At 69.8% G+C, this 56,515-nt stretch carries 51 protein-coding genes and 1 pseudogene (1 of these 52 cut by a window edge); 29 read left to right on the forward strand and 23 right to left on the reverse strand.

All coding sequences use genetic code 11. From position 1 onward, the window contains the following. Positions 1-395: 395 nt before the first annotated feature. Together G9U51_RS00005 and recO are read right to left on the reverse strand one after the other, a co-directional pair. On the reverse strand, positions 396-1,169 hold the full coding sequence (locus G9U51_RS00005; protein ID WP_166191384.1) for an isoprenyl transferase: 774 nt from the start codon (positions 1,167-1,169) through the stop codon (positions 396-398). Then, a complete protein-coding gene (gene recO / locus G9U51_RS00010) occupies positions 1,166-1,903 on the reverse strand; it encodes a DNA repair protein RecO (protein WP_166191387.1) in 738 nt (245 codons plus the stop codon). The genes G9U51_RS00005 and recO overlap by 4 nt, the downstream gene beginning before the upstream one ends. A gap of 97 nt (positions 1,904-2,000) precedes the next feature. On the opposite strand from recO, the gene G9U51_RS00015 reads away from it, so the two are divergent. Then, on the forward strand, positions 2,001-3,539 hold the full coding sequence (locus tag G9U51_RS00015) for a phytoene desaturase family protein (protein ID WP_166191390.1): 1,539 nt from the start codon (positions 2,001-2,003) through the stop codon (positions 3,537-3,539). A gap of 64 nt (positions 3,540-3,603) precedes the next feature. Here the strand turns inward: G9U51_RS00015 and G9U51_RS17010 are convergent, their stop codons facing one another. Then, a complete protein-coding gene (locus G9U51_RS17010) occupies positions 3,604-4,269 on the reverse strand; it encodes an excalibur calcium-binding domain-containing protein (RefSeq protein ID WP_235945258.1) in 666 nt (221 codons plus the stop codon). Between the two features lie 147 nt (positions 4,270-4,416). Then, positions 4,417-4,701: pseudogene (locus G9U51_RS17950) on the reverse strand (DUF2510 domain-containing protein); the annotation flags it as partial. A gap of 33 nt (positions 4,702-4,734) precedes the next feature. Between G9U51_RS17950 and G9U51_RS00035 the strand changes: the two are divergent. Next, on the forward strand, positions 4,735-5,376 hold the full coding sequence (locus tag G9U51_RS00035) for an alpha-ketoglutarate-dependent dioxygenase AlkB (protein WP_166191393.1): 642 nt from the start codon (positions 4,735-4,737) through the stop codon (positions 5,374-5,376). Between the two features lie 140 nt (positions 5,377-5,516). Continuing rightward, positions 5,517-6,293 (forward strand): serine hydrolase, encoded by a 777-nt coding sequence (locus G9U51_RS00040; RefSeq protein ID WP_166191396.1) that lies wholly within the window; start codon positions 5,517-5,519, stop codon positions 6,291-6,293. 3 nt (positions 6,294-6,296) lie between these two features. Here the strand turns inward: G9U51_RS00040 and G9U51_RS00045 are convergent, their stop codons facing one another. Both G9U51_RS00045 and G9U51_RS00050 read right to left on the reverse strand, forming a co-directional pair. Next, positions 6,297-6,824 carry a hypothetical protein gene (locus G9U51_RS00045; protein WP_166191378.1) on the reverse strand — a complete coding sequence of 176 codons (528 nt, stop codon included), beginning with the start codon at positions 6,822-6,824 and terminating at the stop codon, positions 6,297-6,299. A 16-nt stretch (positions 6,825-6,840) separates the two neighbouring features. Beyond that, complete coding sequence (locus G9U51_RS00050) at positions 6,841-8,076, reverse strand: aminotransferase family protein (protein ID WP_166191399.1); 1,236 nt, start codon at positions 8,074-8,076, stop codon at positions 6,841-6,843. An 80-nt stretch (positions 8,077-8,156) separates the two neighbouring features. Between G9U51_RS00050 and G9U51_RS00055 the strand changes: the two genes are divergently transcribed. Both G9U51_RS00055 and G9U51_RS00060 read left to right on the forward strand, forming a co-directional pair. Next, a complete protein-coding gene (locus G9U51_RS00055; protein WP_166191402.1) occupies positions 8,157-8,948 on the forward strand; it encodes a maleylpyruvate isomerase family mycothiol-dependent enzyme in 792 nt (263 codons plus the stop codon). Between the two features lie 40 nt (positions 8,949-8,988). Next, positions 8,989-9,450 (forward strand): hypothetical protein, encoded by a 462-nt coding sequence (locus G9U51_RS00060; RefSeq protein ID WP_166191405.1) that lies wholly within the window; start codon positions 8,989-8,991, stop codon positions 9,448-9,450. A gap of 75 nt (positions 9,451-9,525) precedes the next feature. Here G9U51_RS00060 and leuA read toward each other — a convergent pair whose 3' ends face one another. Beyond that, on the reverse strand, positions 9,526-11,268 hold the full coding sequence (leuA, locus tag G9U51_RS00065; RefSeq protein ID WP_166191408.1) for a 2-isopropylmalate synthase: 1,743 nt from the start codon (positions 11,266-11,268) through the stop codon (positions 9,526-9,528). A 359-nt stretch (positions 11,269-11,627) separates the two neighbouring features. Between leuA and G9U51_RS00070 the strand changes: the two genes are divergently transcribed. Continuing rightward, positions 11,628-12,353 (forward strand): S1 family peptidase, encoded by a 726-nt coding sequence (locus tag G9U51_RS00070; protein WP_166191411.1) that lies wholly within the window; start codon positions 11,628-11,630, stop codon positions 12,351-12,353. A 65-nt stretch (positions 12,354-12,418) separates the two neighbouring features. Here G9U51_RS00070 and G9U51_RS00075 read toward each other — a convergent pair whose 3' ends face one another. After that, complete coding sequence (locus G9U51_RS00075; RefSeq protein WP_166191414.1) at positions 12,419-13,081, reverse strand: GntR family transcriptional regulator; 663 nt, start codon at positions 13,079-13,081, stop codon at positions 12,419-12,421. 116 nt (positions 13,082-13,197) lie between these two features. On the opposite strand from G9U51_RS00075, the gene G9U51_RS00080 reads away from it, so the two are divergent. The 8 genes from G9U51_RS00080 to G9U51_RS00115 all read left to right on the forward strand — a co-directional run bounded on the left by G9U51_RS00080 (position 13,198) and on the right by G9U51_RS00115 (position 22,133). After that, a complete protein-coding gene (locus G9U51_RS00080) occupies positions 13,198-15,027 on the forward strand; it encodes an FAD-dependent monooxygenase (RefSeq protein WP_235945259.1) in 1,830 nt (609 codons plus the stop codon). A gap of 1 nt (position 15,028) precedes the next feature. Next, a complete protein-coding gene (locus tag G9U51_RS00085) occupies positions 15,029-15,895 on the forward strand; it encodes a fumarylacetoacetate hydrolase family protein (protein WP_166191417.1) in 867 nt (288 codons plus the stop codon). Beyond that, a complete protein-coding gene (locus tag G9U51_RS00090; RefSeq protein ID WP_166191420.1) occupies positions 15,892-16,812 on the forward strand; it encodes a VOC family protein in 921 nt (306 codons plus the stop codon). The genes G9U51_RS00085 and G9U51_RS00090 overlap by 4 nt, the downstream gene beginning before the upstream one ends. Before the next feature lie 64 nt (positions 16,813-16,876). Beyond that, the gene (locus G9U51_RS00095) at positions 16,877-18,052 is read left to right on the forward strand and encodes a sensor histidine kinase (protein WP_166191423.1); all 1,176 of its coding nucleotides are present in this window, start codon (positions 16,877-16,879) and stop codon (positions 18,050-18,052) included. After that, complete coding sequence (locus tag G9U51_RS00100) at positions 18,049-18,693, forward strand: response regulator transcription factor (protein ID WP_166191426.1); 645 nt, start codon at positions 18,049-18,051, stop codon at positions 18,691-18,693. The genes G9U51_RS00095 and G9U51_RS00100 overlap by 4 nt, the downstream gene beginning before the upstream one ends. Before the next feature lie 86 nt (positions 18,694-18,779). After that, positions 18,780-19,529 carry an ABC transporter ATP-binding protein gene (locus G9U51_RS00105; RefSeq protein ID WP_207947890.1) on the forward strand — a complete coding sequence of 250 codons (750 nt, stop codon included), beginning with the start codon at positions 18,780-18,782 and terminating at the stop codon, positions 19,527-19,529. Next, on the forward strand, positions 19,526-20,914 hold the full coding sequence (locus G9U51_RS00110; protein WP_166191429.1) for an ABC transporter permease: 1,389 nt from the start codon (positions 19,526-19,528) through the stop codon (positions 20,912-20,914). Before G9U51_RS00105 ends, G9U51_RS00110 begins: the two co-directional genes overlap by 4 nt. An 88-nt stretch (positions 20,915-21,002) precedes the next feature. Continuing rightward, positions 21,003-22,133: a M4 family metallopeptidase gene (locus G9U51_RS00115; protein WP_166191432.1), complete on the forward strand. Its 1,131-nt coding sequence runs from the start codon at positions 21,003-21,005 to the stop codon at positions 22,131-22,133. Positions 22,134-22,314: 181 nt separating this feature from the next. Here the strand turns inward: G9U51_RS00115 and G9U51_RS00120 are convergent, their stop codons facing one another. The 6 genes from G9U51_RS00120 to G9U51_RS00145 are packed head-to-tail and all read right to left on the reverse strand — an operon-like array spanning position 22,315 to position 28,201. Continuing rightward, positions 22,315-23,055, reverse strand: coding sequence for a class I SAM-dependent methyltransferase (locus G9U51_RS00120; protein ID WP_166191435.1), 741 nt, complete (start codon positions 23,053-23,055; stop codon positions 22,315-22,317). A 4-nt stretch (positions 23,056-23,059) separates the two neighbouring features. Beyond that, entirely contained in the window at positions 23,060-23,971 is a 912-nt protein-coding gene (era, locus tag G9U51_RS00125; RefSeq protein ID WP_166191438.1) for a GTPase Era, read from the reverse strand. Then, complete coding sequence (locus G9U51_RS00130) at positions 23,968-25,314, reverse strand: hemolysin family protein (protein ID WP_166191442.1); 1,347 nt, start codon at positions 25,312-25,314, stop codon at positions 23,968-23,970. Before G9U51_RS00130 ends, era begins: the two co-directional genes overlap by 4 nt. Positions 25,315-25,322: 8 nt before the next feature. Then, complete coding sequence (gene ybeY / locus G9U51_RS00135) at positions 25,323-25,817, reverse strand: rRNA maturation RNase YbeY (protein ID WP_166191447.1); 495 nt, start codon at positions 25,815-25,817, stop codon at positions 25,323-25,325. Beyond that, the gene (locus G9U51_RS00140) at positions 25,814-26,851 is read right to left on the reverse strand and encodes a PhoH family protein (protein ID WP_166191450.1); all 1,038 of its coding nucleotides are present in this window, start codon (positions 26,849-26,851) and stop codon (positions 25,814-25,816) included. The genes ybeY and G9U51_RS00140 overlap by 4 nt, the downstream gene beginning before the upstream one ends. A 12-nt stretch (positions 26,852-26,863) precedes the next feature. Then, positions 26,864-28,201 (reverse strand): MFS transporter, encoded by a 1,338-nt coding sequence (locus G9U51_RS00145; protein ID WP_166191453.1) that lies wholly within the window; start codon positions 28,199-28,201, stop codon positions 26,864-26,866. Between the two features lie 65 nt (positions 28,202-28,266). On the opposite strand from G9U51_RS00145, the gene G9U51_RS00150 reads away from it, so the two are divergent. After that, positions 28,267-29,022 carry an ArsR/SmtB family transcription factor gene (locus G9U51_RS00150; RefSeq protein ID WP_166191456.1) on the forward strand — a complete coding sequence of 252 codons (756 nt, stop codon included), beginning with the start codon at positions 28,267-28,269 and terminating at the stop codon, positions 29,020-29,022. Between the two features lie 144 nt (positions 29,023-29,166). Here G9U51_RS00150 and dnaJ read toward each other — a convergent pair whose 3' ends face one another. Both dnaJ and hrcA read right to left on the reverse strand, forming a co-directional pair. Beyond that, on the reverse strand, positions 29,167-30,288 hold the full coding sequence (gene dnaJ, locus G9U51_RS00155; RefSeq protein WP_166191459.1) for a molecular chaperone DnaJ: 1,122 nt from the start codon (positions 30,286-30,288) through the stop codon (positions 29,167-29,169). A 33-nt stretch (positions 30,289-30,321) separates the two neighbouring features. Next, a complete protein-coding gene (hrcA, locus tag G9U51_RS00160) occupies positions 30,322-31,326 on the reverse strand; it encodes a heat-inducible transcriptional repressor HrcA (RefSeq protein WP_166191462.1) in 1,005 nt (334 codons plus the stop codon). Between the two features lie 184 nt (positions 31,327-31,510). On the opposite strand from hrcA, the gene G9U51_RS00165 reads away from it, so the two are divergent. The 6 genes from G9U51_RS00165 to G9U51_RS00190 all read left to right on the forward strand — a co-directional run bounded on the left by G9U51_RS00165 (position 31,511) and on the right by G9U51_RS00190 (position 37,643). Next, positions 31,511-32,368, forward strand: a complete 858-nt coding sequence (locus G9U51_RS00165; protein WP_166191465.1) for a DUF3097 family protein — start codon at positions 31,511-31,513, stop codon at positions 32,366-32,368. Further along, a complete protein-coding gene (locus G9U51_RS00170; protein ID WP_166191468.1) occupies positions 32,365-33,240 on the forward strand; it encodes an NUDIX hydrolase in 876 nt (291 codons plus the stop codon). Before G9U51_RS00165 ends, G9U51_RS00170 begins: the two co-directional genes overlap by 4 nt. Positions 33,241-33,662: 422 nt before the next feature. After that, positions 33,663-34,631, forward strand: coding sequence for a quinolinate synthase NadA (gene nadA / locus G9U51_RS00175; protein WP_166191471.1), 969 nt, complete (start codon positions 33,663-33,665; stop codon positions 34,629-34,631). Next, on the forward strand, positions 34,631-36,034 hold the full coding sequence (locus tag G9U51_RS00180) for an L-aspartate oxidase (RefSeq protein ID WP_166191474.1): 1,404 nt from the start codon (positions 34,631-34,633) through the stop codon (positions 36,032-36,034). Before nadA ends, G9U51_RS00180 begins: the two co-directional genes overlap by 1 nt. Then, positions 36,031-36,939, forward strand: coding sequence for a carboxylating nicotinate-nucleotide diphosphorylase (gene nadC, locus G9U51_RS00185; protein ID WP_166191477.1), 909 nt, complete (start codon positions 36,031-36,033; stop codon positions 36,937-36,939). The genes G9U51_RS00180 and nadC overlap by 4 nt, the downstream gene beginning before the upstream one ends. A gap of 176 nt (positions 36,940-37,115) precedes the next feature. Further along, complete coding sequence (locus G9U51_RS00190; RefSeq protein ID WP_166191480.1) at positions 37,116-37,643, forward strand: hypothetical protein; 528 nt, start codon at positions 37,116-37,118, stop codon at positions 37,641-37,643. Between the two features lie 59 nt (positions 37,644-37,702). Here G9U51_RS00190 and hemW read toward each other — a convergent pair whose 3' ends face one another. The 3 genes from hemW to G9U51_RS00205 all read right to left on the reverse strand — a co-directional run bounded on the left by hemW (position 37,703) and on the right by G9U51_RS00205 (position 41,275). Next, entirely contained in the window at positions 37,703-38,920 is a 1,218-nt protein-coding gene (hemW, locus tag G9U51_RS00195; protein ID WP_166191483.1) for a radical SAM family heme chaperone HemW, read from the reverse strand. A 102-nt stretch (positions 38,921-39,022) separates the two neighbouring features. Beyond that, the gene (locus G9U51_RS00200; protein ID WP_166191486.1) at positions 39,023-40,195 is read right to left on the reverse strand and encodes a GNAT family N-acetyltransferase; all 1,173 of its coding nucleotides are present in this window, start codon (positions 40,193-40,195) and stop codon (positions 39,023-39,025) included. Between the two features lie 36 nt (positions 40,196-40,231). Then, positions 40,232-41,275 (reverse strand): YeiH family protein, encoded by a 1,044-nt coding sequence (locus G9U51_RS00205; RefSeq protein WP_166191489.1) that lies wholly within the window; start codon positions 41,273-41,275, stop codon positions 40,232-40,234. A gap of 247 nt (positions 41,276-41,522) precedes the next feature. On the opposite strand from G9U51_RS00205, the gene G9U51_RS00210 reads away from it, so the two are divergent. Both G9U51_RS00210 and G9U51_RS00215 read left to right on the forward strand, forming a co-directional pair. Next, positions 41,523-42,977: a protein kinase domain-containing protein gene (locus G9U51_RS00210; RefSeq protein ID WP_166191492.1), complete on the forward strand. Its 1,455-nt coding sequence runs from the start codon at positions 41,523-41,525 to the stop codon at positions 42,975-42,977. A gap of 19 nt (positions 42,978-42,996) precedes the next feature. Further along, entirely contained in the window at positions 42,997-43,881 is an 885-nt protein-coding gene (locus G9U51_RS00215) for a LysR family transcriptional regulator (protein WP_166191495.1), read from the forward strand. 468 nt (positions 43,882-44,349) lie between these two features. Here the strand turns inward: G9U51_RS00215 and G9U51_RS00220 are convergent, their stop codons facing one another. Genes G9U51_RS00220 through G9U51_RS00235 form a run of 4 tightly spaced genes read right to left on the reverse strand, consistent with a single transcriptional unit; the run spans position 44,350 to position 48,724 of the window. Further along, on the reverse strand, positions 44,350-44,817 hold the full coding sequence (locus G9U51_RS00220; protein ID WP_166191498.1) for a hotdog fold domain-containing protein: 468 nt from the start codon (positions 44,815-44,817) through the stop codon (positions 44,350-44,352). A gap of 35 nt (positions 44,818-44,852) precedes the next feature. Next, positions 44,853-45,560, reverse strand: a complete 708-nt coding sequence (gene trmB / locus G9U51_RS00225) for a tRNA (guanosine(46)-N7)-methyltransferase TrmB (RefSeq protein ID WP_166191501.1) — start codon at positions 45,558-45,560, stop codon at positions 44,853-44,855. Positions 45,561-45,619: 59 nt separating this feature from the next. Beyond that, positions 45,620-47,464, reverse strand: a complete 1,845-nt coding sequence (gene lepA, locus G9U51_RS00230) for a translation elongation factor 4 (protein WP_166191504.1) — start codon at positions 47,462-47,464, stop codon at positions 45,620-45,622. 60 nt (positions 47,465-47,524) lie between these two features. Next, complete coding sequence (locus G9U51_RS00235) at positions 47,525-48,724, reverse strand: MFS transporter (RefSeq protein WP_328823221.1); 1,200 nt, start codon at positions 48,722-48,724, stop codon at positions 47,525-47,527. A gap of 151 nt (positions 48,725-48,875) precedes the next feature. Between G9U51_RS00235 and G9U51_RS00240 the strand changes: the two genes are divergently transcribed. The 6 genes from G9U51_RS00240 to G9U51_RS00265 all read left to right on the forward strand — a co-directional run. Continuing rightward, entirely contained in the window at positions 48,876-49,376 is a 501-nt protein-coding gene (locus G9U51_RS00240) for a GtrA family protein (RefSeq protein ID WP_328823222.1), read from the forward strand. A gap of 364 nt (positions 49,377-49,740) precedes the next feature. After that, the gene (locus tag G9U51_RS00245) at positions 49,741-50,823 is read left to right on the forward strand and encodes a phosphotransferase family protein (protein WP_166191510.1); all 1,083 of its coding nucleotides are present in this window, start codon (positions 49,741-49,743) and stop codon (positions 50,821-50,823) included. Between the two features lie 58 nt (positions 50,824-50,881). Next, positions 50,882-52,498: a malate synthase A gene (aceB, locus tag G9U51_RS00250; RefSeq protein ID WP_166191513.1), complete on the forward strand. Its 1,617-nt coding sequence runs from the start codon at positions 50,882-50,884 to the stop codon at positions 52,496-52,498. Between the two features lie 68 nt (positions 52,499-52,566). Then, positions 52,567-54,120, forward strand: a complete 1,554-nt coding sequence (locus G9U51_RS00255) for an FAD-linked oxidase C-terminal domain-containing protein (protein ID WP_235945261.1) — start codon at positions 52,567-52,569, stop codon at positions 54,118-54,120. Continuing rightward, positions 54,120-55,304: an FAD-binding oxidoreductase gene (locus tag G9U51_RS00260; RefSeq protein ID WP_166191516.1), complete on the forward strand. Its 1,185-nt coding sequence runs from the start codon at positions 54,120-54,122 to the stop codon at positions 55,302-55,304. Before G9U51_RS00255 ends, G9U51_RS00260 begins: the two co-directional genes overlap by 1 nt. Further along, positions 55,304-56,515: the 5' portion of a (Fe-S)-binding protein gene (locus tag G9U51_RS00265; RefSeq protein ID WP_166191519.1), read on the forward strand. It continues 114 nt past the right edge of the window; the window shows 1,212 of its 1,326 coding nt (coding positions 1-1,212); its start codon is at positions 55,304-55,306; its stop codon lies beyond the right edge, outside the window. Before G9U51_RS00260 ends, G9U51_RS00265 begins: the two co-directional genes overlap by 1 nt.

Here is a 56,515-nt window from a genome sequence, read left to right on the forward strand (position 1 = left end):
ACTGCACTCCTGGTGCAACGACCGACCCCCCGCCGAATACGAATCCCTGCACTACGCTCACCCGCAACACCCTGCCGAAAACCCCTCGGCGGGAAAACTCAGCCTCCACTGAACCCGGGGCGGTTCAACCGGCCGCAACCCCTGACACCGCGGTCGCCACCCCGACACCGTCAGCGCCACCGGCCCACCACCGGCCGCAACCCCTGACACCGCGGTCGCCACCCCGACACCGTCAGCGCCACCGGCCCACCACCGGCCGCAACCCCTGACACCGCGGTCGCCACCCCGACACCGTCAGCACCACCGGCCCACCACCAGCCGCAACCCCTGACACGACAGCGCCCAAGGGGGACCGTTCGGACTAGCGGCGACCCTCGGAGCGCTCGACCGGTAGGTCAGCGGGATTTGTCGACCGCGCCGCCGAAGCGTCGGTCGCGCTCGGCATAGATCTGAATCGCCCGCCACAGGTCGCGGCGGGTGAAATCCGGCCAGAGCGTGTCGAGGAACACCATTTCGGCATACGCCGATTGCCACAGCAGGAAGTTGCTGGTGCGCTGCTCCCCCGACGAGCGGACGAACAGATCGACGTCCGGCATATCGGGCCAGGTGAGATAGCGACCGATGGTGCGTTCGTCGATGGCGGACGCCTTCAACCGACCCGCCTCGACGAGTTCGGCGATGCGGCGTGCCGACTGGGCGATCTCGGCCCGGCCGCCATAGTTCACGCACATCTGCAGCGTCATCACCGTGTTGTCACGGGTGATCTCCTCGGCCCGCCGCAACTCCTTGAGCACCGACCGCCACAACCGCGGCTGCTGGCCCGACCACCGGCACCGCACTCCCCAGGAGTTCAGCAGGTCCACCCGGCGGCGGATGACGTCGCGGTTGAAGCCCATCAAGAAGCGCACCTCGTCCGGCGAGCGCCGCCAGTTCTCGGTGGAGAACATGTATGCCGACAGGTTCGGCACCCCGGCCTCGATCGCTCCGGCGATGACGTCGATGAGCTGTGCCTCACCGGCCTCGTGGCCCTTCGTCCGCGGCAACCCCCGCTGATTGGCCCACCGCCCATTGCCGTCCATCACCAACGCAATGTGTTGTGGGACAAGCTCTTTGGGTATGACGGGTGGTTGCGCCCCGCTCGGATCGGCAGGCGGGCGGACGGGCGTCATACGGTCTCCGATCGGTCGACGAGACGCAGCGAGCGGACGCCGCGCTCCAGATGCCACTGCACATAGGCGGCCACCAGGCCGGTCGCTTCGCGGCGTACTTCGGGCGCCGACGCATCGGCCACCGGCCAGTCGGCGGTGAGCAGCGCGGACAGCAGGGTGAAGGTCTCCGGCCGGGGCGCGCCCGATCCGGGGGTGCGACAGGACGAGCACACCGCGCCGCCGCTCGCCAGGTTGAACGCGCGATGCGGCCCGGGCGCACCACACCCCGCGCAGGATTCGAAGCTCGGCGCCCAGCCGGCGATCGCCACCGCCCGCAGCAGGTAACTGTCCAGGATGAGCCCCGGTGAGTGCGCCTGCCCGGCCAACGCGGCCAGACCCCCCGCGAGCAGGTTGAACTGCTGGATGACCGCCTGCCCCTCCTCGGCCAGCCGGTCCGCGGTCTCGAGCATCGCCGCGGATGCGGTGTAGGCGGCGTAGTCGCGCGCGATGAAATCGCCATAGGGCGCAATGAGTTCGGCCTGGGTGACGGTGTCGAGCGAACGCCCCTCGTAGCACTGCAGATCCACGAGCATCCCCGGTTCGAGCCGCGACCCGAACCGCGACTTGGTGCGCCGCACCCCCTTGGCCACCGCGCGCACCTTGCCGCGCCCGCGCGCCAGCATCGTGATGATGCGGTCGGTCTCACCCAGCTTGTGGGTGCGCAGCACAATCGCCACGTCGCGGTAAGTCGCCATAACCCGTCCATTCTCGCCGACGCCGGTGGCGGGAGCCGTGCGCCTCCCCGGTGAGGGCGCGACTACGCTCCCAACCCAGCCCGCACGAAGGAGCACCATGACCCAGCCGTATGACGTCGTCATCGTCGGCGGCGGCCACAACGGCCTGACCGCTGCCGCCTATCTCGCGCGGGCCGGACGACGCGTGCTCTTGCTCGAACGCAGCGAATCTCTCGGTGGCGCAACGGTTTCCGCCGAGGCGTTCCCAGGGATGGGCGCCCGCCTCAGCCGGTACTCCTATCTGGTGAGCCTGCTGCCGCAGCGCATCGTGGACGACCTGGGTCTCGACATTCGGCTCGCGCGGCGACGCTACTCGTCATACACCCCGCTGCCGGGATCCGACCGCGGACTGCTGATCGACAACGGCGACCCGGCTGCCACCCGAGCATCCTTCGAGCGGGTCGGTGCCGCCGGAGACGCCGGAGCCTGGCCGGACTTCTACGCGCGGACCCACCGGCTGGCGCAGGCTCTGTGGCCGACGGTGACCGAGCCGCTGCGGCGCCGCCGCGATATCGATGCGCTGGTCGGCGATACCGGCCTCACCCACGACTTCGTGGACCGCCCGCTGGGCGAGGTGATCGAGGCAAGTTTCACCGACGATCTGGTGCGCGGATTGGTGCTGACCGACGGGCTCATCTCGACCTTCGCGAGCCCGCACGAGGCCGATCTGCGGCAGAACATCTGCTTCCTCTACCACGTGATCGGCGGCGGCACCGGCGACTGGGATGTGCCGATCGGCGGCATGGGCCAGGTCTCCGGCGAGCTCGAACGTGTCGCCCGGCAGGCCGGCGCGACCCTGCGCGCGGGCACCACCGTGACCGGCATCGACGACGGACGGGTCACCGTGCAGACCGCCGACGACATCACGACGATCGACTGCCGGGACATCCTCTGGGCCGCCGCGCCGGCCGTGCTCGATGAGCTGATGGACGCGAGCTTCGACCGGGTCGAGGGCGCCCAGGTGAAGGTCAACCTGCTGCTGTCCCGACTCCCCCGACTGCGCGAGGACGTCGACCCGGCCGCCGCTTTCGGTGGCACCTTCCACATCAACGAGACCTACAGCCAGTTGGAGAGCGCGCACGCGAGGGCGACCGCGGGCGGCATACCGGATCCGATGCCGGCCGAGATCTACTGTCACTCGCTCACCGACCCGAGCATCCTGTCGGCTGAGTTGCGGGCGTCCGGCGCGCAGACGCTCACCGTCTTCACGCTGCAGACACCGGACCGATTGCTCGACGGGACAACGGAGTCCGTGCGCGACGAACTGCAACGACGAGTCCTCGACTCCCTGTCGTCGGTGCTCGCCGAGCCGATCGACGACGTGATCATGACCGGTCGCGACGGCGCACCGTGCATCGAGACCCGCACGACCCGCGACCTCCAGGCGTCGCTGGCGATGCCCGGCGGCAATATCTTCCACGCCCCGCTCGCCTGGCCGTGGGCCAGCGACGACGAACCGCTCGACACGCCCGCGCAACGCTGGGGTGTGGCGACGCCGTATGACGGGGTCCTGCTCGCCGGCGCCGGTTCGCGTCGCGGCGGCGGGGTGAGCGGCCTCGGCGGCTACGCCGCCGCCCAAGCCCTCCTCCACCCGTAGCCACAACACCCGTAGTAGAGGAATCCGGCGGTTATTGCCGCCGCTCTTCCGCCGGGCGCTGCACCTACTCGCAGGCGACGCCGTCCCCGTCCCGGTCGAGCCCGGCGCGATAACCGGGATCGCCGCGATAGAGCGGAGCCTTGCCGGCAGCTCGCACCGCAGCGCAGTTCTTGTAGTAGGCCGAGCCGCTGCCCGGGTCCGCGAAGCCATAGGTCGACGACGGGCTCGGGTCGGGTGCAGGTGCAGCGACCGGCGGCGGTGCCGCGGCGGACACTTCGCAGGCCACGCCGTCACCATCGGCATCGAGTGCAGCCCGATAGCCCGCGCTGCCGCGCAGCAACGGAGCCTTGCCCGCGGCCCGGACCGCATCGCAGTTGCGGTAGAAGACCGCCGGTGGAGCCGCTTGCGTCTCGCGCGGCGCAGGCGCGGGGGCCTTCGGCGCGGCCGCCTGGGTCTGGCGTGGCGCAGCCGCCTGGGTCTGGCGTGGCGCAGCCGCCGGGGCCTTGACCTTCGGCGCGGCAGCCTGAGTCTGCCGCTTCGTGCCCGCCTTGGCCGCACCCCTCGCGGGCGCGGCCGCCTTCGTGCTCGCTGGGGCGGTTGCCGCGAGCGCCTGCACACTGGAGGTCGACGACGTCGTCGATGACGGTGACGACGTGGTGTTGCCCCCTCCCATCGCGCTGCCGATCATGCCCACCCCGACCAGGCCGGCGAAGCCCACGACGGGCACCATCCACCAGCGGGACCTACGCCGCTCTGACCGGCCCGCCGGGCGCGCGGTGGCTGGCGAGGTCGTTGGGCCCGCGGCCGGTGGCATCACGGCGTGGCGAGGAGCCGAAACCTGTTGTGCTGCTGGACGATTCATGGTCGGCGGCGGAGTGAGTCGCGGAGCGGTATGCGCAGTCCACGCCCGTCCATCCCAGTAACGCAGCTGCCCTGCAACGCGAGGGTCCTGATACCAACCAGCCGGTGTGCCCGCCATGATGCCTCCCCAACACGCGCCGGACTCCCTCAGCCCGGCGATCCGCCCCGCGGTGCCGTGGCGAACGGGATGAGTTTGGAGCTCGACGCGGCCGCCCGACTTCACCCCAAGGGGTGACACCCGTTGGCTCACCCGGGGCGACCAGCCCAGCCGCCGCTCCGCGACAGCCCGTCTCAACCTCATGACATTCTTCGAACATATGTCTAAGATCGCGGTATGACGTTCGCGCTCCAGGGCTCACTGCTCGACCAGGTCGACGAGGTCGGCCTGCGCCCGCTCGCCGGCGCGGTGCAGCGCACCGTCCTCACCCGCGGCGCGTGGCTCGATCTACGGCCGGGGTGGCTCACCGGAGCCGACGAACTCTTCAGCCGACTAACCCTCGGCGGCCCGGCCGGCGTCGAATGGCACGGCGAGCGAAGAGTCATGTGGGACAAGGAAATTGAGACACCACGACTACTGCGCTTCTACGACGAGGGCGAGCGCCTGCCCGACCCGGTGCTGACCCAGGCACGAGTGGCGCTGTCCGACTACTACCGCGACGAGCTCGGCGAGCCGTTCCGCACAGCCGGGATGTGTCTCTACCGCGACGGGCGTGACTCGGTGGCCTGGCACGGTGATCGGGAGGGCCGGGCATCCACCCAGGACACCATGGTCGCGATCGTGTCGATCGGCTCGCCCCGTGCGCTGCACCTGCGACCCGCCGGCGGCGGCGAGAGCGTCCGGCAGGTCCTCGGCCACGGCGATCTGATCGTGATGGGCGGCAGCTGCCAGCGGACCTGGGAGCACGCCATACCCAAGACCGCTCGTCCGGTCGGTCCACGGATCAGCATCCAGTTCCGTCCGCGCGGGGTGCGCTGAGCGGCGCGACACCGTTCACGGCATACTCACCAGGTCTCCACAGGGAGCACTCAGCGGCGCTACTGTGCTCGGTCATGCACCGTCGAACCGTCACTCGGCGTCTCGCACTCGTCGGAAGCGCCAGCACACTCGGGCTGAGCATGACGCTTCTCGACACCGAGACGGCCGCCGCCTCGACCTCCAGGTCGCAACTTGCCGCGAGACTCGTGGCATACCAACGTCAGCGCGGCGGCAATATCGCGCTCGCCATCCATGACGTCCGCAACAACAGCTACTGGGGCTTCTACGACAGCTGGCGCAACGAGACGCTCAGCATCGTCAAGGTGCTGATCCTGGCCACCGTGCTGCGCCGCTGCCAAGAACGCGGTATCGCGATGACCTCCACCCAGAAGTCACAGGCCTACGCGATGATCACCCGCAGCGACAACACCGCCGCGAACTCCCTGCTCACCTGGGCCGGGGTGGCCAATGTGCGTCGCGTCGCCGGGCTCTACGGCCTGACGAGCACCTACGTCAACGGCGGCACCTACGCCGGCGGCTACGACTGGTGGGGCTACTCCACCACGAACGCGCGCGACCAGATCCGGCTGCTCAACGGCGTGATGTACGGCACGACGGTGCTCACCTACACCAACCGCGAATACCTGAAATCGCTGATGCGACAGGTGGTTTCGTCGCAGCGATGGGGCGTGAGCGTGCCCCCACTGCCGAGCAGCAATGCGTGGTGGACCAAGAACGGCTGGGGTCCGCGCTCGGGCGGCTACCGGCTGAATTCGATCGGCCACATCTCCGGCAACGGCCGCAACTACAACGCCGCGATCCTCACCCGCGCGCCCGGCGGCTTCTACTACGGGCTCGACACCATCAACGGCGTGTCGCGGATCCTGTATGACGCCCTCGCCACTCCGCTGACCTGACCCTCAGTTCGACGCGACCGAGCCGATGATGATGAGAACGAAGAGCACCGCCACGACCGCGAGCAGCGCCCACACGCAGCCCTTGCCGGGCACCGGCTGCTTCTCGAAACCGATATTGCCCTTGCTGAACTGCGTCAACGGGCCGCGATAGAACACCGGCACGGTCTGGCCGGGCGCGACATCGATCACCTGTTGCGCCTGGCCGTAGGTCCGCATCCACTGCATGTCGACATCGACCTGGTGTCGCCCGGCCGGCACGGGGTAGGTGTTTTCGCCATACCGAGCCGGCACGTGGCGACCATCCAGCCGCACGCTCGGGGTGATGATGCCTGAGGTGAAGGCATTGCCCTGCAAGGTCACCTGCACGAAGCCCTGACCTGCGCCGCCGCCCTGCCAGCCGGCCGGCGGAGCGCCATACGGGCCGGGCTGACCGGGAGCCGGCGGAGCGCCATACGGGCCGGGCTGACCCGGAGCCGGCGGACCGCCATACGGGCCGGGCATCGGTGGTCCCTGTCGGGGCTGGTCGGTCATCGGGCTCTCCCCTCGTCTAGAGGCGGTCCAGCGCTCGCGCGGTCACCTCAGCGAGCTGACCCACCTCGTCGTCGGTCATCACGAACGACGGCGAATACTGTATGCCGCCCACGCCCACCGCGCGGGTTGCGACGCCAAGTTCACGCATGCGGACGGCCAGGGGCGCGGCGAGCGAGGCATCCTTCAGCTGCACCGCGGCCACGGCGCCGGTGCCACTGCGCACCTCCTCGACCTTGTCGTGCGCGGCGAGCGGCGACAGTTTCTCGTGCAAGGTGCCCTCGAGCCGGGCAGCCTCGTCGATGAGCTGCTCGCGCTCAAGAATCTCGAGATTGGCGAGCGCCACCGCGGCGGCGACGGCGTGCCCGGAATAGGTGTAGCCATGGCGCAGCCACACCCCGGCGTCGGTGCCGTAGAACACATCGGCGACCTTCGGGGCGACCAGCACGGCGCCCATCGGGATGTACCCCGAGGTCAGCCCCTTGGCGGTGGTGACGAAGTCCGGCTCGAGGCCGAATCGCGTTGCGGCGAACCAGGATCCGCCGATCCGGCCATATCCGGTGACGACCTCGTCGGCGACGAAGAGCACTTCGTTCTCGGTGCAGATCTTGCGCACCGCAGTGAGGTAGTCGGCCGGCGGCGGGTAGACACCACCGGCGCCCATCACCGGCTCGCAGAAGAACGCCGCGACATTCTCCGCGCCCAGGCCCTCGATGGTCGAGCGCAGCGACTCGGGGTCGTCCCAGGCGACATGGGCCTGGTCGTGGACCAGCTCGCCATACCCCTCGGTGTTGCCCTTGAGGCCGCCGAGCGCGGTGCCGGCGTAGTGCATGCCGTGATAGGCCTTCTCGCGCCCGATGATGTAACGGCGGGTCGGCTCGCCCTTCTCCACCCAGTAGCGGCGGGCGATCTTGGCGGCGGTCTCGACCGAGTCCGAGCCGCCGGAGGTGAAGAACACCTTCGAACCCGGCACCGGCGCGATGCCGGCCAGCCGCTCGGCCAGGTCGATGGTCGGCTGGGTGGCGTAGTCACCGAAGGTGCTGTATGCCGCGAGCGTGCTCGCCTGACGGGCCGCGACCTCCCCCAGCTCGGCGCGGCCGTGACCGACATTGGCGAACCACAGGCCCGCGGTCGCGTCGAGATATTCCGTGCCGTCGCGGTCCCAGACCCGGGTGCCCTCGCCTCGCACCAGGACGAACTCGCCGTCCCGCTCGATCGCACCCATGTCGGAGAAGGGGTGCCACAGCGCGCCCATCAGTCCACCTCAGTTCGTCGTCGATTGCCACCGCCGAAAATAGCGTGCGGCTGTCGGCGGCCGGTTCTACTGTCCGCGGTATGACGCAGCCACCCTCCTTCGCGCCCATCCTGGCGGCCGAGTCGGCACATTTTCGCGATGTGCTCGCCGGTGCCGACCCGGGTGCCCGCGTGCCGACCTGCCCCGACTGGGATGCCACCGACCTGCTGTGGCATCTCGCCGAGGTCCAGTGGTTCTGGGGTCAGATCGCTGCGCGCGATGTCACTCCCGACGAGCTGGAGCACCCGGCGCGGCCGCAGGATCGAGGTGAGCTGCTGGCCTTCTTCGACCAGGCCGACGCCGACCTGCGGTCGGCCCTCGAGGCACTTTCGGCGGACGAGCCGCGGTGGATGTGGACCCAGGACCCGGCGCTGCACGTCGCCGGCTATCTGCTGCGCCGCCAGGCCCACGAGGCGGCCATCCACCGCATCGACGCCGAGCTCACCGCGGGCGTGGCGGTCACCGATCTGGACCCGGACTTCGCCGCCGACGGCGTCGAGGAGGTGGTGCGGGTGATGTACGGCCGCGAGCACCGGGCGCTCACCTTCACCCCCGATGCCGGCCGCATCGTCGCCCTGGTCGCCGACGATGTCGACCAGCGGTGGCTGCTGCAGCTCGGCCGGGAGGGTGGCGAGGTCGCGGGTCATGGCACGGTCGACGATGCGAACTTCCGCCCGGTCGAGACCGGGGAGCCCGTAGCGACGATCACCGGCAACGCGCAGGATCTGGACCGGTGGTTGTGGAACCGCCCGACCGCGCGCCCGCTGCGGCGTAGCGGGGACGAGTCCGTCCTCGCCGCGCTCGATGAAATCCTCACCGAAGGTTTGCAATAGCGCGTCTCGTGCGACGCCTCGATCTGTCAGTATTCGCGGCATGGATGAGGAGTTCGAGACCCGCACCCGGCGCCGCCCGTCCGGTCCGGCGAAGCTGACCACGATCATCGGCGTCGCACTCCTCGTGCTCGCCGTCTACTACCTGCTCGCGCCGGTGCTGTACCCCGGCCAAGGTGGCAATGTCGCGTGCGGCAGCGCCCTGTCGCCCGAGACCCGCACCTTCAACAAGGCCGTCTGCAATGGCGCCACGCAGCCCAACCTGATGCGGGCGATCGCCCTCGCGGTCATCGCCGTCGTCGTCGCGGGCCTCGGCCTGCTCTTCTACGGTGTCGAATCCGAGACGCTGCGCCGCCCGGTGAGCCGGGCCGAGGACGACACGGACGAGGACGACGACTTCGACGACCCGCCGCGCCGCCCGGTCCGGACCGAGCCTGCCGGCCGCTCCGAGCGGCCCGACCGGCCGGGCCGACCCGGCCGCCCACGCCGCAGCTACGACGACTGAGCTCGCAGCTCACCACCCGAGTGAACCGCCTGCAACAGCGGCCGGCGCATCGCCATACCACCGCTACGGCAACGGCTACTCCGTCCCGGCGCGCTCGGCCCGGTTGAGCGCCGACAGGATGGCGCGCAACGAGGCCTTCACCGTCGACTCGTGCATGCCGACACCCCACAGCACCCGCTCGCCGACCGCGCACTCGACATAGGCCGCGGCGCGCGCGTCACCACCGGCGGACAGCGCGTGCTCGGCGTAGTCGAGCACCCGGACGTCGACCCCGATCCCGGACATCGCGGTGAGGAAGGCGTCGATCGGGCCGTTGCCGCGCCCGTGGATCTCGACCTCCTTGCCGTCGACGCGCACCACGGCGTCGAGCACCTCGCGCCCGTCCTCGCTGTCGCTGGTGATCGTGGACCGCACCGGCTCGAACCGGCCCCAGTGGTCGGCGGCGGCCGGGTCGTAGAGATATTCGTCCTGGAACAGCGCCCACAGCTCGGCCGGTGTGACCTCGCCGCCCTGGCTGTCGGTGCGGCGCTGCACGACCCCGCTGAACTCGATCTGCAGCCGCTTGGGCAGGTCCAGTCCGTGTTCGCTCTTCAGCAGGTATGCCGAACCGCCCTTGCCCGACTGGCTGTTGACCCGCACCACCGCCTCGTAGGTGCGGCCGATGTCGTGCGGGTCGATCGGCAGATAGGGCACGCCCCAGACCAGCTCGTCGAGTTGTTTGCCGGACTCGCCGACCTGGCGGTCCATGTCCTCGAAGCCCTTCTTGATCGCGTCCTGGTGCGAGCCGGAGAACGCGGTGTAGACCAGGTCGCCGCCCCACGGGTGGCGCTCGGGCACGCGCAGCTGGTTGCAGTATTCGACGGTGCGCCGGATCTCGTCCATGTCGGAGAAGTCGATCTGCGGGTCGATGCCCTGGCTGAACAGGTTCATGCCGAGCGTCACCAGGCACACATTGCCGGTGCGCTCGCCGTTGCCGAACAGGCAGCCCTCGATCCGGTCCGCACCGGCCAGATAGCCCAGCTCGGCAGCCGCGACGCCCTCACCGCGGTCGTTATGCGGGTGCAGGCTCACGACCACCGACTCGCGGCGCTCCAGATGACGGATCATCCACTCGATCGAGTCGGCATACACATTGGGCGTCGCCATCTCGACGGTGGCGGGCAGGTTGATGATCATCTTGTGGTCCGGCGTCGGGTCGATGACGTCGATGACCTCGTTGCAGATGCGCACCGCGAACTCCAGCTCGGTGCCCGTGTAGGACTCCGGCGAGTATTCGTAGTAGACGTCCGTCTCGGGGACGGTCTCCTCGAGCTTCTTGCACAAGCGCGCGCCCTGCAACGCGATGTCGACGATGCCGTCCTCGGGCAGGCCGAAGACCACCCGGCGCTGCAGCACCGAGGTGGAGTTGTAGAAGTGCACGATCGCGGTCTTGGCGCCGCGGATCGCATCGAAGGTGCGCTCGATCAGGTGGTCGCGGCATTGCGTCAGCACCTGGATGGTGACGTCGTCGGGGATGTGGCCGCCCTCGATGAGCTCGCGCACGAAGTCGAAATCGGTCTGACTGGCGCTCGGGAAGCCGACCTCGATCTCCTTGTAGCCCATCCGCACCAGCAGCTGGAACATGCGCATCTTGCGCTCGGCGTTCATCGGGTCGATGAGGGCCTGATTGCCGTCGCGCAGGTCGACCGCGCACCAGCGCGGTGCCTGGGTCATGACCCGGTCCGGCCACGTGCGATCGGGCAGGTGGACCTTGATCTGGTCGGAGAAGGGGACGTACTTCGCCGTCGGCATACCGGACGACTGTTGCGGGTGGATCATCTGCTCGCCTTTGCGGGATGTTCGGAGGGTCTCGGCCCTGGCATCACACAACTCCGCGGCGAGGAAGGCCGATGATCAGGCCTCGCCGCGGCGGCCAAGGAGGAGCAGGTATGCCGTCCGCACCCGCCCACCATAGCGACCGGCCCCCTGGGTGACGACCACCTGGTGGTCAGAAAGTCCGGCATACGGACATTCGTCAAGGTGAGCTTGTCGGCTCGTTAGCGGCAGCCCAAAAGTCGGTCATCTTTTCGTCAAACCTGCCGATCGGGGGCGCGCCGCGCTCCCCCGGCGTGATCGGGTGAGTTCGCCGCCCGGTCAGAAGCCGGGACCCCACGGCACTCGTGCGAGGAAGGAACACCATGAGCAAGACGATGCGATCGCTCGGAGCAGTCACCGCTGCCGTAGCGCTGGCAGGGCTCGGCGCACCCGCCGCCCACGCGTCGACCAGCGGCAAGATGGACCCCAACATCGTCGGTGGCACCACGGCGAGCAACCCGGCATACGTGCAGTTGATCTTCAGCGACGGCACCGGCACCTACGGCTGCACCGGTGAGGCGATCGGCGCGCAGTGGGTGCTGACGGCCAAGCACTGCATCTCGGGAGTGCAGTGGATGGACGTCTACTACAGCAACAGCACGACCAACCGCGGTCCGGCGATCGCGGCCGACCGGGTCTACGGCTCGCCGTATGGCGATGTCGCGCTGGTGCATCTGTCCGCCGCTAAGACTCTCGCTTCGTACGCCAAGATGGCCAACTCCTACACCCCGGTCCCGGGCGACACCGGCACGATCTACGGCTACGGCCTGCGCGCGAACAGCCAGCCAAGCTCGGGCCTGTACAAGGCCACCGTCAACGTGCTCGGCTCGAGCACGGATGCCTACGGCGGCAGCGCGATTCACGTCAAGGGCGTCGACGGCGCGTCCAACCACGGTGACTCCGGTGGCCCGCTCGTCATCAACGGCCTGATCGTCGGCGTCTGCTCCACCGGCGACACCGCCGACCCGGGCGCCAACATCAACGCCAGCTCCAACTACGCCAACCTCACCCCGAGCCGCAGCTGGATCAAGACCACGTCGGGGATCTGACCGACGCTGATCGACAAGGTATGACGAGGGGCCGGGTGGGCATGCCACCCGGCCCTTCGGCAGGTCTACTCCAAGGCATCGCGCACGATCGCGGCCGTGCGCTCGTAGTGCTCGCGCAGCAAGCGGGTTGCCTCGTCGGCGTCGCGGGCGAGTGCTGCGTCGAGTAGCCCGCGGTGCTCGCCGGCGACATCGCGATCGGGCTCGTGCACCTGCGACAGGCGCCGGTAGAACTCACCCGCGTCGCGCAGCGTGCGCGCCATGCCGAGCAGCCAGCGGCGGGTGCAGCCGGCGAGCAGCGCGTCGTGGAAGGCGACGTGGGCGCTCTCCCAGTCGTCGCGCAGCTGTGGCGGGTCGTCGTCGCTGAGCATGGCCGTGCGCTCGAGACGGTGGTGCGCTGCGACTAGCGCCGTCTCCCAGTCGATGTCACCGTGCTCGATCGCGTGCCGCAGGGCCAGGGTCTCCACGTCGATGCGCGTCTCGGTGAGGTCGTCCAGATCCTCGACCGACACCTGCCGCACCCGGAAGCCGATGCGCGGCTCGGACTCGACCAGCCCCTGCTGCTCCAGTCGGGTCAGCGCCTCCCGGACCACGCTCACGCTCGCCCCGTAACGCTCGCACAACGGCGCGAATTTCAGGCGCTCCCCGGGCGGATGCACCCCCGTGATCAGGTCGGCGCGCAGGGCGGCGTGCACCGCTTCGATGGTGGCGCGCTGCTTGGTCTCGGGCATGCACCCCAACCTAGCAAGATGCCAATGTGCAGGAATATTCGAATATCTGTTGAACTTTCACGAATCGAGGCGTACAACGGTGACCTAGATCACGCAGCAGGAGAAGGAGCCCTCCGATGGATCCGATGGACAGCACCCCACCGGCGCAGCCGGCGCCCGAGCCCGACCTGGAGACCGACGTCCTCGTCGTCGGCGCCGGGCCAGCCGGACTGGCCATGGCGGCACTGTTGGCGCAGCACGGGGTGGACGCGGTCACCGTGACCAAATACGCCGGCACGGCCCACTCCCCGCGGGCCCACATCACCAACCAGCGCACGGTCGAGGTCTTCCGCGATCTCGGCATCGAGCACCAGGTCCTGGAGGTGGCAACGCCCAATGCCCTGATGGGACACAACATCTGGGCGACCAGCTTCGCCGAGCAGGAGATCGCGCGGCTGCTCACCTGGGGCAGCGGCCCGGAACGGCACGGCGACTACGAGCTGGCCAGCCCGAGCAGCATGTGCAATATCCCCCAACACGTCCTCGAGCCGGTGCTGCTGGACGCAGCCCGGGCGCGCGGGGCGGACCTGCGCTTCTCCACCGAGCTGGTGCAGGTGCAGCAGGATGCCGACGGCGTCACCGCCACCGTGCGACACCGCGACGACGGCGCCGAGCAACGGATCCGGGCGCGCTATCTGGTCGGCGCCGACGGCGGTCGCAGCACCGTCGCCGACCAGCTCGGCTTCACCTTCACCGGCGAGGCCGGGCTCGACGCGGCGGCCAATGTCTGGCTCGAGGCGGACCTGACCGCCTACACCGCGCACCGGCCCGGGACGCTCTATTGGATGTGCCAGCCGGGCAACGACTACTGGGTCGGGTCGGGCACCTGGATCTGCGTCAAGCCGTGGACCGAGTGGGTGCTGCTGTTTATGTACGACCCCGCCGAGGGTGAACCCGACATGTCCCCTGAGTCGCTGGTCGCCAGGGCGCAGCAGACCATCGGCGACCCGAAGGTCGACATCCGGATCAAGGCGACGAGCCTGTGGCAGATCAACCGTCAGGTCGCCCGGGCCTATCGGCGCGGCCGGGCTTTCCTGGTCGGTGACGCCGCCCACCGTCATCCGCCGGCCAACGGGCTCGGCACCAACACCTCGATCCAGGACTCGTTCAACCTCGCCTGGAAGCTTGCCTATGTCCTGCAGGGTCGCGCCGGCGAGGACCTGCTGGACAGCTACGACGCGGAGCGCAGGCCGGTCGGCGAGCAGGTCGTTGACCGCGCCATGCGCAGCGTTGCCGACATGTTGCCGATCTCCAAGGCTTTGGGTTTCGCCCCCGGTCAGACCCGCGAGGAGGGCTTGGCAGCGCTGAGCGGCCTCTACGACGCCACGCCGGAAGCGGCCGAGCGCCGCCGCGCGCTCGACGACGCCATACAACTGCAGAACTATCAGTTCAACGCACACGGAGTGGAGCTCGACCAGCGCTACACCTCCGGAGCAGTGCTCGATGACGGCACGAGTTGGCCTGAGCCACAACGTGATCCGGAGCTCTACCACCACCCGACCACGCATCCGGGAGCCCGTCTGCCCCACGCTTGGCTGACCGGCGAGGACGCAGATGTCTCGACGATCGACCTCACCGGGCACGGCGCCTTCACCGTGCTGACCGGCGTCGGTGGCACCCGGTGGGTCGAGGCGGCGGAAAAGATCGGCGCCGAGTTGGGCCTGCCGATCACCACCCACGTGATCGCGCACGGCCAAACCCACGTCGACACCTCGGGTCGCTGGCGGGCGCTGCGTGAGATCGCCGACGACGGCGTGCTGCTGGTCCGTCCCGACCACCACGTGGCCTGGCGCGCGAGCGCCATGACCGACAACCCACTGACCGATCTCGAACACGCCGTGCGGCACACGCTGTCGCTCGCCGCACCCGGCGACCACACCGAGACCACCCCACGAACGAGGAACTGACATGCGACTGGCCAACCTCGATGGGCGCGCCGCGCTCATCACCACCGACGGACGCGCGCTCGACGTGCACAAGGCGAGCGACGGTCGCTTCGGTCCGGAGCTACGCGCGGTCTACGACAACTGGTCGCCTTTCGTCGGCTGGGCGCAGCAGGCGCCGCTGGACGAGGCCGTGCCGTATGACGCCGCCGGCCTGCGCGCGCCGTCACCCGAGCCGCGGCAGATCCTCGCGATCGGCCTCAACTACGGCAAGCATGCGAAGGAGTCGGGCTTCGACTCCCCCACCGGCCTGCCGCCGGTGTTCCCGAAGTTCCTGTCCAGCCTGTCCGGTCCGGTCACCGAGGTGACCCTGCCCAACGGCGGCAACACCGACTGGGAGGTCGAACTCGTCGCGGTCATCGGGCGCACGGCCCGCCAGGTGTCCGAGGCGGACGCCTGGGACTACGTCGCCGGTCTCACCGTCGGCCAGGACATCTCCGAACGGGTCATCCAGCTGTCCGGACCGGCCCCGCAGTTCGGCCTGGGCAAGTCCTATCCCGGGTTCGCCCCGACTGGCCCGTGGCTGGTGACGCCGGACGAACTGCCCGACCGCAACGACCTGCACCTCACCTGCTCCCTCGACGAGGAGGTGGTGCAGGACGGCCGGACCGCCGACCTGCTCGTCCCGGTCGCGCGGCTCATCGCAGAGCTGTCGAAGGTCGTCACGCTCTACCCCGGCGACCTGCTGTTCACCGGCACCCCCGATGGTGTCGGACTCGGCCGCAAGCCGCAGCGGTTCATCCAGCCGGGCGAGGTGCTGGTCAGCAGCATCGAAGGCATCGGCGAACTGCGGCAGACCTTCGTCACCGCTGACGGAAAGGACCAAGCATGAGCCTGCATCGACTCAGCCACGTGATCATCGGCGTGCCCAATGTCGCCGAAACCCAGTCGTACTACAGCGATTTCGGTCTCAGCCAGGGCACGAACGGAGGATTCAGCACGCGCGACGGTGGCGAGCAGTTGCGCGTTGTCGCAGCGCCGCAGCGTCGACTGGTCGAACTCGGTGTCGCCGTCGACCACGTCGACGACCTCGCCCGTGTTGCCGCCAACCTGCAGCGCCTGGGCATCCCTGCCGACCTCGACGGTGACACCCTGGTGGCGACCGAGCCGATCGGTGGTTTCCGCGCGCGGCTGACCGTGCTGCCCCGGCTGCACCAGGAGCGGACGCCGGCGACGCCATACAACGGTCCGGGTCGGATCGAACGGACCGGGCGGGCACCGGGGATCCTGCGCACCGAGCCGGTGCGCCCGCGCCGCCTCGGTCACGCCGTGGCGGGGACCACCGACCTGGCCGCGACCATGCGCTTCTTCGTCGAGGGCCTCGGTTTCAAGGTGTCGGACTACATCGGTGACAAGGGTGCGTTCCTGCGGTGTTCCAACGACCACCACAACTTCCTGGCCCTGCAGTCACCGGTCAACTACCTGCACCACACCAGCTGGCAGGTCGACGACATCGACGATGTCGGTCGTGGCGCGTACGCCATGCTCGAGGACAACCCCGAGCGGCACGTCTGGGGCCTGGGTCGGCACCACGCCGGGTCGAACTTCTTCTGGTATCTCAAGGATCCCGCCGGCAACTTCTCGGAGTATTTCTCCGACATGGACTGCATCCCCGAAGAGGAGATCTGGGAGCCCGAGGTGCTCGACGGCGCGCGCGGATTGTTCAACTGGGGGCCGCCCCCACCGCCATCCTTCCTGCACCCCGAGGATCTGGCCGGTCTGATGACCGGAGCCCACAGCAAGGTGTGAGGTATGACGAGGGGCCGGGTGGGCGCGCCACCCCGGCCCCTCGGCGGGCAGGCAGACTGTGGGCATGACCGACGTGTGGGCCTCGACGCAGCGGCCGACCGGTCGCCGGCTCGCGCTCGACCTCGCCTGGACGGTCGGCTTCACGCTGCTCGCGATCGCCGCCTCGGTGGCCACGTCGTCCTATTCGCTGGTGACGACCCTGGTGGTCTGCGCCGCGCTGATCATCCGCCGGCTCTGGCTGGTGCCGATGATCGCGCTGGCGATCGTCGGCGGCGTTGCGCAACTCGCGCTGCCCGAGGCGACGGCACCGGTGGCCGATCTGGCCTATGCCCCGATGTTTTTCGTGCTCGGTGGCCACCGCGAGGAGCGGGTGCGCCGCTTCGGTCTGGTCGCTGCGGTCGTGGCGGTCATCGTCGGCGCGACCTGGGCGGCCCTCACCTCCCCTGGCGCGATCCCTCCCATCCCGGAGTTCTCCCTGGAGTTCCTGGTCGGTTTCGCCGCGGTGGGCGCGCTGATCACCTTGGGTGGGTGGGTCGCGGGCTACGCGGGGCTCCAGTCCCGAGAGCGGGTGCAGGCCACGGTCGACGCCCAGTTGGAGGAGGCCGAGCGGCGTCGCCTCGAGCACGCCTTCGAGCAGGAGCAGGAGCGCAGCCGGATCGCCGCCGACATGCACGATGTCGTCGCGCACTCGTGGGCCGTCGTCGCTGCTCAGGCCGACGGCGCCCGCTACGCGCTGCGCACCGCACCCGACGAGGCCGAGCGCGCGCTCGTCGTGATCGGCGACACCGCGCGCACCGCGATCGCCGATCTGCGCGACATCCTGCACCGCCTGCGCTACCAGGAATCCCGAGGCAGCACACCAGGATTCGAGCAACACACCGCATTGATCGACCGCATGCGGGCCTCCGGTATGACGATCGACCACCAGCGTGAAGGCACCCCGCGCGAGTCATCGCTGCTGGCGCTCACGTCATACCGCCTGCTCTCCGAGGGCCTCACCAACGCGCTCAAGCACGGCGATCTGACCGAGCCGGTCACCGTGGTCGAGGACTGGCGCGACGGCTACCGGCTGGCGATCCGCAATCGAGTCGGCAGCACCGCCGGCGACGGCACCGGCCATGGTGTGATCGGCATGATCGAGCGTGCCCAACTCGCCGGTGGTGACGCTCATGCTCGCCGCGTCGGTGCCGACTGGTGGCTCGACGCGCACGTGCCCCCTGGCCGGGAGGAGACCCGATGATCCGCGTGGCGATGGTCGATGACCAGGCCCTCTTCCGCAGCGGCATCGCGATGGTGGTGGGCAGCCAGCCCGACCTGGAGTTCGTCGGCGACGCCGAGGACGGTGCGGCCGCGGTGCGCCTGGTCCGCGACACCTGCCCCGATGTCGTCCTGATGGACGTGCGGATGCCCCGGGTCGACGGCGTCACCGCCACCCGGGAGTTGCACACGGCATACGGCAAGGACTGCCCGAAGGTGCTGATCCTCACCACCTTCGATCTGGACGAGGCGGCGGCCTCGGCGATCGAGGCCGGGGCGAGCGGGTTCATCCTCAAGGACACCCAGCCGGAGTTGCTGCTCGCCGCGATCCGCGCGGTCGCCGAAGGCAGTCAGGTCGTCGCCGCCGGAGCCACCAAGCAACTCTTCGAGCGGTTCCGCGCCCGTGCCACACGCAGCCCCGGCCCGGAATACGACCGGCTCACCCAACGCGAGCGCGAGATCCTGCTGAGAGCGGCAGAAGGCTTGTCCAACAACGAGATTGCCGCCGCTGAGTTCCTCTCCGAGGCCACCGTGAAGACCCACGTGTCACGCATTCTCGCCAAGCTGCAGCTGCGCGACCGGGTGCAGCTGGTCGTCTACGCCTACGAGCACGGGCTGATCTGACCCACCCCGGCATACATCCCAGGATGTATGCCGAATCGATCCGTGGCCGGATGTGCCAGGGCGCGCCGACGACGACCCTGGAAGGCATGCAGAACACACCACCCATCGTGTCCTTCCGATCCGTCACCAAGGAATACGGCACCGGCGCCGGCGCCGTCCGCGCGCTCGACGACGTCACCGTCGACATCCGGGCCGGCGAGTTCACCGCGATCATGGGACCGTCCGGCTCCGGCAAGTCGACCTTCATGAATGTCGCAGCCGGGCTTGACGATGTCACCCGGGGCGAGGTCCTGGTCACCGGCCAGCCGGTGCACCGGATGACCGACCAGCAGCGCACCCTGCTGCGACGCGACCGGGTCGGCTTCGTCTTCCAGGCGTTCAACCTCGTGCCGACGCTGTCGGCCGCCGAGAACATCGAGTTGCCCTTCGAGCTCGCCGGCCGGACGCTGGACGGCGAGACCCGTCGCTGGATCGAGCACCTGAGCACCGTGCTCGGCCTGCGCGACCGCCTCGGCCACCACCCGGCCCAGTTGTCCGGCGGCCAGCAGCAGCGCGTCGCGATCGCGCGCGCCCTCGCCTCCCGGCCGGCGATCGTCTTCGCCGACGAGCCGACCGGCAACCTGGACACCCGCACCTCCCGCGAAGTGCTCACGCTGCTGCGCACCGCATGCGGCGAATACGGCCAGACCATCGCGATGGTCTCGCACGACCCGGTCGCGGCGTCGTATGCCGATCGCGTGCTGGTGATCGCCGACGGCCGCATCGCTGCCGACCACAATCGCCTTGCGCCGCAGGACATTTCGCGCCTGCTCATCGGTCTGGAGACGGCAGCATGAGACGCGGTCTGGTGATGGGCGGGCTGCGCGAGAGCACCACCGTCGTGCTCGTTGCGGGGCTCGCCGGCTTCTACGGCGCGACCCTCGCCATGGTCTCCTCGGTGATGAACGCACTGGCCGAGAAGGACGGCGGCTCGGCCGGGATCATCCTCGGCATCGTGTCGGCCGTGTTCATCGGCATCGCGCTCTACGTCGCGGCGGTCGTGATGAGCGGCTGCGTTGCCACGGTGATCGCCGGTCGCCTCCGGCAGATCGCGCTGCTGCGTCTGCTCGGCGCCGATGCCCGCTCCCTGCGTGCCTCGGTGCGCCGCAGCTGCGCGACCGCGGGGGCGATCGGCGGAGCGGCAGGCGCGGCGGTCGGCATACTGGGTTCGGACGCCGTGCGCACCGTGCTGGTCGCCCGCGGCACGCTCCCCAGGGCGGATTACCCCTGGGTGACACCGTCGTCGGTGCTCGTCGTCCTGCCGATCGTGGGCGCGGCCGCCGTCGCGGGGTTCCTCGGATCCCGCAAGGTGCTCGACGTCGCCCCGGCGCAGGCGATGACCGGTGCGGCGATCGCGGTGCCGAGCCGCACCGGGTCCGCCCTCCGCGCCGGGCTGGCGTCGACGCTGATGCTTGGCGGGCTCGGCCTGCTCGTGCTGGGCGCGATGCTCGGCGAGGACGGCTCGACCTCCGGCTTCTTCACCGCCTTCCTCGGCTCGATCGTGTCGGCCACCGGTCTGCTGACCGGTGCGTCTTTCTTCGTGCCGTGGGTCGTGCGCGGCTTCAGCAGGTTGCTCGGCGGCGGCCCGGTGACGCGCATCGCCCGTCGCAATGCGGTCAGCGACCGGATGCGCACCACCCGCTCGACCATCGGGCTGATCGTCGGCGTCACCCTGGTCACCACCTTCGCCTCGGGTTTCTCGGCCTTGCAGGCATCGGTGAACGGGTGGGAGATGCCGCCCGAGCAGCGTGCCGAAGCGCAGGCGGTGCTCGGCGCGACGTCGACGGTGATGGTGTGCATCGTGGTGATCTCCTCGATCATCGCCGCCGTCGGTTTCGTCTCGACCATGTCGCTCACCGTGATCCAGCGCGGCCGCGAGATTGGGCTGGTGCGCGCCCTCGGCTTCACCCAGGCGCAGGTCCGCTCGATGATCACCCGCGAGTCGATCGCCCTCGGCGCGACCGCCGTGATCACCGGCATCGGACTGGGGCTGGTCTACGGCTCGTTCGGTGCCCAGTCGCTCGTCGGGGGACAGACCGACGGCTTCGTGTGGGGCATCCCCGGACCGCTGCTCGCGGTCATCGCGATCTGCGGCGTGCTGCTCGTGCTCGCCGCCTCCCAGCCGCCGGCCCGCCGGGCCGTGCGGGTCACCCCGACCGCCGCGCTGCGGATCGAGGCGTGACCGAGCCGGTGGACGCCCCGCTCGGGGGGCGGGACGTCCACCGGCCGTTTCCCTGCAGGGTGTCGGTGCGCGGGGCCATGCTGGAGGTATGACGACGCCTTGCCTCATCGTTCCCCCGCACATCCTGCGCCGCCTGGCCGCGAGCGGTGACCCGCGCGTGGCCCGCGCGGCCGAACGGACTCTGGCCCGGTCCTCCGCGGCCACCGGCCAACGGCAGGTCCGGGCGGCGCGCTCGGGTGAGAACCCGCGTAATGCCGGCGGAGTCGGGCTGATCCCGCCGCACCTGCGCGAGCGCGCGGAGCACCGCCGACAGGAGGCGGCCCCGCCACGCAAGACCACGGCCACCCTCGAGCGCACGATCTACGACGCCCAGCAGGGCACGAGCCTGCCGGGCCGCCAGGTCCGGGCCGAGGGTGAGGAGCCGACCCGCGACAAGGCCGTCAACGAGGCGTATGACGGGCTCGGCGACACCTGGACGCTCTACTGGGAGGCGTTCGGTCGAAACTCCTTGGACGACAAGGGACTTCCGCTCATCGCGACCGTTCACTACGACAAGGATTTCGACAACGCCTACTGGGACGGTGAGCAGATGGTGTTCGGTGACGGTGACGGCACCTATTTCAACGGTTTCACCAGCGCGGTCGACGTGATCGGCCACGAGCTCACCCACGGCGTGACGCAGTACACCGTCGGGTTCACCTATGTCGGGCAGTCCGGAGCGCTGAATGAGTCGGTGTCGGATGTCTTCGGTTCGATGGTCAAGCAGCGCGTGCTCGGCCAGACCGCGGAGCAGGCCGACTGGCTGATCGGGCAGGGTCTGTTCACCGCCAAGGTCAAGGGAGAGGCGCTGCGGTCGATGAAGGCGCCCGGCACGGCATACGACGACCCGCGGCTCGGGAAGGACCCGCAGCCGGCCGACATGGACGGCTACCAGGAGTTGCCGCACGACGAGCAGAACGACAACGGCGGGGTGCACATCAACTCCGGCATCCCCAACCGGGCGTTCTATCTCGCCGCGACCGGCATCGGCGGCAACTCGTGGGAGGGCGCCGGATTGGTCTGGTATGACGTGATCACCCAGGGCGGCCTGCCCAAGGACGCCGAGTTCAGCGCGTTCGCGACGGCGACCATCAAGGCCGCCGGCGACCGCTTCGGGCAGGGCTCCAGCCAGCAGCAGGCCGTCGAATCCGCCTGGAAGACAGTCAAAGTCACCTCCTGACGGCAACGTCACCCAGGCATCCCGGTCACCTCGTTGACGCGCCCGCCCTACACCGCGCGAAAAGTCTCCACGATGTCCACTTCACGCGACCCACAGAGCCGATAGGGCACCAAAAGGCTCCACAATGTCGACTTTCCGTGGGGGACGCGCGGCGCAGCGAAGCTGCACCGGGCTCACCGCGTCAGCGGCGCAGGTCAGGCACCCGGCGGATCGCGAAATAGTCGTCGTTGAGTTCCTCGATCGCGAACTGACCGACCGGGACCTCGCTCAGCACGAGTTCCTCGTCGAGCCCCCACGGAGTCACCTGCTCGACGACCTCGCGCACCTTCTGGCCGTCGCGCAGCACGACATAGGTGGTGGTGATGCGCATCCGCCCGTCATACATAGGGGCGGCCTCGAAGAACCGCTGATAGGTATGCCGGCCCATGGTCGCCTCCGCGACCAACTGCCGCTCGACCTCGGACTCGGGCACACCGCCATACGACCGGGACATCAGCACCGGTGCACCGGGCACGAGGACGCGCGCCATCCGCTGCCAGAACTCGTCGCGGGCCTGGCCGCCGAGGAAGTAGATGACGTTGAACAGCAGCGCTCCCCCGCATTGCGCGGGCAGCCAGCAGTCCAGGATCGACTCGGGCAAAACCGTTGTGCGAGAACGCACTTCGGGTCGCTCGGCGATGCGCAGCATGAGCAGCGAACGCGTCGCCTGGTCCGGCTCGACGGCGATGATCTCGGTCTCGGGATAGCGGTCGGCCAGCTCCAGGGTCGACAGGCCCGAGCCACAGCCGATATCGACCAGGGGGTGCTGAGGCAGGAAGCCGGCGGCCTGCCATGGCACCTTGCCGAGATAGTCGCGGGCGAGGTCGACCGGCAGGCGCAGGGTGTCGCCGAACTCGGCCCAGGCGAGGGTGTCGTCAGCCATCGCGTCAGAAGCCCAGCTTCGACAGCTGGTTGGGGTCGTGCTGCCAGTCCTTGGCCACCTTGACGTGCAGGTCGAGATAGACGCGCTGCCCGAGCAACTCCTCGATCTGAGCGCGAGCGGTGGTGCCGACCTCGCGCAGCCGGGAGCCGCCGCGACCGATGATGATCGCCTTCTGGCTGGAGCGCTCGACATAGACGTTGACGCGCACGTCCATCAGCGGCTTGTCGGCGGGCCGGTCCTCGCGCGGCACCATCTCCTCCACGACCACCGCGAGGCTGTGCGGCAGTTCGTCGCGCACCCCTTCGAGCGCGGCTTCGCGCACCAGCTCGGCGATCATCACGGCGTCCGATTCGTCGGTCAGCACGTCATCGGGATAGAGCTTCGGCGACTCGGGCAGATGCGACATCAGCACCTCGGCAACGGTGTCGACCTGGGTGCCTTCGACCGCGGAGCACGGCACGATCTCGTCCCAGTCGCCGAGCTGGTCGATGGCGACCAGGTGCTCGGCCATCCGCTGCTTGTCGACGGTGTCGGCCTTGGTGGCGATGGCCACGACCGGCCGACGACGGCCACGCCGCAGGTCGGCCAGGTCATCGGCGATGAACCGGTCACCCGGACCGATCTTCTGATTCGCCGGCAGGCAGAAGCCGATGACATCCACGTCGAGCAGCGTCTCGCGCACGACGTCATTGAGCCGCCGCCCGAGCAGCGTGCGCGGTTTGTGCAGCCCCGGCGTGTCGACCAGGATCAGCTGCCCGGTCTCGGTGGTGCGGATGCCGCGGATCGTATGCCGCGTGGTCTGCGGCTTGCTCGAGGTGATCGCGACCTTCTGCCCCACCAGCGCGTTGGTCAGCGTGGACTTGCCGGCGTTGGGCCGCCCGATCAGGCACGCAAACCCGGCGCGATATCCGCTCACTGCTGCTCCCCTTCCGTCGCGCCGTCGATCGTATGCCGGGCCCGCCCGCCCGTGCCGGAGGCCACCGGCTCGGCGGTGTCGTCGTGGTCCTGTGGCGGCCAGCGGTCCACCACGATCGTGGCGATCTGGTGGCGGCGGCCGGCCATCCGCTCGGCGGTGAGGGTGAGGTCGCCGATCTCGACCCGCGCGCCGACCAGCGGCACCCGGCCGAGTTGTTTGGTGAGCAGGCCGCCGACCGTGTCGACGTCGTCCTCGTCCAGGTTGAGGTGAAACAGCTCGGCGAAATCGTCCACGGCCATCCGCGCCGGCACCCGCGTGGTGCCGTCCTCGAGCAGGTGTGCCGTCGGGGAGACCCGGTCGTATTCGTCGTCGATCTCGCCGACGACCTCCTCGACGATGTCCTCCAGGGTGACCAGGCCGGCGGTCCCGCCATACTCGTCGATCACGATCGCGAAGTGACGGCGGTCGGTCTGCATCTCGCGCAACAGATCGTCGGCCGGTTTGCTGTCGGGCACGAACGCGACCTCGCGCATGATCTCGCCCACCGGGTCATCGCCGCGGTCGGTCCGCCCGGCCATCCGGGCGGCGACATCCTTGAAATAGAGCACGCCCTCGACCTCGTCGGGACTGCCGTCGATCACCGGCACCCGCGAGAAGCCGGAGCGGTTGAACAGCGACATCGCCTGGCGCAGCGTCTTGGACCGGTCGATGGTGATCATGTCCGTGCGAGGCACCATCACCTCGCGCGCGATGGTGTCGCCGAGTTCGAAGACTGAGTGGATCATCTTGCGCTCGTCGGCCTCGATCAGGTCGGATTCGCCTGCGAGATCGACGAATTCGCGCAGCTCGGCCTCGGAGTCGAACGGCCCGTCGCGGTAACCCCGGCCAGGAGTCACAGCGTTGCCGAGGCGCACCAGCAGGTGGGCGATCGGACCGAGCAGGTCGCGCAGCCAGCGCACGACCGGCGCGGTGGCGAGCGCGATGCCGCCGGAGTGCTGGCGGCCCCAGGTGCGCGGTGAGACACCCACGATCACGAAGGACACGACCGCGAGGATGCCGATGGAGATCGCGAGCGTCGCCCACAGGCTGCGCACCCCGCGGCCGATCCCCACGGTGACGAGCACGGCGGCGGTCATCTCGGCGACCACACGCAGGAAGTTCAGCACCATCAGGGCGGCGCTGGAGTCACCGATGAGGTCGCTGAGCGCGGCCGCACCACGACGACCCTCGGCGGTGTATTCCTCGACCTGGTGGCGGCTGACCCGGCCGAAGGCGGATTCGACCGCAGCGAGCGTTGCGCCGACCGTCACCGCGACCAGCGCGGCGAGCAGCAGGGGGATCATCGCCGAGGTCACTCCCCTGACGGCGGCGTGATGCGCACCGCGGGTGCGGCCGGCCGTCGCGCGAGAAAGGTGAGCAGCAGGGTGCGCTGCAGGTCGAACATCTCCTTGCGCTCCTGCGGCTCGGCGTGGTCGAAGCCGAGCAGATGCAAGATGCCGTGCACGGTGAGCAACAGCAATTCTTCGTCGGTGGTGTGGCCGGCCTCGCGGGCCTGCTTGGCAGCCACCGTCGGGCAGAGGACGAGATCGCCGAGGATCCCCTCCTCCGACACCTGGTCGGGACGGCCGGGTCGCAGCTCGTCCATCGGGAAGCTCATGACGTCGGTCGGCCCGGGCAGGTCCATCCACTGCACGTGCAGGGTCTCCATGGCGGCTTCGTCCACGATCCGCACGAAGAGGTCGGCGTCAGGGTGGACGTGCAGTTCGGCCAGCACATAGCCGGCGCACTCGATGAGTTCGTCGAGATCGACCTCGACGTCGGTCTCGTTGGCGGCCTCGATGCTCACGGAGCGTCCTTGCGCGGTGCACCCGCGCTGCGCCGCGGGCCACGGCGGGCGTCGAAGGCGTCATACGCCTCGACGATCTCGCTCACCAAGCGGTGCCGGACGACGTCCTGGGCGGTGAGGAAGGAGAAGTGGATGTCCTCGACATCGCCGAGGATGTCCTGCACGACCTTCAGCCCCGACTGCGTGCCGCCGGGCAGGTCGATCTGGGTGGTGTCACCGGTGACCACCATCTTGGAGCCGAAACCGAGCCGGGTGAGGAACATCTTCATCTGCTCGGCCGAGGTGTTTTGCGCCTCGTCGAGGATGACGAAGGCGTCGTTGAGGCTGCGGCCGCGCATATAGGCCAGTGGTGCCACCTCGATCGTGCCGGCCGCCATCAGCCGCGGGATCGAGTCGGGGTCGACCATGTCGTGCAGCGCGTCATACAGCGGCCGCAGATAGGGGTCGATCTTGTCGTTGAGCGAGCCGGGCAGGAAGCCCAACCGCTCCCCCGCCTCCACGGCCGGACGGGTGAGGATGATCCGGTTGATCTGCTTGGCCTGCAGCGCCGCGACCGCCTTGGCCATCGCCAGATAGGTCTTGCCGGTGCCGGCCGGGCCGATGCCGAAGACGATGGTGTGGCTGTCGATCGCCTCGACATAACGCTTCTGACCCAGCGTCTTCGGGCGGATCGTGCGGCCGCGGTTGCTGACGATATTCATCGTGAGCACGTCGGCCGGCCGCTCGCGCGTCTTGCCGCGCAACATCCCGATCGAGCGCTCCACCGCGTCCCGGTTGAGCGGCTGCCCGGCGTCGATGATCACGAGCAATTCGTCGAGCAGCTCCTCGACCAGGGCCATGTCGGCCGGGTCGCCCTCGAGGTGGAACTCGTTGCCGCGCACGTGGATCTGCAGCGTCGGGAAGGCGCGCTCCATCGTGCGCAGGAGTTCGTCGCGGGGGCCGAGCAGGGTCACCATCGACACGTCGGGCGGGATCTGCACGCTGTGCGTGGCCACGACGTGGTGCGGGCGGCTGGGATGGTCTGCGTCTGTCATCGTGCCGCCATTCTACGGGCGGGCACCGACGGGCTTCACCTTCGATTCCGCGGGAATCCTCAGCCCCGCGGCGGTGAGCAGCCACAACAGGGCACCGATGCCGAAGCACCACCCGAGGCCGGCCACCTGGTAGACGACGCCGAAACCGGCAACGCCGAGCGAGGTGCCCACCTGCCGGGAGACATTCGCCAATCCGCCGGCGAGGCCGGGCGCTTCTGGCACGGCCGCCAGGGTCATCGCGGTGAGCGGGGCGACCAGCAGGCCGAGGGCCGCGCCGACCACGACGAGGCCCGGCAGCATCAAGCCGTATGCCGTGCCGGGTCCAGCGGGTGCCAGCGTGACCAGTCCCAGCGCGCCGGCGAGGAAGGCCCACCGCGCCACCTGGCGAGGGGGTCGGTGTCCCAGCCGCCCTCCCGCCAGGAGGGGCGCAACCGCCAGCGGAGCGAAGAGCGGCGCCACCGCGAGGCCGGCGAGTTGCGGGCCGAGGTGACGTTGCCCTTGCAGGAAGAGCGTCACGACGAGCACCGTGCCATTGCCGACGGCGTTCATGACCCCCGCCGAGGCGACGGCGCGACGCAAGTCCGGACGCCGCCATACGGCTGGGTCGGCCATTGGAGCGGAGGTCCGGCGCTCCCAGCCGACCAGCAGCGCACCGGTCGCGCAGGCGAGGACCGCGAGCAGCAGGCTGAGCGCGAATTCCCTTGTGCCGACAGCGATCACGGCCCCGATCAGGCTCGCCAGGGTGAGCACCGACAGGGCCGCTCCGGGCCCGTCGAGCGCGCGCTGTCGCCCGGCCGTATGCCGGATTGCCCGGCCGCCGAGCAACGCGGCGGTCGCGACGACCGGCAGGTTGACGAGAAAAATCGCCCGCCAGCTCCAGCCGCCGACGAGCACGCCGCCGATCAGCGGTCCGACGGCGACGGCCAGCGCCGAGATGCCCGACCACGCGGCCAGGGCTCGGGTCCGGTCCGGGCCGGCCGGCCATTGCGCGCTCAGGCAGGCCAAGCTGGCCGGCAGCATCGCGGCAGCACCGGCGCCTTGCAGGATGCGGCCGGCGAGCAGCGCACCGAGATTCGGCGCGACCGCGCAGATCAGCGAGGCCAGCCCGAAGACGAGCAGGCCGCCGAGGAAGAGCCGCCGCGGGCCGCATCGGTCGCTCAGCATGCCGCCGAAGAGCATCAGCGCGGCCAACGGCACGGTGTAACCGTCGACCACAACCTGGGCGGCGGAGGTGCCGCCGCCCAGGTCGCGGGCGATGGTGGGCAGCGCGACATTGACGATCGAGACGTCGAGCAGCACGAGGAACATGGCCGCGCACAGGACGACGAGCACGGGGCGTGGCTTCGGCATACCCCCGAGACTGGTGGCCGCACCGTTCGGTCCCGATCGAAATGTGCGGCGACGAAGATGAAGGCATGTGGGATGCACAAGTGGCCTCGGTCGCGGCCCTCTTCGCCGACCGGGCGCGCGCTCGGATGCTGGTCGCGCTGATCGACGGGCGGTCGCTGCCAGCCTCCCGGTTGGCCGCGGAGGCGGGCGTGACGCCGGCGACCGCGAGTAGTCACCTGGGCCGGCTGGTCGAGGCGCACCTGCTCGCGGTCGAGTCCAGTGGACGGCACCGGTTCTACCGGCTGGCCGACGAGCGGGCGGCCCGGGTGATCGAGGATCTCGCGGCGATGACCGACCTGCCGCCGATCACCTCGCTGCGGGACGGCACGCGCGCCAACCGGCTCCGCACCGCCCGCAGTTGCTATGACCACATCGCCGGCCGGTTGGGCGTGGCGATCATGCGCGCCCTCGTCGCCGACGGCGTGCTGGTCCCCGTCGGGCACGCGGGGATCGCCCGGCGACCGGCAGATCCGTTGTCCGCGCCGCTGCCCGACCGGCCCTATGCGCTCGGGTCAAAGGCGGCGGACGGCCTGGCGGCGTGGGGCGTCGACCTCCGCTCGGTCGAGGCGGCCGGCCGGCCGACGCTGCGCTTCTGCATGGACTGGACCGAGCAGTGCCACCACCTCGGCGGCGGCCTCGGCGCTGCCCTGCTGACGAGCGCCCGCGGGGCAGGATGGCTGGTCGACGGCCCACGACGGCGCGAACTCGTGGTGACCGACGCTGGCCGCGAGTTCTTCGATCGCGTTGCGGCTCAGCCGGATTCGGCGGCAAGCGGGAGCTGACCGCTCGAAATCAAGTCGCCGCGCGCGGCACCCCGGCATACGGTCGAGGTATGACGACACGCGTCATTGCGGTGGTGCACGAGGCCCGCCGACCTACCTCGGGGCGGCGGCGATAGCCGCCGAAATCCTTTACTACGGGTGTTGTTATTTGGGGTTGAACGCGCCGCGTAGCTTGCCGAAGAGCCCCTTCTCGACCCGGTCGAACCGCGCCTGCGGCCGCTCCTCGCCACGCACCGACGCCAGCTGGCGCAGCAGCTCCTCCTGCTGGGGGTCCAGCCGGGTGGGCGTGCGGACATTGGCGTGCACGTGCAGGTCACCGCGGATATTCGTGCGCAGGTGGGTGACGCCGAGGCCCTTGAGGGTGATGACATCACCGGCCTGGGTGCCGGGCGAGACCTCGACCGCTCGCTCGCCGTCGAAGGTCTCCAGCGGCAGCGAGGTGCCGAGCGCGGCCGCGGTCATCGGCAGTTCGACCGAGCAGTGCAGATCGTCACCCTGGCGCTGGAAGGTCGGGTGCTTGCGCATCCGGATCTCGACATACAGGTCACCGGCCGGGCCGCCACCGGGGCCGACCTCGCCCTCGCCGGCCAGCTGGATGCGGGTGCCGGTGTCGACGCCGGCAGGCACCTTGATCGTGAGGGTGCGGCGCTCGCGCCGACGCCCCTCCCCCGAGCAGTCGAAGCACGGGCTCTCGATGACCTCACCGAAACCGCGGCAGGACGCGCACGGCCGGCTCGTCATCACCTGACCGAGGAAGGAACGCTGCACCTGCTGCACGCTGCCGGTGCCGTGGCAGACCGCACAGGTGCGCCGTCCGGTGCCGGGCCGGGTGCCGTCGCCGTGACAGGTCTCGCACACGACCGCCGAGTCGAAGGTGAGTTCCTCGTTGGAGCCGAAGACCGCGGTGGCCAGGTCGACCTCGAGCGGCAGCAGCGCGTCCTGACCGCGCTGCACCCGCGAGCGCGGGCCGCTCTGGCCGGCCGCCTGGCCGCCGAAGAAGGCGTCCATGATGTCGGTGAAGGTGAAGCCCTGGCCGAAGCCCGCCGCCTGCCCGCCGAAGGGATCCGAGCCCATGTCGTAGGCCTGCTTCTTGGCCGGGTCGCTCAGCACCTCGTAAGCCTGCGCGACCTTCTTGAACTGCGCCTCGGCGTCCGGGCCGGGGTTGACATCCGGGTGCAGCTTGCGCGCCATCCGGCGGTAGGCCCGCTTGATCTCCTCAGGCGTTGCGTCCTGGGACACGCCAAGGTCGGCGTAGTAGTCGTTCACGAAAGTCCTTTTCCTAGCGATTCCAACCGAGGGCTACTGGTCGAGGATCTGCGAGACATAGCGAGCGACGGCACGCACCGCGGCCATCGTCGTCGGATAATCCATCCGCGTCGGGCCGAGCACGCCGAGCCCGCCAGCCGATCCGGCGGAGTAGGTGGTGCTGATCACCGAGGCGGTGCGCAGCCCCTCCACGGTGTTCTCTCCTCCGATCCGGACCGCCACCGTCTCACGGTCCTCGGCGGTCATCTCTCCGAGCAAACGCAGCAGCACCACATGTTCTTCCAAGGCATCGAGCACCGGGCCGATCGGGAAGTCCGCGCCGGATCGTGCCAGATGAGCTGTGCCCGCAAGCGCCACCCGCTCCTCGCGTTCCTCGGCGAGAACGAGCGCCACGGCAGCCAGGACCCGCACCGTCGTGGCGTCCGCCACCTGCTCATGCGCGCTGACCCACGACGCGAGCGATTCGGCCGCCGCGGCCTGGGTGCGGCCCACCGCCTGCTCGTTGAGGTGCCGCTTGGCGTCGTGCAGCGCGTCCGCCTCGTGTTCCAGCCGCAACACCCGCTGGTCGACCCGCCCGGTGGACAGGATCATCACCAGCGTGAGCCGGTCCGGGCTGAGCGACACCAGCTCCAGGTGCCGCACGGTCGCCGCGTTGATCGAGGGGTACTGCATCACCGCGACCTGGTGCGTCAGCGAGGAGAGCAGCCGGACGGTCCGGTCGACGACGTCGTCGAGGTCGACCGCCTCCTCCAGGAAGGTGCGGATGGCGGTGCGTTCGCTGCGCGACAGCGGCTTGAGTTGGTGGATCTGGTCCACGAAGAGCCGGTAGCCCGCGTCGGTCGGGATCCGGCCGGCGGAGGTGTGCGGGGCGCTGATCAGCCCCTGCTCCTCCAGCACCGCCATGTCGTTGCGCACCGTCGCCGCGCTCACCCCGAGCGCGTGCCGCTCGAGCAGGGCCTTGGACCCGACCGGCTCGGAGGTCGCGACATAGTCCTGCACGATCGCACGCAGCACCTCGAGCCGTCGCTCGTCACTCATCGCATCCTCCTTCCGCTGGCCTGCACTGGCACTCACGTATGCCGAGTGCCAATCTTACGTGCCCGCGCTCCGGTCCCGCTGTCCGCCGCCGGGTGCACCACCCTTCGGGGCGCCCGGCCCCCGGACTTGCCGGACACTCGCGCGGCGCCACGGCAGGCGAGCGCGGTCGGCATACCCTGCGGACGTGAACGATCGCTACGGAACTGACGTGCTCGCCGGCGACTGGAAGGCGCCGCCGCGGGGTCGCTCGCGCGAGGTGACGGCCGAGCGCGGGCTGGTGGTCGAGGACGTCCAGACTGGGTGGTGCGGCGCGGTCGTGACGGTCGAGAAGGCCGGTGGGCTGCATGTGGTCCACCTCGAAGACCGCCGCGGAAAAACCAAGGCGTTCCCGCTGGGTCCGGGTTTCCTCCTCGACGGGCAGCCTGTCGTGCTCGTCGCGCCGAAGGCCGCGCCGGCGCCGGCCACGCCGACGCGCACCGCGAGTGGCTCGCGTGCCGTGGCGGCCGCGCCCGCGCGGGTGGCGCTGGGTTCGCGGATCTTCGTCGAGGGCCGCCACGATGCCGAACTCGTCGAGAAGATCTGGGGCGACGACCTGCGGGTCGAAGGCGTGGTGGTCGAAATGCTCGACGGCGTCGACGACCTGGGCGCGGTGATCCGCGACTTCCGGCCGGGTCCGCAGCGGCGGATGGGCGTGCTGGTCGACCACCTCGTGCCCGGCAGCAAGGAGGACCGCATCGTCCAGGCAGCGCGGGCCGTACCCGAGGCGCGCGAGCACGTGCTGATCGTCGGCCACCCCTTTGTCGACGTGTGGCAGGGCGTGCAGCCGCGCCTGCTCGGCTGGACCGAATGGCCGGTCATCCCGCGCGGCATGTCGTGGAAGCACGGCATCCTGGCCGAGCTCGGCTGGCCGCACGCCACCCAGGCCGATGTCGCCCAGGGCTGGAAGCGGATCCTCGGCAGCGTGCGCACCTTCACCGACCTGCGGCCGGAGCTGCTCGGCCGCGTCGAAGAACTCATCGACTTCGTCACGGAGCCGGTATGACGCTCGCCGGGGTGCGCGCCGAACTCGTCGCCGTGGTGCTCACCGCCGACGGCGACCGGCTCGGGGTGCTCGCCGCCGGCTCGCCGCTGCACCTGCCGTCCGGTCCGCTGCGCACCGACCACCACTCGCTGCAGGCGGGGGTGCGCGCGTTCGCCCAGGAGCAGACCGGCCACCGGCTGGGATTCGTCGAACAGCTCTACACCTTCGCCGACCTCGACCGGCAGGCCGCGGGCGAGCGGATGGTCTCGATCTCCTATCTCGGCCTCACCCGGGCGGCGCTCGACGACGGTTGGCAGAACGTCTACCGGCTGTTGCCCTGGGAGGACCGCCGCACCGACGCGTCGTCGGCCGATGCGGTCCTCGCCCGGTTGCGGCGCTGGGCGCGCAGCGGAGTGCGGCGTGAGCGGGTCGCCCACCTCTTTGGCGTCGACGGAGAGGTATGGCGGCCCGAGCTCGCCCTCCAGCGCTACGAACTGTTGTGGGAGGCCGGGCTGGTCGGTGAATCCCCTTCAGCCGCAGACGTTTCCGAGCTTTCGGGTGCGGCGATGGCACTTGATCACCGGCGCATCCTCGCCACCGGGCTGTCGCGGGTGCGCAGCAAGCTGCAGTATCGGCCGGTGGTCTTCGAGCTCTTGCCGGAGACCTTCACGCTCGGGCGCCTGCAGCAGGTGGTCGAGACCCTCGCCGGGCAGGGCGTGCACAAGCAGAACTTCCGCCGCGCGGTCGAGCAACAGCACGCCCTGGTCGAACCCACTGGTGAAATGACGCACGCGACCGGGGGACGCCCTGCGCGCCTTTATCGCTTCCGTGGTGACGTGCTGACCGAGCGCGAACAGGCCGGCACCAAGCTGCCCATCCCCCGCTCCCGCTGACGAGCACGCCGGCACAACGCCTCGGCATACGGCGTGCGTCCGCAGATCCGCACCACCATTCGTGCGCCCATGCGGACGCATCCCCCGGCATACCGCCTGCGTCCGCAGATCCGCACCACCATTCGTGCGCCCATGCGGACGCCTCCCCCGGCATACCGCCTGCGTCCGCAGATCCGCACCACCATTGCTCCGCAACCGCGGACGCGAGGCCCCAGGCGCGCACCGCCTGCGTCCGCAGATCCGCGCCACCGCTCGTGCGCCCATGCGGACGCCTCCCCCGGCATACCGCCTGCGTCCGCAGATCCGCACCACCATTGCTCCGCAGCCGCGGACGCAAACCCCCAGACACGCACCGCCTCTCGAGTGTTATGCTCACTTCTAGCAAATGCTCACAGTGAGTATTTCCGGCGAGAGGCGGAGCGATGACCATCACCTACGACGACGTGAAGCACGTGATCCCCCAGGTCGAATGGGCGACCTTCGCCGAGGACATCGAGGCGATCGAGCGACTCAAGGTCGAGCACAATGCGGTGATCCTCGCGCACAACTACATGACGCCCGAGGTGTTCCTGGGTGTGGCCGATATCCGCGGTGACTCCCTCGCTCTCGCCCGCGAGGCGCAGCGGGTCGACGCCGACACCATCGTGCTGGCCGGCGTCCACTTCATGGCCGAGACGGCAAAGGTGCTGAACCCGGCCAAGCGGGTGCTGCTGCCCGACCTGCGCTCCGGCTGCTCGCTCGCCGAGTCCATCACGGCAAGCGACGTGGCGGCCCTGCGCGAGGCCCACCCCGGCGTGCCCGTCGTCACCTATGTCAACACCTCGGCCGAGGTGAAGGCCGCCAGCGACATCACCTGCACCAGCGGCAATGCCGTCCAGGTGATCGAGTCGCTCGGCACCGACAAGGTGATCATGATCCCTGACCAATATCTCGCCCGGAATATCGCGGCTCGGACCGGCGTCGAGGTCATCACCCACCCCGGTGCCTGTGAGGTGCACGAACGCTTCACTCCGCTCGACATCGTCCAGATCCGCCACGACAACCCCGGCGTCACCGTGTTGGCTCACCCCGAGTGCCCGCCCGAGGTGGTCGCCGAGGCCGACTACGCCGGCTCGACCGCTGACATGCAGGCGTATGTCGACCGCGAGCGTCCCAGCCGGGTCGCGCTCATCACCGAGTGCTCGATGAGCGACAACGTGGCCGCCGACCACCCTGACATCGACTTCGTGCGGCCGTGCAACCTCTGCCCGCACATGAAGCGAAACACCTTGCGCGCCATACGAACTGCGCTGGAGACCGGCACGCACGAGATCACCGTCGACCCCGCTCTCGCCGCGGGCGCCCGGCGCGCGATCGAGCGGATGCTCGCCGTCCCGATGGACCCGAAGTGATGGACCGTCCCGTCGTCGTCGGTTCTGGTCTCGCCGGACTCAGCGCCGCGCTCGAACTCGGTGATTGCGTCCTGGTGACCCCGGGGCCGCTCACCGAAGGTGCCGCCAGCATGTGGGCGCAAGGAGGGGTCGCGGCTGCGCTCGGGCCGGATGACTCCCCCGTCCTGCACGCCGCCGACACCTGGCGCGCCGGCGCTTTCGTCGGCGACCGCGACACCATTGACCGGATCACCGCTGCCGCGCCAGACGTCGTCCACTCGCTCGCCGCCCTTGGCGCACCCTTCGACCGCACCGCGACCGGCGACTTCCACCTCGGGCTCGAGGGCGGTCACAGCCGGCACCGCATCGCCCACGCCGCGGACCGCAGCGGCGCGGCGGTCACGTCGGCCGTCGCCCGTGCCGTGGCCGCCAGGTCCGACATCCAGGTGGTCCATGGCCGGGCGATTCGCCTGTGCCACAACGGAATGCGCATCACCGGAGTGGTCATCGCGACCGCGGAGGGTGAGCACACGATCGACACCGATCGGGTGGTGCTGGCCACGGGCGGCCTCGGCGGCCTGTTCGCCCATACGACCAACCCGACCAGCGCCCTCGGTCAGGGCGTGGCCCTCGGCGCCCGGCTGGGTGCGAAGGTCGCCGACCTGCACCTGGTGCAGTTCCACCCGACCGCGCTCGACGTCGGGGCCGACCCGATGCCGCTGGTGACCGAGGCGCTCCGGGGCGCGGGCGCAGTGCTGTTGTCGGACGGTCAGCGGTTCGTCGACGAGCTCCAGCCGCGAGACGTCGTCGCCGCGGCCGTATGGCGTGAGCTCACCCTCCAGCGCCGAGTCACCTTGGACGCCACGCACGTGCCGGACGTCCTGCACCGGTTCACCGCGGTGGCTGACCTGTGCCGTCGTCACGGCCTCGACGTCGCCCGAGAGCACCTGCCGATTCGCCCGGCGGTGCACTATGCGATGGGTGGCTTGCGGGTCGATCATCGTTGTCGCACAACGGTTTCGGGTTTGTGGGCAGTCGGTGAGTGCGCCCGCACCGGTTTGCACGGCGCCAATCGCCTCGCCTCCAATTCGCTGCTCGAGGCCGTGGTCACCGGGCGGGCCGCGGCACGCGACGCGGCAGCATGGACACCACGACCCGGTGTTCACCCGTTGCTCGACGTGCGGCCGACCGCGACCGACCCCCTGGTGCTCGACCTGGTGCGCACCACGCTCGACGAGCACTGCGGGGTGTTGCGCGATCGACGTGGATTGCTCCGCGCGGTCGACACCCTCGCTCCGCTGGCCGCCACCGACGATGCGGCCTTCGTGGCCCACCTGATCGCCCAGTCCGCTCTCGAGCACCCACAGTCGGTCGGTGCGCACCGGCGCACCGATGAGCTTGCGCCACAGGAGGTTTCGGCATGAACACCGAGATGGACCGGGTTGTCCGGACCGCGCTCGCCGAGGATCTTGGCCTGGTCGGCGATCTCACCACCATGGTGACGGTCCCTGCCGAGGCGACCGGCACGGCATACGTCATGGCGCGGGAGGCGGGCGTGCTGTCCGGGACCACCTGCGCAGACGCAACCTTCGCGCAGGTCGACCCGGAGGTCACCGTCACCTGGCATCGGCGCGACGGTGACAAGCTCACGCCCGGAGACGTCGTGGGCGAGTTCAGCGGCTCGGCCCGGTCGATCCTGACCGGCGAACGAACGGCCCTGAACCTGCTGGGTCATCTGTCCGGGATCGCCACCCGGACCGCCGAGATGGTTGCTCTGGTCGACGGCACCAAGGCCCGCATCGCCGACACGCGCAAGACGACGCCGGGCCTGCGTGCACTGGAGAAGCGCGCCGTGGCTGACGGCGGCGGCATCAACCACCGCTTTGGCCTGCATGACGCAATTCTGGTGAAGGACAACCACATTGGGCTCGGCGGCGGCCTCGGCCCGGTGCTGCAACGACTCGCGAATCACACCAGCCATCTGGTGCGCGTCGAGATCGAAGTAGACACGCTCGAACAACTTGAGCAGGTGCTCGCCTTCGACGCTGCGCGTCTCGCTGATGGGCTGCCCCAGGTCGTGCACGCCATCCTGCTCGACAACATGTCACCCGCCCAGGTGGCCGAGGGAGTGCGGCGCGTCAGGCAGCATCCGGCGCGCGTCGTGACCGAGGTGTCCGGCGGAGTCACCGAGGCATCGGTGCGCGCCCTCGCCGATGCGGGACCGGACGTGATCTCCGTCGGTGCCCTTACGCACAGCGTGCGCTGCCTCGACTTCGGACTCGATCTGCTAACTAACGGAACGGTAGATAAGAAACACCCTAAAGGGTGAACTTCGTTTCGCTCTGTGGAGTCCCCATCCACCCTTACGGTGATGCACGTCTTCATTCAAACTCTCGGGGAGATTGAGAGAAGCATCCGATGAACGGGTCTTCCCTTCGCCTACGCACTGCCGCCGTCGCAGTCATCGCCGCGGCCGCTCTTGGTACCGCTACCGCCGGTCCCGCGATGGCAGCAGCAGGCGGGTCGCAGCAGACGACCTCTGCGCGACCGACCGCTGGTGTCACCAGCGTTCCGGTGACCGGCACCTTCGCTGACGGCTCGACCTTCAGCGGTGCGATCAGCAACCTGCGCGCCTTCACCCAGAACGGCGTGCTCATGGTGACCGGCACCATCACCGGCACCGGCCTGCCCGCCGGCGGCACGACCTTCACCGCGCCGCTGAAGGCGTCGGTGCCGAACGCCGCTGCGGCTCCGGCTGCGGCGACGGGCGCGGCTGCTCCGGCCGCCGCCAAGGGCTGCAACGTGCTCACCCTCAACCTGGGCCCGCTGCACCTCGACCTGCTCGGTCTGGTGATCGACCTGGCGCCGGTGAACCTCAACGTCACCGCTGTGCCGGGTGCCGGCAACCTCCTCGGCAACCTGCTGTGCGCCGTGGCCGGTCTGCTCGACGGCGGTGGCCCGCTCAGCGGGATCACCGGGCTGCTCAACAACCTGCTGTCCGCGCTCGGTCTGGCGGCCCCCAAGGTCGTCTGACCCGAACTCACGGGTTGCCGCGACTCGACTTCGGCTCGGCCGCGGCAACTCGTGCATGCTCAGCCGATAAGTCGGTGAACGACCGTATCGGCCAGCAACCGGCCGCGTTGCGTGAGGACCACCCGGTGCTCACGCAACGCGGCCGGCCCATCGATCAGCCCGTCGGCGATGAGGCCGGCGATGGCGGATCGGGCACCCGGCGCCAGGACTGCGATCGGCAGGCCCTCAGCGCGGCGGATGCCCAACAGGACACGCTCGTCGGAGCGCTGGGCCGGCGTGAGCAACTCTCGTCCGGCGCCCGGCGAGCGTCCTGCTGCCAGGCGATCGGCATACGCGCGGGGGTGTTTGACATTCCACCACCGAACGCCGCCGATATGGCTGTGCGCGCCCGGGCCGAAGCCCCACCAGTTGGCGTCCGACCAGTAGAGGTCGTTGTGCCGGCAGCGCAGGTCGGGCTCGGCGGCCCAGTTGGAGATCTCGTACCAGCGGTAACCCGCTTGTGCCAGAAGCGAATCCGCGAGCTCGTATTTGTCCGCCTCATCGTCATCGTCCGGCATCTCGACGTCGCCGCGCCGCACCTGGGCAGCCAGCTTGGTGCCCTCCTCGACGACGAGCGCGTAGGCACTGATGTGGCCGGGTGCGAGCGCGATCGCGGCCTCCAAGGACCTCCGCCAGTCCTGCAGCGACTCCCCTGGCGTGCCGTAGATGAGGTCCAGGCTCACCTGCAGGTTCAGCTCGCGGGCCGCTTGCACCACGCGTCCCACATTGGCCGGATCGTGAGTCCGCTCAAGGGTTTTCAGCACGTGCGGCACTGCCGACTGCATGCCGAGGCTGACCCGGGTGAAGCCACCGTCGCGCAGCACGGCGAGCGACTCGGTCGTCACGGAGTCGGGGTTGGCCTCGGTGGTCACCTCCGCGCCGTCCGCCAGGCCGAAGGTGCGGCGCAGCGCGTCGAGCATCCGCACCAGATCGTGCGCGTCGAGCATCGTCGGCGTGCCGCCGCCGACGAAGACCGTCTCGATCTCGGGGGGCTCGCCGAGCACCTGGGCCGCGAGCTCCACCTCGCGCTCGAGCGTCGCGGCGTATGACGTGATGCCGGCTCCCGGGCCGAGCTCGCCGAGCGTGTAGGTGTTGAAATCGCAGTAGCCGCAGCGCACCCGGCAGAACGGCACGTGCAGGTAGGCGCCGAATGGCTTGTCCCGCAACGCTTTCAGCGCGTCAACGGGCAGCGCACCGTCGGACGGGACGGGCTCACCGTCGGGGAGGGCGCTCGGCATACCTGCCATTGTCACTCCCGCGGTGGCGGTGGCCGGTGGTGACCCCGGCCGCCTCGGCAGGTGGTCGCTATTGCCGCCAGATTCCTCTACTACGGGTGTCGGTCAGAAGTACTCGGACATGAAGGGTGCACAGGCGAAGATCGCGTCGAGGGCGGCCTCGTCAGCATCACCCTCGGCCAGCCCGGCGTCGCGCAACCGCTGGACACTCCAGCCGCACCAGAGAGCGGCCAGCCCGCGCGCCCCGACCCGCAGTCCGGGTTGGTCGCTGCGTTCGACCACCCCGGCCCCGTCGGCGATCGAGATCCGCCAGTCGCCGGTGTTGTGCGCCAGGTCGTCGTCGGTGACCGTGATCGTCGCCGTCGCATTCACGTATGCCGAAAACCCCCGTGCGGCAACGGCATTCGGCAGGTCCACCACCCTTGCCATCCACTGCCAGTCCTTGCGGTCGGTCGCTGGATTGCTGCCGACGCGCAACAGGATCGGGTCACGCGGGTCGACATACGCCTCGATCGTCTCGGCGGTCGAGGAACCCGACCCGACGACGGCCCACAGGTCGGCGAGCACCCGCCCGTCCCGGCCGGCGACGGTCTCGACGGTCAGCACCCCGTCCTTGAGCCCGTAGGCGACGACGCCGACGGGTCGCCCGTTCTCGACCGCGAGGTAGTGGGCCATCTCCGGGTCGGCGAGCTGCACCGCCCAGGTGGCCGCGGGCGGCGCCTTGGGCCCGGACTGGCGAAGGCGCGCCTGGTGCTCTCGCACCAGGCGCTCAATGACGTCGGCGTCGTCGACGGTGGCTTCGCGGATAGTGCCGTCGGCGCGCGGCAGTCGATGGAAGTCGTTCGTGGACAACGTCATCCGCGGCAGGCCGCCACCGGCTTCATAGCCCACGACCCGATAGAGCGCCGGCACCGAGGCGTAGAGGCAGCTCACGACATCGCCGAGTTCGTGCATGCGGGTGAGCAGCGCCCGCATCATCAACGACGCGACACCGCGCCCGCGCACCCGGGGATCGACGACCACACCGGCGACACCACCCATCGGCAGATGCCGGCCGCCCCACACCTGCTGGAACCCCCACGCTCGTGCCGAGGCGACGAGCTGATTGTCGGGGTCGACCACGGCGAGCCAGCGCCCGTCGATGGTCTGCTGGATCGAATGCTCGAACCACGCACCCTCAGAGCTCCCCGGCCCGAACGACCGGGTGCGGACCTGCAGGATGCGATCGATGTCGTCGCGGGTCACGTCGCGCACGCGGAAGTCCATGAGGTCAGCCAAACACTGCGGGGTACTGCCCGCAACGGCGAATCGTGGTCAGGAGGCGAGCAGCACTCCGGCGAGACCGACGACGGCCACGATGACGGTGCTGATCAGCGCCAGGACGAAGGGCTTGGGCCCGACCTTCTTCATCGTGGCGATCCGCACACCGCAACCGAGGGCGAACATGGCGGCGGCGAGCAGGAAGGTCTGCGCCTGCTTGAGCCAGTCGAGCAGGGCGGTCGGCACCGGCAGGGTGCTGCGCACGGCCACCATCGCGATGAAGCCGAGCACGAAGAGCGGCACGAGGGGCGGCAGGGTGATCTGCGCGTCAGTGCCCTGACGGGTAATCTCGCGGCGGCGCTGCCAGCCGAGGACCGCCATCACCGGTGCAAGCATCAGCACCCGGGCGAGCTTGACGACCACGGCGACTGCGAGGGCCCCACCACCGATCGCGCCGCCGGCAGCGACGACCTGGGCGACCTCGTGGATCGAGGCTCCGGCCCACAGCCCGGCGGTGCGATTGGACAGGCCCATGGCGCCGGCCAGGAACGGAACGATCGGGATCATCAGCGTGCCGAAGATGACGACGAGCGCGACGGAGGTCGCCACCTCCTCCTCGTCGGCGTCGATCACGCCGTCGGCCGCAGCCACGGCCGCCGCGCCACAGATCGAGAAGCCACAGGCCACCAGCAGACTCTGAGTGGGACTCAGACCCATCGCCCGCCCGATGAACGTCGTCACGAGGATGCCGATCGCGACGACGGCCACGACCGTGACGATCATCCCCGCGCCGAGACCGAGCACCGTGCTCACCGACAGCTGCAGACCGAGCAACACGATGCCGAGGCGCAGCAGCTTCTTGCCCGAGAACTGCAGACCCGGCTGCACCGCCTCGGGCAGCCGGACAACATTGGCGACGATCGCGCCGAGCACGATCGCGACCAGCAGTGGGGAGGCAATCGCGTTGAATCGATTGACGATGACGCCAATGAGCGCACCCCCGCACGCCAGCAGCAGGCCGGGCAGATATCGACGGACGCCGGGCTGTGAGGACGGCGGCGTCGAGGATGCGGCCTGCGGTGCGACAGTGCTGGTCATGCACTCAGCGTGCTGCCGGGCCACCTTCGCCGGTAGCCGTCAGTTGCGCATCGCTCCCATATCCAACGGAGAGGTATGCCGATGCATGCCGAGCAGCCCCTCGGCCCGGGCCGCATCGCCGCACCCGGCCGGGTCAACCCGCCGGTGATGCGGAGCCCGAGGTCCCCCGCACGCGTCTGTCACCAGGACGGACGACACGCGCCGCGGCCTGACTAGGCTGCACGCGAGACGAAGGGAGGACGCGCTCATGCAGCATCAGGCGGGGGTCAGCATTGGCGGCCGCTATCGGCTGGTCGAGCCGATCGCGGTCGGCGGCATGGGTGAGGTCTGGCACGCGCGCGACGAGGTCCTCGACCGGCCGGTCGCCCTCAAACAGGTGCGGCCCGGTCTCGCGGGCGACCCCCAGTTCCTCGAACGGTTCCGCGCCGAGGCGCGCAACGCAGCACAGCTCGCCCACGGCAATATCGCCCAGGTGCACGATTACGGCGAGGCCGGCGGGTCGGCATACATCGTGATGGAACTCGTTGACGGACAGCCACTTTCGAGCATCATCGCCGAGCGTGCTCCGCTGCCCGAGACCGACGCGGTGCACCTGCTCGCGCAGGCCGCACTCGCGCTGCACGCGGCGCACGTCAAGGGCATCGTGCACCGCGACGTGAAGCCGGCGAATATCGTCGTCGACGGCGACGGCACGGCCAAGCTCACCGACTTCGGCATCGCCCGCGCCCGCGATTCCAGCTCGATCACCCGGGCCGGTGAGGTGCTCGGCACCCCGCAGTACCTCGCGCCGGAGGCGGCGCTGGGCCAGGAGGTCACTCCGCTGGCCGATGTCTATGCCCTCGCGGTGGTCGGTTATGAGTTGCTGGCCGGGTGTCTGCCGTTCAGCGCGGACACCGCCGTGGGGTTCGCGCTCGCGCATGTGAACCAGCCGGCGCCCGAGTTGCCGTCGACGGTGAGTGACCGGCTGCGCGCTTTGATCCACGAGGCAATGGCCAAGGACCCGGCGCAGCGACCCGCCAGCGCGGCTCGCTTCGCGCAGGGGTTGCAGGAGGCGATCGGTGGCGCGGTCACCACGCTGCGCATCCCGGTGCGGGCCGCGCACGCCGCGGCCCCGACGCCAGAGGCGCCGACGGTGATCGCCGCGGGGCCCGACGACGCGACCGTCATCACCCGCCCGGAACCGGAGAACACGCCCACACCGGCACTCGAGCTGCAACGCGGGCAGAACGCCCCGCTGAGTTCGCCGGGCCTGCGGATCAGGGTCGAGGCTGCCGGCGCCGTCGCGCTCGACCTGGTCGCGTGCGAGCTCGGCGCCAACCGCACGGCCCTCGGCGACGACTCGCTCGTCTTCTACAACCAGCCCGCGTCCCCCGACGGCGCGGTGCGCCTGGATGGGGACGGTGGGATCGAGATCGACACCAATTCCCTTGGGCCGCAGGTGCATTCGGTGGCCGTCGGGGTGGCGATCGACGATGCGACAACCCTCGGTGCGATCCGCGACCTGCGCACCCAGATTGTGGGTCTGGGTGGCACGAGCGAGGAGCGCTTTCACCTGCAGGCGAGCTTCGAGGACGAGCGCGCTGCGCTGCTCGTCCTGCTTTACCGGCGCGGCGACCAGTGGAAGCTGCGCAATGTGGCCGCTGGCTGGGCCGATGGGTTGCCGGCGATGGTGTCCGCCTTCGGGATCGACGTCAGCGACTGACCCGTCCTATCCTCCGGACATGACGACCTGGCCGGAGCCCGTGGCGCTCGAACTGCTGGTCGCCGTCGCCGACCACGGCAGCCTCGGCGCGGCCGCCCGCGTGGTTGGCGTCGCGCAGCCGAACGCTAGCCGGTCGATCAGCCGACTGGAGCGCCACCTCGGCACGACGCTGCTCGTGCGCAGCACCAGCGGTTCGACCCTCACCGGAGCCGGGCTGCTCGTCGTGGACTGGGCCCGCGAGGTGCTGAGCGCCTACGCCCGGCTGCGTGATGGGGCGGACGCCCTCGCCAACACCGGTGCCGGGCGGCTGACGGTCGCTGCGAGCCAGACGGTGGCCGAGCACCTGCTGCCCGCCTGGCTGACGACGCTGCGCGAGCAGAACCCGGACATCGCCGTGACCGTGCACGTGCGCAACACCGCCGAGGTCGTGCAGGAACTGCTCGAGGGCCGATGCGATCTCGGTTTCGTCGAAGGGCCCAACGCGCCGACCGGTGTGCACACCACCGTCGTGGCCCGCGACGAGCTTGTCCTGGTGGCCGCCCCGTCTCACCCGTGGGCGCGGCGCCGGTCACCCGTGACGCGCGCGGAACTCGTGGAAACGGACCTGATCACTCGCGAGGAGGGGTCCGGGACTCGGGTTGCGCTGGACATCGCGCTCGGCACCCCGGCGCGGTCGGCACTGGAGATGCCGAGCAATGCGGCGGTGCGCGTTGCGGTCAGCTCGGGCGGGGCACCGGCGGTGCTGAGCCGGCTGGCCGTGGCTGACGCGCTCGCGTCGGGTGCACTGGTGCAGGTGCCGATCGCTGATCTGCACCTCGCCCGGCAGTTGCGAGCGGCGTGGACCGGACCGCGGCAATTGCGCGGTGTCGCCGGTGACCTCGTCGCCATCGCCCGCCGCCGCTGAGCGAAGCGCGCTCCCGCCCCCGCCGAGCGTCCGCAGATCCGCACCACCGCTCGTGCGCCCACGCGGACGCCTCCCCCGGCATACGGCGAGCGTCCGCAGATCCGCACCACCACTCGTGCGCAAATGCGGACGCCTCCCCCGGCATACGGCGTGCGTCCGCAGATCCGCACCACCGCTCGTGCGCACACGCGGACACACCAGCACACCCCCGCCCGGCGTCCGCAGATCCGCAGCACCGCTCGTGCGCCCACGCGGACGCCTCCCCCGGCATACGGCGAGCGTCCGCAGATCCGCACCACCGCTCGTGCGCCCACGCGGACGCCTCCCCCGGCATACGGCGAGCGTCCGCAGACCCGCACCACCGCTCGTGCGCCCACGCGGACACACCAGCACACCCCCGCCCGGCGTCCGCAGATCCGCAGCACCGCTCGTGCGCACACGCGGACACACCAGCAAACCAACCGCGGATCAGGACGAAGTGCGCGTCACCCAGACCGGGATCGACCCCTCGACCACCCGCGTGCCGTCGGGCAGCGTGGCAAGGCATTGCACGTCCACCTGGAACGGCGGCTCGCCCGCCCACTGCTCGGGCGTCGTGCGGGTTTCGCATTGCACGTCGGTCGTGACCTTGGCGAGGTAGTCGAGCCGAATTCCCTTGGGAATCCAGCGCATTCCCCGCGGCACCGTCGCCTCGCAGAGCAGGCCCATCGCCGCCTCCATGCCATTGGCGACGGCGATCGCGTGCATCGTGCCGATGTGGTTCTGCACCGCGCGCCGTTTGCGCAATCGCACCACGCCATGATGCGGCTCCATCGTCACGACCTGCGGCCGCACCGTGCGGAAGTACGGCGCCCGCAGCATGTAACCGAGGCCAAAGGCCTGCCGTCCGAAGGGCTTGTCGGCGAGGCGTTGGTAGAGGTCGTGGGTCGAGGTCATGCACCGATGCTACCGGTGAGTAACCTTGCCGGCCCTCAGTTCGACCGAGTGACCGCCAGATCACGCACCACCCGGCCGGCGCGCAGCCCCTTCGCCTCGAACCGCGTCATCGGCCGCAGCTCGAACCGCGGAGCGAAACCGCCATACCACCCTCGTGGATCCTCTTGCGCGTCAACGGGATCGGCGGCCCGACCGGCATACGGATTGGTGAACGACGGACACCCGGAGACGACATCCCGCATCACCCACGCATAGTCCGCCCAGTCGGTCGCGAGCCGCCACACCCCACCTGGCGCGAGGATTGACGCGACCCGCTCCGCGAACTCCGGCGTCACCAGCCGGCGCTTGTGGTGCTTGGCCTTCGGCCACGGGTCGGGGAAGAAGGTCCACACCTCCTGCACCGTCCCTGGCGTGATCATCGACAGCGCCTGGGCGGCGTCGGCCACCGCGATGCGCAGATTGCCGACGCCGTCGTGCACCGCCTTGGCAATGGTCTGGGCGGCCCCGGGCCGCCATACCTCGAAGGCGAGGAAGTCGACCTCGGGCAGCGAACCGGCGGCATGCACGACGCAGTCCCCCGACCCCGAACCAATCTCGACGATCAGCGGTGCGACCCGGCCGAACTCGCGCTCCTGGTCCAGCCGGTATGCCGGGTCGATCGTGGTCCCGGGGCCGTCGAAGGGCAGGTCGAGCAGGTATGCCGGCCCGTGCACGTCCAGCGCCCGGTGATGGCGCGCCGGCATCCGCCCGCCCCGGCGCGTGAACGACCGATTGCGCGCCAGCGGACGCGAATCGCCTTGTGTCACTTGGCTTTTGCCTTCTCCGGGGCATCCTGGGACAGGGCGGCGATGAAGGCCTCCTGCGGCACTTCGACCGAGCCGACCATCTTCATCCGCTTCTTGCCCTCCTTCTGCTTCTCCAGCAGCTTGCGCTTGCGGCTGATGTCGCCGCCGTAGCACTTGGCGAGCACGTCCTTGCGGATCGCGCGGATGTTTTCGCGGGCGATGACCCGGGCGCCGATCGCGGCCTGGATCGGCACCTCGAACTGCTGCCGCGGGATGAGTTCCTTGAGCTTGCCGGCCATCATCACGCCATAGCTGTAGGCCTTCTCGCGGTGCACGATCGTGCTGAACGCGTCGACCTTGTCGCCCTGCAACAGGATGTCGACCTTGACCAGGTCGGCGGTCTGCTCACCGTCGGGCTCGTAGTCGAGCGAGGCGTAACCGCGGGTGCGCGACTTGAGGGAGTCGAAGAAGTCGAAGACGATTTCGGCGAGCGGCAGCGTGTAGCGCATCTCGACCCGGTCCTCGGACAGATAGTCCATGCCCCGCAGCGACCCGCGGCGCGACTGGCACAACTCCATGATCGCGCCGATGAACTCGCTCGGCGCGAGGATCGTGGCGCGCACGATCGGCTCGGTGATCGAGTCGATCTTGCCTTCGGGGAACTCCGAGGGGTTGGTGACGATGACCTCGCGGCCGTCGTCGAGGCGCACCTGGTAGACCACCGACGGCAGCGTCGAGATGAGGTCGAGGTCGAACTCGCGCTCGAGCCGCTCGCGCACGATCTCCAGGTGCAGCATGCCGAGGAAGCCGACCCGGAAGCCGAAGCCGAGCGCTGCGGAGGTCTCCGGCTCGTAGACCAGCGCGGCATCGTTGAGTTTGAGCTTGTCCAGCGCGTCGCGCAGGATCGGGTAGTCCGAGCCGTCGATCGGGTAGAGCCCCGAGAAGACCATCGGCTTGGGGTCGCGGTAGCCGCCGAGCGCCTCGGTCGCGCCGCCCCGCTGGGTGGTCACCGTGTCACCGACGCGGGACTGGCGCACGTCCTTCACACCGGTGATGAGGTAGCCGACCTCGCCGACGCCCAGCCCCTCGGCCGGTGTCGGCTCGGGTGAGATGACACCGATCTCGAGCAGCTCGTGGGTGGCCTTGGTCGACATCATCTGGATGCGTTCTCGCGGCGTCAGCTCGCCGTCGACCACCCGGACATAGGTGACGACGCCGCGATAGGTGTCGTAGACCGAGTCGAAGATCATCGCCCGGGCGGGCGCGTCCGGGTTGCCGACCGGCGCCGGGAACTGCTTGACGATCTCATCGAGCAGGGTCTCCACGCCTTCGCCGGTCTTGCCCGACACGCGCAGGCAGTCGGCCGGGTCGCCGCCGATCAGCCCGGCCAGCTCCTCGGCATACTTCTCCGGCTGCGCAGCCGGTAGGTCGATCTTGTTGAGCACCGGGATGATCGTGAGGTCGTTCTCCATCGCCAGGTAGAGGTTGGCGAGGGTCTGCGCCTCGATGCCCTGCGCCGCGTCGACGAGCAGCACCGCGCCCTCGCAGGCGGCCAGCGATCGGGACACCTCGTAGGTGAAGTCGACGTGCCCGGGAGTGTCGATCATGTTGAGGCAGAAGGTCTCTCCGCCGGATTCCCACGGCATCCGCACGGCCTGGCTCTTGATCGTGATGCCGCGCTCGCGCTCGATGTCCATCCGGTCGAGATATTGCGCGCGCATCGCCCGCTCGTCGACGACACCGGTGATCTGCAGCATCCGGTCGGCGAGGGTGGACTTGCCGTGGTCGATGTGGGCGATGATGCAGAAATTGCGGATCTGCTCCGGTGGCGTCGCTGCAGGCTGCAGCGCGGTGCGGGCCATGGGAGACAAGGACTACCTCTGGGGTCTTCGGGCGGGAACGCTCCAGTCTCCCACGTTCGCTCAGCTGGTCTGCAGCCGTGCCGCGCTGCGAGCGGTATGGCGTCCGAGGGCTGCCGAGGCCAGCGTCACCCCGATGCCGGCGAGCGCCAGGAACGCCCCGACCCGGCTCGGCCACTCGTAGCCGAGGCCGCCCGCGAGCACCAGCCCGCCGAGCCAGGCGCCGACCGCATTGGCGATATTGAGGGTGGAGTGGTTGAGCGCCGCGGCGAGCGCCTGACCCTCGTGGGCGACATCCATCAGCCGGGTCTGCAGCATCGGCACGAGGATCGAGGGCAGCACCCCGAGCAGGAAGACCGCCGGCAGCGCGGTCAGGCGACTGTGGGCGGCATACCCGAACACACTGAGCAGCGCGGCGATGGCGGCCAGGCTGAGGAAGATGCCGCGCAGCAGCCCGACCCGGGAGACCGGTCCGGCGAGGAAGGCACCGGTCGTCATACCGATGCCGTAGACGATCAGCACCCACGGGATCGCGGCGGTGGAGAAACCGGCGAGCGTCGTCATCGTCGGGGTGATGTAGGAGAAGGTCGAGAACATCCCGCCGAAGCCCACGATGCCGATGAGCAGTGCCAGCCAAACCTGCGGGCGGCGCAGGGCGGACAGCTCGGAGCCGATCGTGGCCTCGGCGCTGCCGCCGGCCTCCGGCACGAAGCACCACACCGCGGCCGCCGCGAGCAGGGCGATGACCGCGACCAAGCCATAGGGCCAGCCCCAGCCGAGCCGCTGCCCGAGCGCCGTGGCGACCGGCACGCCGACGATATTGGCGACGGTGAGCCCGGCCAGCACCATCGAGGTGGCCCAGGTGCGCCGGGCGGGCGGCACGAGCGCCGAGGCCACCACCGAGGCGATGCCGAAATAGGCGCCGTGCGGCAGCCCGGCGAGGAAGCGCGCCGCCAGCAGCGTGCCGTAGTTGGGCGCAAAGGCGCTCGCCGCATTGAAGACGGCGAAGGCCACCATCAGCCCGATGAGCAGCACCCGCCGCGGGACCCGGGCGCCGACCATGGCGATCGCCGGCGCACCGACGACGACCCCAAGGGCGTATGCCGACACGATGCTGCCGGCCGTCGGAATGTCCACCGAGACGCCGTGGGCGATCTCGGGCAGGATGCCCATGGTGACGAATTCCGTTGTGCCGATGGCGAATCCGCCGATGGCGAGGCTGACGAGGGCACGACCGACGGAGACGGACGACAGGCTGGGCACGCACGAACTTTCGACGCAGGAGGGGCAAACCGCTCCAGCCTGACACGAGCGATCGCAGGCCGCGAATCGACCCCATGGCCGGTGCGGAACCGGGGCGGTCATCCTGCTCGTCTACCCTGTCGTTGCCCGTCCACAGCCCTCGGAGGACCCCGTGATCGCCCGCTTGCGCGACGCCATGACCATGGTCTGGCGCGAACTCGCGAAGTTCGGCATCGTCGGCGCGATCGCCTTCGTGGTCGACATGGGTGGTTTCAACTTGCTGGTGAGCGGCCCGCTCGCGCACAAGGTCACCACGGCCAAGATCGCGAGTGGTCTCGCCGGCACTGTGGTCGCCTGGCTCGGCAACCGCTATTGGACCTTCCGGCACCGCCGCGGTCGTCCGGTGCAACATGAGGTGGCGCTGTTCTTCCTCGTCAACGGGATCGCGCTCGCGATCTCAGCCGGCTGGGTCGCCTTCGCGCACTACGCGCTGCACGCCACCGGCACCGCGATGCTCAACCTGCACGCGCTCATCGGCATTGGCCTCGGCACGATCTTCCGCTTCTGGACCTATCAGAAGTTCGTCTTCGCGCACGAACCGGTCGCCGGGCCACCGGCCGAGCCGGTCGCGCCGGCCGGTGCGGCTCCCGCCACGCACGTCGAGAGCCGCTGAAACCCGGGTGCGCCACCGACCACCGCTTGGCCGCAGACCCTGACAGCGCCTCACCACCCCCGCCACCGTCAGCACCACCGGCCACGGACAGGCCGCAACCCCTGACAGCGGCCCACCACCCCCGCCACCGTCAGCACCACCGGCCACGGACAGGCCGCAACCCCTGACAGCGGCCCACCACCCCCGCCACCGTCAGCACCACCGGCCACAGACAGGCCGCAACCCCTGACAGCGGCCCACCACCCCCGCCACCGTCAGCACCACCGGACACGGAACGCCCGCGCCATCACAAAAGTCTCCACAATGGCGATTTCCCCAGCCGGACCGCCACAACGTCCCGGTCACCTCAACAAAAGTCGCCACGATGGCGACTTCCACCACCGGACACGGAGCGCCCTCAATCTCGGGTGCGCTCACGGCGGACGTCCGGCAGGCTGACGTGATGGGCAGCCACCCCGAGGTCGACTACACCGCCACCGCGCGCCGCGAAACCTGGGCGCAGGTGCCCCCACCGGTGCGAGCGGCCATCGAGGAATCCCTGGGCGCCGAGGTCGCACACGCCCATCCGCCGGTCGGCAGCGGCTTCGGCGGCCAGTTCGCCGGACGGCTGGACCTGGCCGACGGGCGGGCAGTCTTCGTCAAGGCCGCCTCGCGCGACACCCTCGCCTTCCAGGCGGACTGTCTCGCCCGGGAAGCCGCCCTGCTCGCCTCCCTCCCCTCCGGTATGCCGACCGCGCGGCCGCTCGCTCACCTCTCGCCGGACGGGTGGGAGGTGCGGGCGCTGGAACACCTCGAGGCGAGACATCCCGGTGCACCCTGGACGCACGAAGACCTCGACGCCGTCTACCTCGCCTGCGAGGCCGTTGCCGAGCTGACCACGCCGGTGCCGGCCGGCATACCGGCCACGCCTTACGCGGGTCACGGCGGTCCGCCGCAAGTGGCGCGGGCGCGGGCGGCGCTGGCCGACGGCAGCTTCCGCCTGCCAGACGCCTTCGCCTCCGACGAGCAACTCGCCAAGGTGCTGTCCGAGCGCGGGGCCGAGCTCGCGGCATACGCCGGGAGGACGACCGAACTGGTCGGAAACTCGTTGTCGCACAATGACCTTCGCCCCGACAACATCTTGATCACCCCCACCGGTGCGGTGCTGGTCGACTGGAACTGGACGCTGCAGGCACCCGCCTGGCTGGACTTCGCTGGCTTGTTGCCGATGGCCCACCGACAGGGACTCGACGTCGAGCCGTGGCTGGAGCGGCCACTCTTCGCAGGCGTCGATCCCGAACTGATCGACGTCTTCCTGGCCGATATCGCGGTCTACATGCTCGGCCAGCTGGACCAGCCGCCCCCGCCCGGCGTCACCGAGTGGATGGCGGCGCATCGAGCGGTCTTCGCGCACGACTTCGCCAGGTGGTTCGCCCATCGCCGACCACGCCGCGTCGCCCCTTGGTAATCTTCCAGTAAGCGACCAATTACTTCCGCACTGCGGAAAATATGCTCGGAGGCGACCGATGTCTGACCAGTCCCAACCGACCACCCTCTCGCTCCCCGACGGCGTCGAAGTCACCGGCGATCTCGGCCCGCGCTACGAGGAGATCCTCTCGCCCAAGGCGCTGCAGCTGATCGCGAAGCTGCACCGCGAGCTCAACGGACGCCGGCTGGAGCTGCTCGCCAAGCGCAAGGAGGTCGTCGACGCCGTCGCGAACGGTGAGGACCTGCACTTCCTGGACGAGACCAAGGAGGTGCGCGAGGACGACAGCTGGCAGGTGGCGCCGCTCGCCCCGGGGCTGGAGGACCGGCGGGTCGAGATGACCGGCCCGACCGACCGCAAGATGGTCATCAACGCGCTCAACTCGGGCGCCAAGGCCTGGCTCGCCGACCAGGAGGACGCCAACACCCCGATGTGGGCCAATGTGGTCGAGGGCCCGCTCAACCTGCTCGACGCGATCGACGGCTCGATCGACTTCACCTCGCCCGAGGGCAAGGAATACAAGCTCAAGGGCGGCGTCGAGGAGCAGCCGACGATCATCGTGCGCCCGCGCGGCTGGCACCTGCCGGAGAAGCACATCCTGGTCGACGGCGAGGAGACCTCCGGCTCGCTGGTGGACTTCGCGCTCTACCTCGTTGCCTGCGGTCAGAAGCAGATCGACCGCGGCCACGGCCCCTACTTCTACCTGCCGAAGATGGAGTCCTATCTCGAGGCGCGGCTGTGGAATGACGCCTTCACCATCGGCCAGGACTTCGTCGGCATCCCGCAGGGCACGATCCGCGCGACCTGCCTGATCGAGACCTTCCCGGCCGCCTTCCAGATGGAGGAGATCCTCTACGAGCTGCGCGACCACTCCTCCGGCCTCAACGCCGGCCGCTGGGACTACCTGTTCTCGGCGATCAAGACCTACCGCACCCGCGGCGCCGACTACGTGCTGCCGGACCGCAACACGGTGACGATGACCGTGCCGTTCATGCGTGCCTACACCGAGCTGCTCGTGCGCACCTGCCACAAGCGCGGCGCCTCGGCGATCGGCGGCATGGCGGCGTTCATCCCGTCCAAGGACGAGGCGGTCAACAAGAACGCCTTCGACAAGCTCGCTGCCGACAAGAGCCGCGAGGCCGGTGACGGCTTCGACGGATCCTGGGTCGCCCACCCCGGCATGGTCCAGGCCTGCGCCGAGGAGTTCACCAAGGTGCTCGGCGACAAGCCCAACCAGCTGGACAAGAAGCGCGAGGACGTCCAGGTGACCGCCGAGCAACTGCTCGACGTGAAGTCGACGCCCGGTGACGTGACCGAGGAAGGCGTGCGCGCCAATATCGACGTCGCGCTGCAGTATCTGCGCACCTGGCTGCAGGGGCGCGGTGCCGTCGGCATCAACAACCTGATGGAGGACGCGGCGACCGCCGAGATCTCCCGCTCGCAGATCTGGCAGCAGATCAACAACCAGGTCAAGACCGCCGACACCGACACCCTGATCACCAAGGACTTCGTGCTCAAGCTCGTCAACGAGGTCATCGCCGACCTGCCGGGCGAGGCGTCCGAGTGGCAGGAGGCCAAGGACACCTTCCTGGAAGTCGCCGTCGCCGACGACTACGCCGACTTCCTCACCCTCCCGGCCTACTCCCGTATGCCGTGAGCCCCAGCGGTCGGGCGGGCCGTGCCGCCCGCCCGACCGTGACCGAACCGGACCGATGGAGCCAGCCGATGTCCGAGCAGCACAGCGACCCCAGGATGAGCCCGACCACGGCGAATTCCCCTGACCCCCAGGACAATTCGCAGGAGGCCCAGCCGACGGCATACGGCTCGGTGCAGGCCGTGATCGAGCGGCTGCGCGCGAGTCTGCCGGCCGAGATCCTGGTGACCGACCGCACCAGCCTGCGCACCTACGAGTGCGACGGGCTGCTGCATTACCGGGTGATCCCCGCGCTGGTGGTGCTGGCGCGCGACGCCGAGCACGTGCGCACGGCCGTCGCGGCCTGCGCTGCCGAGCGGGTGCCCTTCGTGGCGCGCGGCTCGGGCACCGGCCTGTCCGGTGGTGCGCTCCCTCACGCCGACGGGGTGCTGATCGTCACCTCGCAGTTGCGCGAGATCCGCTCGGTGTCGCCCGAAGACCAGCGGGCAGTGGTCGACCCGGGTGTCATCAACCTGCAGGTCAGCGAGGCGGCCCGGCCGCTCGGTTACTACTTCGCGCCCGATCCCTCGAGCCAGCAGATCTGCTCGGTGGGCGGCAATGTCGCCGAAAACTCCGGCGGTGCGCACTGCCTGAAATACGGCTTCACCACCACCCACGTGCTGGCGGTCGACCTGGTGACGCCCGAGGGCGAGCAGGTCACGCTCGGCACGACGGCTCCCGATGCCCCTGGCTACGACCTGCTCGGTGCGGTCGTCGGCTCGGAGGGCACGCTCGGCGTGGCCACCTCGGTGACCGTGCGGCTCACCCGCACCCCGGAGGACGTGCGCACCCTGCTCGCCGGCTTCCGCAGCGTCGAGGATGCCGGTGCGGCGACCTCGGCGATCATCGGCTCGGGCATCGTGCCGGCGGCGATCGAGATGATGGACGCCCTGGCGATCGAGGCCGCCGAAGCCGCCGTGTCCTGCGGTTATCCGGCCGGGGCCGGCGCGGTGCTCGTGGTCGAGGTCGACGGCCCGACCGAGGAAGTCGAGCAGGAGTTCGCGCTGATTGAGGAGCACTGCCGCGCCAACGGTTCCTTCGAGCAGCGGGTCGCGGTGGACGACGCCGAACGAGCGGCCGTATGGCGCGGTCGCAAGTCCGCCTTCGCCGCGGTGGGCCGGATCAGCCCCGACTACATCGTCCAGGACGGTGTCATCCCGCGGACCGCCCTGTCCCAGGTGCTGCGCCGGATCGAGGAACTGTCGGCCGAGCGCGGCGTGCGGGTTGCCAATGTCTTCCACGCCGGCGACGGCAACCTGCACCCGCTGGTGCTCTTCGACGACTCGGTCGAGGGCCAGGGCGAGCAGGCCGAGGAGGTGTCTGGGGCGATCCTCGACCTGTGCCTTGAGCACGGCGGATCGATCACCGGCGAACACGGCGTCGGTTCGGACAAGGCCAAGCACATGCCCAAGATGTTCACCGCGACCGATCTGGACACCCAGCAGATGGTGCGCTGCGCGTTCGACCCGGCGGGCATCGCCAATCCCGGCAAGGTCTATCCCACGCCTCGGCTGTGCGGTGAACGCCCGGGCCGTCGCGCCGAGCCGCACCCGGCCCAGGCTGCCGGCCTGGCCGAGGTCTTCTGATGGCGGCACTGGACGGCATCGCGGCCGACCTGCGCGAGGCGACCGACGCCGACGCGGTCGACGGTGTCCGGCCCTCCGTGGTCGCCTGCCCCACCACCGAGGACGAGGTCAGCGAGGTGCTTGCCGCGGCCGCAGCGGACCGGCTCACGGTCACCGTGCGCGGCGCCGGCAGCAAACTGAGCTGGGGTATGCCGCCCGCCTCGTGCGATCTCGTGCTCGACCTGTCCGAACTGGACGAGGTGATCGAGCACCAACCAGGCGACCTGATCGTCTCGGCCCGCGCCGGGACGCCGCTCTCGCGGGTGCAGCAGGTGGTGGCCGAGCACGGACAGCGCCTCGCCATCGACGAACTCGTGCCCGGCACGACCGTCGGCGGGCTGATCGCGACCAACCTCAGTGGGCCGTTGCGGATGGCGGCCGGTGGTGTGCGCGATCTGGTCATCGGGGTGACGGTCGCCCGAGCCGACGGTGCGCTCGCTCGCTCCGGCGGCAAGGTCGTGAAGAATGTCGCCGGCTATGACATGGCCAAGCTGATCATCGGCTCGTTCGGCACGCTGGCGGTCGTCACCCAGGCGTACTTCCGGCTGCACCCGATCCCCGCCGCCCAGCAGTGGCTGACGATCGAGGCGCCGTCAGCAGGAGAGGCGGCGGACCTGCTGGCGAAAGCCGTTCATTCCCAAGGGGTTCCGTCGGCCGTGGAGATCTCGGCAGCCCCCGGTCAGCCCGCCACGGTGGCGGTGCTGCTCGCCGGCACCGAGCGCGGTGTCGAGGCCAGGATCGGCCGGATCCGCGAACTGCTCGGGCCCTCGTGCCAGCCGGCGGACCTGGGTGCGGCGCGGCTGCCCGAGGGCGGCATACGGCTGAAGCTCACCAGCAAACTGTCCGCGGTCGCCGAGGTGACCCAGGCGGCGGTCGACCTCGGGTTCAGCGTGCGGGGCAGCGCCGGAGCCGGCATCCTGCACGCCGCCGCGGACAACATCGACCTGCCTCACGCGCTCGCGCGACTGCGCGAGGCGACCGCCGCTGCCGGCGGCGCCGCAGTGGTGCTCGACGCGCCGACCGATCTCAAACGCACGGTCGATGTCTGGGGCCCCGTCGGCGGCCTGGAGATCATGCGCCGGGTGAAGGACCAGTTCGATCCGGACCACCGGCTCTCGCCGGGACGATTCGTGGGAGGCATCTGATGACCGAGCTGGGCATCCCGCAGGTGCGGGGCGCATTCGATGACCACCGGCCGCCGAGCCCCGAGCTCATCAGCGACTGCGTGCACTGTGGCTTCTGCCTGACCACCTGCCCCACCTATGTGCTCTGGGGTGAGGAGATGGACAGCCCGCGCGGGCGCATCCACCTGATGAAGACCGGCCTCGAGGGCGAGCCGCTGGACGCGCAGATGGTCGAGCATTTCGACGCCTGTCTGGGCTGCATGGCGTGCGTCACCGCCTGCCCGAGTGGTGTGCAGTACGACCGGCTGATCGAGCAGACCCGCGCCCAGGTCGAGCGCAATCATCGGCGCTCGCCCGCCGACCGGGCGCTGCGCGAAGGCATCTTCAAGCTGTTCCCCTACCCGCGGCGACTGAAAGCCCTGCGTGGTCCGCTGCGGCTCACCCAGCGCCTGGGGCTCGACAAGGCCATCGCCAAAACCGGTGTGCTGGAACGCATTTCGCCGTCCCTGGCGATGCTCAACGCGCTCACCCCGAAGCTCACCGCACCCGAAAAGCTGCCGGCCGTCATACCGGCTGTCGGTGAGCAGCGCGCGACCGTGGCGATGCTGACCGGCTGCGTGCAGGACGCCTTCTTCGGCGGCGTCAACGCCGCGACCGCGCGGGTGCTGGCCGCCGAGGGCTGCCGGGTGGTCGTGCCGCCCTCGCAGGGTTGCTGCGGTGCGCTGTCCGGGCACTCCGGCCGCGAGGAGGAGGCGCAGGGCTTCGCGCGACGGTTGATCGAGACCTTCGAGGCGTATGACGTCGACGCGATCGTGGTCAACGCCGCCGGCTGCGGCAGCGCGATGAAGGATTACAGCTTCCTGCTCGAGGACGACGCCGAGGTCGATGACGCTCGGGTGCGCGTGTTCCGCGACAAGGTGCGCGACTTCTCCGAGTTCCTCGTCCAGCTCGGCCCGGTCGCCGAGCGGCATCCGCTGCCGGTCACCGTCGCCTATCACGACGCCTGTCACCTGGGGCACGCCCAGGGCATCCGCACCCAGCCGAGGCAACTGCTCGCCGGCATCCCCGGCCTGCAGGTCAAGGAGATCAAGGACGCCGCGATCTGCTGCGGCTCCGCGGGCATCTACAACGTGCTCCACCCCGAGGCCGCGCACGACCTGGGCGAACGCAAGGCGCGCAATGTCGCCGACACCGGCGCCGATCTGCTGGTCACGGCCAACCCGGGCTGCATC

This window comes from Metallococcus carri (assembly GCF_011440275.1).
GTDB lineage: Bacteria > Actinomycetota > Actinomycetes > Actinomycetales > Dermatophilaceae > Metallococcus > Metallococcus carri.

What these genes read in the sequence shown, in the direction of transcription:
- G9U51_RS00005 (WP_166191384.1), bottom strand. Translation starts at nt 1,169, where the DNA reads ATGACGCCCGTCCGCCCGCCTGCCGATCCGAGCGGGGCGCAACCACCC.
- recO (WP_166191387.1), bottom strand. Translation starts at nt 1,903, where the DNA reads ATGGCGACTTACCGCGACGTGGCGATTGTGCTGCGCACCCACAAGCTG.
- G9U51_RS00015 (WP_166191390.1), top strand. Translation starts at nt 2,001, where the DNA reads ATGACCCAGCCGTATGACGTCGTCATCGTCGGCGGCGGCCACAACGGC.
- G9U51_RS17010 (WP_235945258.1), bottom strand. Translation starts at nt 4,269, where the DNA reads ATGGTGCCCGTCGTGGGCTTCGCCGGCCTGGTCGGGGTGGGCATGATC.
- G9U51_RS00035 (WP_166191393.1), top strand. Translation starts at nt 4,735, where the DNA reads ATGACGTTCGCGCTCCAGGGCTCACTGCTCGACCAGGTCGACGAGGTC.
- G9U51_RS00040 (WP_166191396.1), top strand. Translation starts at nt 5,517, where the DNA reads ATGACGCTTCTCGACACCGAGACGGCCGCCGCCTCGACCTCCAGGTCG.
- G9U51_RS00045 (WP_166191378.1), bottom strand. Translation starts at nt 6,824, where the DNA reads ATGACCGACCAGCCCCGACAGGGACCACCGATGCCCGGCCCGTATGGC.
- G9U51_RS00050 (WP_166191399.1), bottom strand. Translation starts at nt 8,076, where the DNA reads ATGGGCGCGCTGTGGCACCCCTTCTCCGACATGGGTGCGATCGAGCGG.
- G9U51_RS00055 (WP_166191402.1), top strand. Translation starts at nt 8,157, where the DNA reads ATGACGCAGCCACCCTCCTTCGCGCCCATCCTGGCGGCCGAGTCGGCA.
- G9U51_RS00060 (WP_166191405.1), top strand. Translation starts at nt 8,989, where the DNA reads ATGGATGAGGAGTTCGAGACCCGCACCCGGCGCCGCCCGTCCGGTCCG.
- leuA (WP_166191408.1), bottom strand. Translation starts at nt 11,268, where the DNA reads ATGATCCACCCGCAACAGTCGTCCGGTATGCCGACGGCGAAGTACGTC.
- G9U51_RS00070 (WP_166191411.1), top strand. Translation starts at nt 11,628, where the DNA reads ATGAGCAAGACGATGCGATCGCTCGGAGCAGTCACCGCTGCCGTAGCG.
- G9U51_RS00075 (WP_166191414.1), bottom strand. Translation starts at nt 13,081, where the DNA reads ATGCCCGAGACCAAGCAGCGCGCCACCATCGAAGCGGTGCACGCCGCC.
- G9U51_RS00080 (WP_235945259.1), top strand. Translation starts at nt 13,198, where the DNA reads ATGGATCCGATGGACAGCACCCCACCGGCGCAGCCGGCGCCCGAGCCC.
- G9U51_RS00085 (WP_166191417.1), top strand. Translation starts at nt 15,029, where the DNA reads ATGCGACTGGCCAACCTCGATGGGCGCGCCGCGCTCATCACCACCGAC.
- G9U51_RS00090 (WP_166191420.1), top strand. Translation starts at nt 15,892, where the DNA reads ATGAGCCTGCATCGACTCAGCCACGTGATCATCGGCGTGCCCAATGTC.
- G9U51_RS00095 (WP_166191423.1), top strand. Translation starts at nt 16,877, where the DNA reads ATGACCGACGTGTGGGCCTCGACGCAGCGGCCGACCGGTCGCCGGCTC.
- G9U51_RS00100 (WP_166191426.1), top strand. Translation starts at nt 18,049, where the DNA reads ATGATCCGCGTGGCGATGGTCGATGACCAGGCCCTCTTCCGCAGCGGC.
- G9U51_RS00105 (WP_207947890.1), top strand. Translation starts at nt 18,780, where the DNA reads ATGCAGAACACACCACCCATCGTGTCCTTCCGATCCGTCACCAAGGAA.
- G9U51_RS00110 (WP_166191429.1), top strand. Translation starts at nt 19,526, where the DNA reads ATGAGACGCGGTCTGGTGATGGGCGGGCTGCGCGAGAGCACCACCGTC.
- G9U51_RS00115 (WP_166191432.1), top strand. Translation starts at nt 21,003, where the DNA reads ATGACGACGCCTTGCCTCATCGTTCCCCCGCACATCCTGCGCCGCCTG.
- G9U51_RS00120 (WP_166191435.1), bottom strand. Translation starts at nt 23,055, where the DNA reads ATGGCTGACGACACCCTCGCCTGGGCCGAGTTCGGCGACACCCTGCGC.
- G9U51_RS00130 (WP_166191442.1), bottom strand. Translation starts at nt 25,314, where the DNA reads ATGATCCCCCTGCTGCTCGCCGCGCTGGTCGCGGTGACGGTCGGCGCA.
- G9U51_RS00140 (WP_166191450.1), bottom strand. Translation starts at nt 26,851, where the DNA reads ATGACAGACGCAGACCATCCCAGCCGCCCGCACCACGTCGTGGCCACG.
- G9U51_RS00145 (WP_166191453.1), bottom strand. Translation starts at nt 28,201, where the DNA reads ATGCCGAAGCCACGCCCCGTGCTCGTCGTCCTGTGCGCGGCCATGTTC.
- G9U51_RS00150 (WP_166191456.1), top strand. Translation starts at nt 28,267, where the DNA reads ATGTGGGATGCACAAGTGGCCTCGGTCGCGGCCCTCTTCGCCGACCGG.
- hrcA (WP_166191462.1), bottom strand. Translation starts at nt 31,326, where the DNA reads ATGAGTGACGAGCGACGGCTCGAGGTGCTGCGTGCGATCGTGCAGGAC.
- G9U51_RS00170 (WP_166191468.1), top strand. Translation starts at nt 32,365, where the DNA reads ATGACGCTCGCCGGGGTGCGCGCCGAACTCGTCGCCGTGGTGCTCACC.
- nadA (WP_166191471.1), top strand. Translation starts at nt 33,663, where the DNA reads ATGACCATCACCTACGACGACGTGAAGCACGTGATCCCCCAGGTCGAA.
- G9U51_RS00180 (WP_166191474.1), top strand. Translation starts at nt 34,631, where the DNA reads ATGGACCGTCCCGTCGTCGTCGGTTCTGGTCTCGCCGGACTCAGCGCC.
- nadC (WP_166191477.1), top strand. Translation starts at nt 36,031, where the DNA reads ATGAACACCGAGATGGACCGGGTTGTCCGGACCGCGCTCGCCGAGGAT.
- G9U51_RS00190 (WP_166191480.1), top strand. Translation starts at nt 37,116, where the DNA reads ATGGCAGCAGCAGGCGGGTCGCAGCAGACGACCTCTGCGCGACCGACC.
- hemW (WP_166191483.1), bottom strand. Translation starts at nt 38,920, where the DNA reads ATGCCGAGCGCCCTCCCCGACGGTGAGCCCGTCCCGTCCGACGGTGCG.
- G9U51_RS00205 (WP_166191489.1), bottom strand. Translation starts at nt 41,275, where the DNA reads ATGACCAGCACTGTCGCACCGCAGGCCGCATCCTCGACGCCGCCGTCC.
- G9U51_RS00210 (WP_166191492.1), top strand. Translation starts at nt 41,523, where the DNA reads ATGCAGCATCAGGCGGGGGTCAGCATTGGCGGCCGCTATCGGCTGGTC.
- G9U51_RS00215 (WP_166191495.1), top strand. Translation starts at nt 42,997, where the DNA reads ATGACGACCTGGCCGGAGCCCGTGGCGCTCGAACTGCTGGTCGCCGTC.
- G9U51_RS00220 (WP_166191498.1), bottom strand. Translation starts at nt 44,817, where the DNA reads ATGACCTCGACCCACGACCTCTACCAACGCCTCGCCGACAAGCCCTTC.
- trmB (WP_166191501.1), bottom strand. Translation starts at nt 45,560, where the DNA reads ATGCCGGCGCGCCATCACCGGGCGCTGGACGTGCACGGGCCGGCATAC.
- lepA (WP_166191504.1), bottom strand. Translation starts at nt 47,464, where the DNA reads ATGGCCCGCACCGCGCTGCAGCCTGCAGCGACGCCACCGGAGCAGATC.
- G9U51_RS00245 (WP_166191510.1), top strand. Translation starts at nt 49,741, where the DNA reads ATGGCGACTTCCACCACCGGACACGGAGCGCCCTCAATCTCGGGTGCG.
- aceB (WP_166191513.1), top strand. Translation starts at nt 50,882, where the DNA reads ATGTCTGACCAGTCCCAACCGACCACCCTCTCGCTCCCCGACGGCGTC.
- G9U51_RS00255 (WP_235945261.1), top strand. Translation starts at nt 52,567, where the DNA reads ATGTCCGAGCAGCACAGCGACCCCAGGATGAGCCCGACCACGGCGAAT.
- G9U51_RS00260 (WP_166191516.1), top strand. Translation starts at nt 54,120, where the DNA reads ATGGCGGCACTGGACGGCATCGCGGCCGACCTGCGCGAGGCGACCGAC.